Source organism: Bacillus thermotolerans, assembly GCF_000812025.2.
Classification (GTDB): domain Bacteria; phylum Bacillota; class Bacilli; order Bacillales; family Domibacillaceae; genus Quasibacillus; species Quasibacillus thermotolerans.
In genome coordinates this window covers 1-49,405 of record NZ_JWJE02000029.1, presented here as the reverse complement: position 1 = coordinate 49,405, position 49,405 = coordinate 1, and the positions used below count along the sequence as shown (strand labels likewise).

Below are 49,405 nucleotides of genomic sequence, written 5' to 3'. Positions count from 1 at the left end.
AATTAAGCTTTGCACACAGTAAAGAACTCCACGGTCTGCGCTATGCACGTTACCGTGGAGTTCAAAAAGTGAAAACGCAAGTTTTGATGACCGGCATCATACAAAACTTGAAAAAGTGGGCCAAACTCCGCTCTTTACAGAAAATCGGTCTCCACCTCACTTCTCATATTATAGAAGGTTCCGTTTAACAATTCAAAAAAAGTGAAAACCCCGGTGAGAATTCACCAGGGTTTTCTTGACTAAGTTGTTTTTCAACAACGTGAAAACGGCTCTGCCACTTTTGATGGCAGAGCCGTTTTCTTATTCTAAATGATGCTTCTCCTTCAATGAATCCGGTGCCATCTTAACAATCTGCTGTAGAATGAAGGCAAATATCGCTACATCATCGACTAAACCAATAATCGCTAACACATCAGGGATCAAATCCAAAGGCAGCCAGAAATAACCGACAACCAGCCCGATGCTTAGTAATTTATGAAAGAAGGCTACTTCCTTGCTCAAAAAGAAATCTTTTAAGAAAGGAATAGACTTTCTGAATCGAAATAGAAACTTTATTCGTTTCCATATCCTGTACACATGTTTCCTCTCCTTCATTAACGGATACATGTGTATACGAATAAAGGAACCGTTGGTTTCATTTTTGTCGAAAAAAAGATGTATGACAACGTATACAAGAGGAATAAAGGATTTTAAAACCTTGCTCTTTTCTATATAATAGGATGTAACTTTTAGGCAGTATGAATCTGAAGTACATATTATAAAGGAGCTATTATGAAAGAATCTAAAAAAATCCGGCTGTCAAAGCTGTCATCCTTTCAGCTCATCGTGCTTCTTTACCTGGTAGGTGCATTGTTTTCCACCGTCCTGCTTATGCTCCCGATCGCACATAAGCCAGGTGTAGACATTTCTTTTATTGACACGATGTTTGTGGCAGTCAGCGCACTTAGTGTAACAGGCTTAACACCGGTATCTATTGTAAACACGTTCAGCACAACAGGATATGTATTTATCTTATTTATTCTGCAGGTTGGCGGTGTCGGTGTCATGACGTTCAGCTCCGTTGTCTGGATTATTTTCGGTAAGAAGATCGGTATTCGCGAAAGACAGCTAATCATGGCGGACCAAAACCGGACAGATCTAGCCGGGCTCGTGAAGCTGATGAAGGAGATTTTTCTCTTGATCCTTGCGATCGAGGCCGTGGGAGCCATTATATTAGGTGTTTATTTTCTTCCCTATTACCCTTCAGCTTCTGAAGCTTTTTTACATGGCCTATTCGGTTCCATCAGTGCGACAACAAATGGCGGATTCGATATTACGGGCCAATCACTCGTAATTTTCGCTGACGATTATTTTGTGCAGTTTATCAACATGATCCTGATCATTCTAGGAGCCATCGGCTTTCCTGTATTAGTAGAAGTAAAGAACTACTTAACGTACAGAGGCCCGATTAAATTCCATTTCTCCTTATTTACGAAGCTGACAACGATCGTTTATGCGATTTTAGCTGTGTTTGGTGCTATCTCTATTTATTTACTAGAGAGATCTCACTTTTTTGCTGATAAATCCTGGCATGAATCCTTTTTTTATTCCACTTTTCAATCCGTCGCTGCCCGCAGCGGCGGATTAACGACACTGGATTTAAATGAGTTTTCAACAGCAACGCTCCTCCTGCTTGCTATTCTTATGTTTATCGGAGCATCACCAAGCAGTATGGGGGGAGGCCTGCGGACGACCACCTTTGCGATCGCTATTCTAGGAGTGTACTTCTACGCTCGCGGCAAAGATACGATTAAGCTTTTTCACCGGGAAGTACACCCAATTGATTTGCGCAGAGCTTCTGTCGTTATGACTACCGGCTTTGTGATCTGGTTCATTTCAATTATTTTACTGGCCTTTTTTGAACCGGATTTACCGATTCTAAAGATTGTTTTTGAAATTTCATCCGCCTTTGGAACAACGGGTTTCTCACTGGGCATTACGGATGACCTGAGCACACCATCGAAGCTACTTATTATGACTCTTATGTTCATCGGAAGAATCGGCCTATTCTCGCTCTTGTTCATCATTCGAGGAAAGACAATCAAGGATACGTATCACTTCCCGCGGGAACGAATTTTTATCGGCTGACCCTATGTGCCGCCAAACAAAAAACGCCTGGAGTTCCAGGCGTTTTTTGTTTGCTTTTATGTCCTATCTTTTTTTGGTTAAAATACCAAAGTTAAGCCAGTAAGAGCGCTAACATGGTAACCGTGACCTTCTCTGCCCGCTCTTCCATTACCACGTATTCTATTGGATGAGCGGAAAAAGCCAAGGAAGTATAATAGAGACGAGGATAGCCGCCGCTCCCATAGCTGCTCCTGATACTGCTCCTTGCATTTCCCCCTCCACGACCATTTGACTTGTACCGACCCCATGAGCGGTAGTTCCAATAGACAACCCGCGTGCGAATGGATCGGTAATCCTTAAGGCTGTTAACACCCAAGGGCCTGCAACCGCTCCGAACACACCTGATATAATCACAAAAACAGCGGCCAGAACTGGATCTCCTCCAATAACATTCGCCACATCAAAAGCGACTGGCGATGTGACAGATTTAACAGCAATCGCTCCAGTCATTTCTTCCGAGAAATGAAACAGTTTAGCTAGCACTACTCCAGAAACAATGGTGGCGGCTGTGCCTGCTACGAGCCCTAACAAAGAGGGCCAAGCTTTCTTTAACAATATGTTTAAGTTATGGTAAAGCGGAACAGCCAGTGCAACGGTTGCCGGTCCAAGAAGATATGTCATGATGTCCTTGGCCGGCGTATACTCCTCATAAGTAATGCCGCTCCATAATAAGATAAATACAATCACGACTGTGCTGGAAAACACAGGTGTTAATAACGGTGATGGAAAGCGGATAGCGAGACGGCGGGATACCCAGTAAACAGCCACCGTCAATAAGATACTAAACAGAGTGACGCTGCTCATGCGCAGACTCCCCTTTCTTTCCTTCAGCCGTTCTCTTTGAAAGGATCTGAACAGTTCCGCCAGTTACTGCCATACCGATAATAGAGCTTCCAAACAAAATGACGGCAAGAGTAATCCCGCTCTCCTTTAATAAATCCAAATAGACCATTAATCCAACAGAAATTGGAATAAAGAAGAAAGCGAGGTGCTTATTTAAAAAGGCAGCTCCTTTTTCTATCCAATCTAACCTTATCACTTTAGCTGTCAGCAGTAAGAATAATATAATCATTCCGAGTACACTTCCTGGCACAGGCAGATGCAGAAAACTGGAAATCAGCACACCCGCTTGATAAATCAGCCACAACAGCGCAATTTGCGCAAGAAAAATGCCTCCTTGTTTTACCATATTCATGTCCCCCTTGCATTCGTCCTTTCGTTACACTTTAAAAGAAATTATTCAAGACCCTTTCTTTCTACTTCTCTATCATACCACTACTAAAAATAAGCGCTCAATGGAATCTCATGTTTCTTCCCATACGCAGAACTCCGAAGGTATTCGTTTGAACTGATAGATAATTTACGGTATACTCTTTTTAGTTTTTAAGAGAAATCATTTTATTGCAGAAGGTGTATTTTATGGGAGGAAACATGCTTTGAAAAAATCATCCTTGTTATTATTTTCTTTATTCGGTTCTCTTTTACTGCTCTCTGGATGCCAGGCAGCGCAGGAAGAGGGGCACTTTTTTCATGACTACCTCGTCAATCCGTTTGTAGAGCTCATTCATACGCTGGGTGAAGCATTCAACAGCTACGGCTTAGCAATCATTGCTATTACGTTAGCTGTTCGGCTCATCCTAATGCCGCTTATGCTGAATACGATGAAAAAGCAGCAAGCCATGCGTGAAAAGATGGAAATCGTTAAGCCCGAAATGGAAAAGATTCAAAAGAAATTAAAAGAAGCCAAAACACAGGAAGAGCAGAGAAAAATCCAGCAGGAAATGATGATGCTTTATCAGCAGCATAATATCAATCCATTCGCGATGGGATGCTTGCCAATCTTCCTTCAAATTCCGATCTGGATGGGCTTATTTTATGCCATTTCTATCTCAGAGGATATCCAGCATGCTGAGTTTCTCTGGTTCCAGCTTGGACAGCCTGATATAGCGATGGCTTTGATTGCCGGTCTTATGTACTACGTTCAATTCAAAGTCTCCATGATTGACATGCCTGAACAGCAAAGGCAGCAGATGAAAATCATTGGCCTGCTTTCTCCGGTCATGATCTTAATTTTCTCTTTCACAACACCAGCCGCCTTACCGCTGTACTGGGCAGTGAGTGGACTGTTCCTAATCGGCCAGACTTGGTTGAGCAAGAAAATCTACCCTGCGAAAAAGCCGGCAAAGGATAAAGAGTAACGCCTAACTAACACGAATGACTCACACATTCCAAAAGGAGCAGCTTTGAGCTGCTCCTTTTACTTATATATGCTCCTTTCTCTTCTCATTTCCTATTTATTTCGCTGTTAAGGAACGCTAAAATAAGGGAAGAGAAGGAATAAAATTGATGATCCCTTGAAACCTTTTATCAGCTGATTCGTATAGCTTAATGAATGTTATTAATCAACTGGAGTGAGTGCGATGAAAAACCCATTACTTTTTACAACACGTCTAGTGATCGCTGTTCCCTTAGCATCTGCTGCCGGGCTTCTGCTAGCTAATCAGTTCGGGCTCTCTCCTTTGCTGGCGTCTGTCGGAGCTGCCGTGACAGGAGCTGTCCTGTATATAGCTATTGGCAAGTATGCGGATCAGCGGCTATATAAAAAATACGGTCTAACAAGAAAAGAATTTAATTATATCCAGGAGAATTTGAGAGAAGCCAAAAAGAAGCTTAGACGGCTTCAGAATGTATTCATTCGCGTACGCAGCATCAGCTCCCTTAAGCAGATGCTCGAATTAAACCGCCTCGTACGCAGAATCTTTTCTGTCGTCAAGAAAGAACCGAAACGCTTTTACGAAGCGGAAGCTTTCTTCTATTCTCATTTAGACTCTGTTGTTGAGCTGGCAGAGAAATATGCTTTGTTAAATACACAGAAGCTAAAAAATCCAGAAGTGAAGCAGTCACTGCTGGAAACAAAAGAAACCCTCGGAGATTTGAGCAAGACATTAGAAAAGGATTTGCATAAAGTCCTGGCAAAAGATATTGAACATTTAACGTTTGAACTGGATGTAGCCAAGCATTCCTTAAAAGATCGAAAGCTATTGGACCATCCGGATGAAAGGAGAACAAAGTAATTATGGCAGAAGAAAATATGAAACCATCGACTTCACTAAAAACAACTACCTCTGATTTAGATGACCTGCTTTCCTCTCCGTTTGGAGAAAGTCTGCTCGAGCCGAGCATGACAACGGCTCAGCCCATGCAAAACGACCAGCAGCCGAAACGGCTGATCGATGTGCTTCCAGAGGAGCATCGCATTAAAGCCGAAGAGCTGGCTAAACAGATTGACCCAACGAATCATCAGTCAATCATCAGCTACGGCACGACTGCTCAATCGAAGCTTTCGAACTTTTCCCACTCGATGCTCGACCATGTGCAGCAAAAGGATATCGGAACGATTGGAGATATTCTGAATGACTTAATGTCCAAGCTGAAGCAAGTCAACCCAGATGAACTAAAGCCTGAAAAGAAAAACGTATTCAGCCGCTTGTTCAATAAAGTCTCAGGGTCCGTTCAAGAAATCATGTCCAAATACCAAAAAGTTGGCACACAAATTGACCGGATCAGTGTAAAGCTCGGTCATTCAAAGCAAGTATTAATGGAAGATATACAAATGCTTGAGCAGCTGTATGAAAAGAATAAAGAATACTTTCAGGCATTAAATGTCTTTATCGCTGCCGGTGAGCTGAAGCTCGAGGAACTGGAGAAAGAAACCATCCCCGCCCTGCGCCAAAAGGCTGAACAATCGGGTGATCAGATGGCTTATCAGGATGTCAATGACATGATGCAATTCGCTGATCGTCTGGAGAAACGTCTGCACGACTTAAAATTAAGCCGGCAAATCACAATTCAAAGCGCACCGCAAATCCGCATGATTCAAAATATGAATCAGGCGCTCGCTGAGAAGATTCAATCTTCCATCCTTACTGCTATTCCCTTATGGAAGAACCAGGTGGCTATCGCTCTGACCCTTGTTCGCCAGCAGAAAGCGATGCAGTCACAGAAGCAGGTGTCTCAAACGACTAATGACCTGCTGTTAAAGAATTCCGAAATGCTTAAAACCAATACAATTGAGACAGCGAAGGAGAATGAACGCGGACTTGTTGATATTGACACCTTAAAGAAGACACAGTCCAATTTAATTTCCACTTTGGAAGAAACGCTTCGCATTCAGCATGAAGGGCGTACGAAACGAAGACAGGCGGAACAAGAGCTTGCCTCCATGGAAAATGAATTAAAGCAGAAGCTTCTCGATCTTCAGTAAAAGTAAGCCTCTCCATTTTGTCATGCTGCACATCAATTAAAAAAGTACATCACTCATAGTACTAGTGATGTACTTTTTTAATTGACAGCTTTCTTAAACTAGTTATCAGTAACAGAGATAGGATCAATAAAGAGCTTAAAAAGGAAACCTGACAATAGATGCTTTTTCAGTTTTTCCAGCCGCTCATTAAAGCAGAATATTGATGTTTATATGTTCGGTTTATAAAACAAAAACCCTGAAACTAAAGAATCAGGGTTTTATTTTATATCATTCAAAGCTGCAGGCACGTTATATACAATGGCCGCGATTTATAGAAGCACAGGATATTCACTTATGCATCAAGCTTTTTCCTTTACTGCATTGCATAAAGCCTCTTAGCCGCCACAGTAAATTCCTGCAGCTCATCAGACCGAAGACTATAAGAAGCCACTTTCCCCTTATGCCGCTTGACTACATCGATATGGTCATCGTAACTGTAAACAAAGATCGTTACATCTTTATTGTTTTTCTTTGCATGAATGACAAAAGGAACCACATCTGTCTCTGGATGCAAAAATAAGTCTTCATTGCCAGGGAATATTTCATATTCTTTTAGAAATCTGGCTTCATTAAAGTAATTAATAAAGCGGACCTTTTCATCCTCTTCTAAAGGCTCTCCGCTAAAGATGACCGTTACCTCTTTTGCATTAAAGTTTGGATGGATGGCAAATTTGCTTAACACCCATTTCACAAGTGCACTTGGGGGAGTCATTATAAATTTAACAATGATTCCAACCACTATCAACATAACAACAGTCCATGACATCATATATCAACCCCTTAAGTTATATATCTAACTACCGATTCATCTGTGGATACTCGCTTAAAGCAGTAAGGTGTACATTAACATTATCACAAACCATATTTTATTTACTATGTACAAAATAAGAACTTTCTTCGACTACGTACAGCCACGCTGTTTACTTTGGCTTCTCTTCTCACCTCATGCTCGTTATATTTAAATCCTGTTTAACTAATAAATGTTTAAAAAAGCATATGATCGCTGTAAGTGAGTTCTATGCAATATAAAAAAGATAGATAAAGCAATTATTATTGCTTTACCTATCCTCTGCTTTTTATCCTTAACATGTAACGAGGAAGCGCGTTTTTAATAAACGGATGTTCTTCTTGTTAATAGACTTACAATGTATCCGCCTATTCCTCCCGCCACTGCCGGCAGCACCCAGCCAAGGCCAGATGAGAAGAATGGCACCCAGGAGATAGCTTGATGGAGCCATGTGTCCGGCCAGCCGATCGCAGCCAGCCCGTCGTTCAGGCTGAAAAGCGCGGTCATCAAGATGGCACCTATATGAATCGCTCGAGAGCTCAGCTGCACAAACGGATGTAAAAAAGCGAGTAACACGAGAATGATCGCAAATGGATAAATCACTGTAAGAATCGGCACCGAAATAGCAATGATCTGTGTCAGCCCCATATTAGCAATAAGAAAGCTGATAATTGTTAAGATAGCGACGAACCCTTTATAGGAAACAGCCGGCCACTTTTCAGCAAAAAATTGAGCAGTGGCCGATGTTAGACCAATGCAAGTCGTTAGACAAGCGAGACCAATAATGATGCCGAGAAGTGCTCGGCCTCCTTCTCCGAATAAGGCTTCGGAGACAGCTGTTAGCAGCTCTCCCCCATTGGTGAACTGTTCTGTCAATTCCATCTTCGCGCCAATCCACGCAATTGATATATAAACAACTGATAAACCTACTCCCGCAATAAGCCCGGCGGCGATTGTAAACTTCACTTTAGAAGCTTGATCGCGCACGCCGCGGCTAGCGAATGTATTCATGACAACGATTCCGAATGCTAAGGCCGCAATCGTATCCATGGTTAGATACCCTTCAATGAATCCCGTTACAAACGGGGCTTCAGCATACTTTTCAGTAGGGGCAGATAGCGGAGCATTGAATGCCGCTAAGGCCACAATACACAATACCGCTACAGCTAGCAGCAGGATTGGTGTTAGCCATTGACCAATCCGGTCAACGAGCTTAGATGGGTTGAGACTTAGTATATACACGACTATGAAGAACACAGCCATGAAAATAAAAAGAGTTCCTTTATTTGAGCTATCTGCCAAGAACGGAGCGGCCCCCATTTCAAAAGCTACGCTTGCCCCGCGCGGAATGCCGAAAAAAGGACCAATCGCTAAATAGGCGACGATTGCAAAAATAAGGCCGAAGACAGGATGTACCCTGCTGCCGATCGACAGTATACCGTTTTTCGATAGAGACACGGCAATAACGGCAAGTACAGGTAGGCTGACCCCTGTTATAACAAATCCAATAATAGCCGGCCAGAAGGACGTGCCGGCCTCCATTCCTAAAAAGGGCGGAAAAATCAGATTTCCCGCTCCGAAAAACAGGGCAAATAACATGAGTCCGGTTAATAATATATCTTTCTTACCCAATGGAGAACTCCTCTCTCGAAAAAATGCATATATAGTATGGTTTCTTCACAGAAAAAAGCCGGTCGAAAGACACGACTTTTTCTTTTGTTTTTTTCGGCAACGCCTTCTATTCTACTTTTTTCGACAGAGAGTGTCAATTAGATAAATTAGAAAAGATATGTGAATTCTTACTATTATAAACTCAATTATTTTATTGAATGCTTTTATATAGCAGTTTTCTCAGCAGCGGAAAAAGCACCTGGGGCAGTTCCTCGAGATCGGTCAAGAACAAGCTGTACTTGTCTCCATATATATTTTGTACTGTTGCTCTTTCTGCTTCTGTAATCTCGTCATTCGCTAAAAATATATTCATCACTTCAATCCCCAGCCTGCGGGCTTCAAGCACTGCCTCGTGTGTATCGATAATGCCATTTTGATCATAGCTGTAAGCCGCCGGCTCTCCATCTGAGAAAATGAATAGGAACTTCTGCTTTTCCTGCCGCTTTCTGATTCTTTCTGTTAGGACACGTATAGCAAACCCGTCCCGGTTATCCTCTTCCGCTTCTAACTGCATTACTTCCGGCCCGCTGGAAGCTTTTAGAGAGGTATCGTAAGTAATCACCTCATAAAAATAATTGGGCTGCTTTGTTTCTGTCGCTTCCCCTGTATCCTCCCAAAAGCCGATAATTTCATGCGGAACGTTCACTGATTTCAGCGCTTCGTGGAAAAGTACAATACCGAGCTTTGTTTGCTCCATCTTATCTTCCATCGAAGCTGAACAGTCGACCAGCAGGGTAAAAGAAGCATCAATATCCGCGGAGAGCTCCTGCTTTTTATAGAACAGCCGCGGCTGATCCTCTAGGAAAAAACGAAGAAGCTTTTTATTTAAACGGCCAGCATGCAGATCACTGCGTGGAGCTGTTCGTTTATGCTCCAGCATCTTTTCCATCATATGTTTCAGCTTTTTTTGCAGGGTAACGATACGGGCCTGCTGCTTCTTATATCTCTCTGCCTCTTCGGGTTTAGGAGGTGCTGCCTTTTTAAAGATAGGGATAGCAAAGCGGTTTTCTTTTCCATACGCCGCTTCTCCACCGCCTGTTACTTCTTTTTTCATCTGTTCAGCCGGCAAATGAGAGAAATCCTTTCGGCTCGTTTCTTGAGCAGAGCCCTGTACCATTGCCAGCGCCTGATCTCCTGCCTCTCCCTCCCTTATTCCTTCTCCCATCAGATCTGTTTGCGTGCCCTGGTCCAAATCGAATTGAAGAAAGCTTTCACCTAAGTCACTCGTTTCCCGATGCCAAGTTCGAAATTCCTCTTCTTCTATTTCCTCTTCACCGGTTTTCTCTTTCTCCAAACGATCGTCATTGGCGAGCGGATCCTTCCTTTTTAAATCATCAAAGCGTTCTCCCTCATCTTCATTTAAAGAAAGCTCGGGCAGGTGAAAATACTGGTTTAAGGCATCCTTTTCAAGTATTTCTTCCAGTACCTCTGTTATATCCTCCGTCAGCCGAATGACCTCTCTTGTAGAACGCACCTCAAACATGCTCATTATGGATCTCTGAAGAAAAGGCATTGCTCCTTCTATCTCCTTATTGATCAATGGCGGGTCAAAAGGAGCATTGGCATGCAGCATTAAGAATAGTGCATTCAATAATGAGTCAGCTGGCAAGCTCTTCACTAAATTGGTATTCAGCTGAGCCGTGAAATACTGCCGGTACATTCTCCTCCGAGCAGCAAAAGCAGGCTTCGTTCCCGGCCTTTCTTTTTTGCATATCTCCTCCAGCCGAATATCTTCTGACATTACTGCCAGCTGCTTGGCTGTAGAAGCGACTGGAGAAGCCTGTATACGATGCAGGAACCTTTCGATCTCCTCTTCATCTGTATGAAACCAGCTGCCAGCAGCTCGCAAGTATACATCTGACGCAAAGCCAAGCCACGTGTCTTCAGCCGGTCGATGGCTCCAAAAGTGGCTCACATACAGCTTGTTCACTGCTTTATGAATATAGGCATGGGGGCGGTATTCCACTTCAAGACTCGGGTTTCTCGTCAGCGTCTTGGATAAATCTGACAACTGCATAAATAAAAAAGAGTCAATGATTTCATCATTAAACTGGATGAAGCGTTTCATATTCTCACCTCACTCAAAAAGAGTCGCTGCGATGTTCCGCACGGCCGCTTTCTCCCGCTCATCCTCAAGCTTGTCGATAATTCCCCGCTGGATGGCACGCAGCGGCGGCAAATATAAGGCCAAATCGCACGTATCGATCAGTGCCCGAATAGAAGCCGCCTCCTCTGCGATTTGACCGTTTCTTACCTGCGTAATCAAATCTCTAGACAGCATGGCGAATCGTTCAAGGAGCTTTTCATCCTCTAGCTGACTCTCCGCTCTAAGCACCCTTAGTAATGTCTCTCCGCTGATGTAAGAAACATCAATAACGACAAAGCGGTTTTTTAACGCTTCATTTAGTGGTACAGTGCCCACATACCCTTCGTTAATGGCAGCAATCACACCAAAGGAAGAAGCCGCTTTGATCACCTCACCAGTGAAGGGATTCGTAATCGTCCGGCGGTAATCAAGTACACCGTTCAGAAGCGGCAGTGTCTCCGGCTTGGCCATATTGATCTCATCTATATAAAGCAAATGCCCATCCTTCATTGCCTTTACAACAGGACCTGGTACAAATTCAATGACACTTTTCCCATCCTTCTCAGCAATGGTCTTATAACCAACCATGGCTTCGGCATCCAGATCGACTGAACAGTTAATGCTGTGCATCGGCTGTGAAAAAATGGAGGAGAGCGTTTCTGCCAGCTTTGTCTTGCCTGAGCCCGTCGGACCTTTCAACAAGACGTTCTTCCCTAATGTTAGAGCAAAAACCGCATCCATCAACACCGCTTCATCCTCGGGGACATATCCTCCCTGACCGATGAGTCCCTCTTTATTCCCGTTTGAAAATAATCGTTGTCGCTCTTCTATTTTATCAGCCACCGCAGGCGGCCATACATTCATCCTCACATTAATCTTCCTTTCAAGCTTAAAGTCATTATCCTGTTCTATCATACAGTTTTGCAAAAGGCTCGTAAAATAATTAAGCTGATAACAAAAGACTGATGGCAAAGTGCCATCAGTCTTCATACTCGTATATGTATAATCCTCTGCCAAGTTTACGAACGTGATGGTTTTCACGCTCAAGCGCAACCATGAAGGTTGTCATGTTGGCAATTTTTTTTCCTGTTTCTTCTTCAATCTGCCGTTGCAGTTCTACTCCGCGAATAGGCGTATTTTGTTCTTTTAATATAGATACAGCCGTGCTTCGGAGCTCTTCAAGACTTTTGCTGTACCGCCCTCTTTTTCTCTTTTGCTGCGGCAGTTCACCAATCCTTGTTAATGAAACAATTTCTTTTGCATTTTCTGGCTCGTTCTCTTCTGATTCATCTAATTCTTTGAGCCTTTGAAAAATCGCTTCTCTCTCTTTTTGAAATTCCTTCATTAGTTTCAACTCAGAGTCAGCTAGCTGTTCGAGCCTGACCTTTAAAGCTACTCGTTCATTAAACACCTGTACTCCCCCTATAACAGCGCAAGGTCTGTTACTTCTAACTAATATGCATAAGTGGTCATTGTCTATTGTTCATATATGCAACGCACTCGTTCATGATGTAGCTTCTTTAAAATAATCCTTATAGAAACCAGATATTTTTCCCTTATCGTCTACGACAAAGTAGAATTCCTCTGTTTCATTTTTCACATCATATACTTTTTCAGGCGTCAGCCGGTTTTCTACCATATATTTTTTGGCGTTTGTATGAAGGCACACCACTTGTTTAACTGGTTCTTTGTCTTTCCATTGAAGATGGTTCATGAGAATCTCCTTTCTTTTTTATTCCTTTATAAAATTGCTATCAATTTTTATCATAGCATATTTAATTTTAAGGTGAAATGCTGTTCCTATCATTATCTGGGTATTTTTTCTCTTTATGCGTACTAGGAATATAATAATCATTTTTTCCACATAGTGGAGAGGCAAGCTAGCTGGGCTAAAGCACTGCTTTCACATCTTTTGCGACCGACTTTCGAAGGATATTTCAAAATATAGTTTGAAAAATTCTTATAATTATGTATAATGACACCAAACAAAGATAAATATTGTTTTCTAGTCTGTAAGCCGCGGGCATCAATGAATGACCTATTACAAGGAGGTAGTTTTCCATGAAAATCATGAGTAACGAAATGCTTGTTGCAGCCTATCGAGATGCCAAGAGTAAAGGTCAAGACGCAGATTGGATTCGCATGCTTCAATCCGAGGTGCAAAAACGTGGCTTAAACCTTCCAAAGGGGTAACTTTTATACTTAACTTTATGTAATTGAAAGGCGTACCAATATGGTATGCCTTTTTTGTTAACCTTAATATATACACAAAAACCAACCTGTACAGGTTGGTTTTTGTGTTGAAGCAAATTAACCCTCAAGTAAAAGGTCTTCTGGATTTTCAATAAGCTCTTTTACTGTTTTTAAGAAGCCAACCGCTTCCTTTCCATCAATGACTCTGTGGTCATAAGAAAGAGCCACATACATCATTGGACGGTTTTCAATACGCTCATTATCGATCGCTACTGGGCGAGTTTGGATGGTATGCATACCAAGAATACCTACTTGTGTGCCATTAAGGATTGGAGTAGAAAGCAATGAACCGAATACTCCACCGTTTGTGATAGTGAACGTTCCACCTTGCAGGTCGCTGATTGCTAGTTTGTTATCACGCGCTTTTAACGCAAGACCTAGAATGTCTTTTTCAATTTCAGCAAAGTTTTTGCGGTCGCAATCGCGTACAACTGGTACAACAAGACCTTCGTCAGTAGATACTGCTACACCGATGTCATAGTATTTCTTCAGTACAAGCTCGTTTCCGTCTAGCTCTGAGTTAACAGCTGGATATTTCTTCAATGCAGCAACAACTGCTTTTGTGAAGAAAGACATAAATCCAAGACGTACATCGTGATCGTCGAAGAATTTATCTTTTTTGCGCTTACGAAGTTCCATAACCGCAGACATATCAATTTCATTGAATGTTGTCAGCATAGCTGTAGATTGTGTAACTTCTAACAGGCGGTTAGCAATTGTTTGGCGACGGCGGCTTAGTTTTTCACGAACAACCGGCTTGCCATCATCTTGCTTAGGCGCTGCAGCTTGAGAAGGTTTTGATGCCTGTTGCGCTGGCGCTGCTGGCTTTTGGTTTGGATTATAAGACTCTACGTCTTGCTTGCGTACACGGCCCATAGGGTCTACTGTAGGTACTTGGCTTAAATCAATACCTTTTTCACGTGCCAGCTTACGAGCTGCTGGAGAAGCAATCGGGCGCTGTCCGGATTCCTCAGCCGCAGGCGCTTCTTTTACTTCTGGTTGTTTTGGCTCTTCTTGGGAAGCAGTTTCTTTCGGTGCTTCTTGAGCTGCTGGAGCTTCCTGAGCTGGAGCTGCTGCTGCGCCGTCACCGGCTGCCACAATCGCAATAACTTGCCCTACTTCAACTGTGTCTCCTTCTGCTGCTTTCAGCTCTTGAATCACACCAGCTTCGTCTGAAACGACTTCTACATTTACTTTGTCCGTTTCAAGCTCAACGATATATTCACCTTTTTCTACTGCGTCTCCCGGCTGTTTCAGCCATTGCGCAATGGTACCTTCCGTAATTGATTCTGCCAACTCTGGCACTTTAATTTCAGCCACTTTTGCGTCCTCCTCTAATGTACATTCATCTCATCGTATAGTGGATGATCTTTTGGAAAAATTTATTTGAAAGCCGAGCAGGCCCTATAAGCCTGCTGGCTTTTCAACTGAATTAATCTTCGTCTCTTGTAAGAGCCGCTTTCAAGATACGTGCTTGTTCTTTTTTATGAACAATCGCATCTCCTTCAGACGGGCTTGAACGGCGGCGGCGGCCGATGTAACGTACACTCGCTCCCTCAGGCGCTACATCGCGAAGACGAGCGTCGACATACGTCCAAGCACCAAAGTTTTGCGGTTCTTCCTGCAGCCAAACAACTTCTTTGACATTTGGATAACGAGATAAGAAGGCATTGATTTCTTCTTTCGGGAATGGATAAAGCTCTTCCACTCTTAATACATGCAGCCAGTCTAAGCCTTCTGTTTTGTCAATTTGCTCAGCCAGATCAATGGATACTTTACCTGTGCAAAGAACGATTCTTTCTACTTTCTCTGGGTTATGGCCTAGTCTTGGTTCTTCTACTACCGGCTTGAATGTGCCATGAATGAACTCAGAAGCTTTAGAAGCAGCGAGCGGATGGCGCAGCAAGCTCTTCGGTGTCATAATTACAAGCGGACGAACCTCTTCCTTCTTCAAGATAGACGCTTGACGGCGCAGAATATGGAAGTATTGAGCCGTTGAAGACAGGTTAGCCACTGTCCAGTTGTTTTCTGCCGCATTTTGAAGGAAGCGTTCTAAGCGCCCACTGGAGTGCTCCGGTCCTTGACCTTCATATCCGTGTGGAAGCAGCATAACTAGTCCAGATTTCTGGCCCCACTTAGCTCGGCCGGAAGAAATGAATTGGTCAAACATAACTTGAGCCATATTAGCAAAGTCGCCAAACTGTGCTTCCCAAAGAACAAGTGTTTCTGGAGAGAATACGTTATATCCATATTCATAGCCGACAACAGCAGCTTCTGTTAACGGGCTGTTAATAACCACGAACGAAGCATTTGCATCTTCTAGGTGGTCAAGCGGCACGTATTCTTCGCCTGTATTTTCATCATGAAGCACTAAGTTGCGGTGTGCGAACGTTCCACGCTGTGCATCTTGGCCAGTTAAACGGATTGGTGTTCCTTCTTTTAGAATAGAAGCAAATGCAAGTGTTTCTGCATGTCCCCAATCGATTTGACCATCTTCTTCAAAGACATTTTCCCGGCGTTTTAAAATACGTTCCAGCTTTTTAAAGACATTGAAATCTTTCGGCCAGTTTAACAGCTCACGGTTCATGCGCTGCAAAGCTTCTGCTTCTACGCCTGTTTCATGGGCAGGAAGCTCTTTTTCCACGAATTTCGGCGGATTCATAATGATATCCGGATTTTCGTCTTTCTTCGGTACTTTTTCATAAAGCTCTTTCAATTTCTTCTCGTTGTCTTCGTATAGCTTGTCAGCTTCTTCTTTCGTAAGAACCCCACGGCTTACAAGCTTATCAGCATAAATTTCACGGGCAGTTGGATGCTTGCGAACCAGCTGATACATTCCTGGATTTGTCGTCATCGGCTCATCCATCTCATTATGGCCAAGACGGCGGTAACCAATCAGGTCAATAACGAAGTCCTTTCCGAACTTATTGCGGTAGTCAACTGCCATAAGAGCAGCCGCCACACAAGCTTCCGGATCGTCTGCATTTACATGGACGATTGGCACTTCAAATCCTTTCGCTAAGTCCGAAGCGTAGCGAGTTGAACGTGAGTCATACGTTTCAGTTGTGAAGCCGATATTGTTGTTGGCAATAACATGGATAGAGCCGCCTGTGTGATAACCGCGGATTTGGCTCATGTTAAATGTTTCGCTGACGATACCTTGGCCTGGGAATGCCGCATCACCATGAATCAAAATAGCTAGAGCCGCATCTGTATTCTGCTCAGGTATTCCCGGCTTTTCACGGTTTTCTTGAGCTGCTCTTGTGTAACCAGCTACAACAGGGCTTACAACCTCCAGGTGACTCGGGTTGTTAGCAAGCGTTACGCGTGTAACATCCGCGTCATCTTTATAGTTGTGGTCTGCTCCTAGGTGGTACTTAACATCACCTGTCCAGCCATATGTAGTCATTTTCATAGAGCCCTCTGGAAGCAGATTCTTGCTTGGCGCATGCTGGAACTCTGCGAAGATCATCTCATATGGCTTACCTAGAATGTGAGCAAGCACATTTAAACGGCCACGGTGCGCCATACCGATATTTACAGTTTTTGCACCTAATTCAGCTGAGTGCTTAACCAGGATGTCGAGCAAAGGCACCATCGCGTCTAAACCTTCGATAGAAAAGCGTTTTTGGCCGACGAAAGTTTTGTGGATGAATCTTTCAAATCCTTCTACTTGTGTCAGGCGTTTTAACAACTCTACCTTCTGCTCAGTAGAGAATGTCGGATAATAGTTTGTGGATTCGATTTGCTGTCTGAACCACTTTCTCTCTTCTAGATCATGAACTTGGGCTAATTCAAAAGCCACTTTATCTGTATAGACTTTTTTCAAGTGTTGGATTGCCTCAAACCCGTCCCTTACATGTGCTGGCGCATCCGGGCACAGATATTGAACAGGAACTTTTCTTAACTCTTCTTCTGTTAAGTTAAAAGTGCTAAGTTCGATACGACGCGTATCTTTGTGCTCATCAGTCAACGGGTTAATATCTGCTGCCAGATGGCCATACGTACGGATACTATCAGCAAGTTTCACTGCATTAAACAGAACATTCAAGTCAGTGCTTGATGCAGGCACAGCTGCTGCCGCACCCTCTCCTTGAGGTGCGGATACGACAGGCGCTCCCCATTCTTCAAACAACTGCTTCATTTCCGGATCAACTGATTCAGGATCCTCTAAATAGCGTTCGTACAACTCTGTTACATATCCAAGGTTCGGGCCAGAGAACTGAGTCCACGGATTTCCTTGGGCTGTCTGCATTTTCATTCTGAAAAACCTCCAACTATTTCGCCCATATTAATATTTGTTAAAGATATTTTAATGAGGGTGGATTGTTGTGCATAAATCACTCTATTCACAACTTTGCACCCACACTGAAAATTTATACCGCCTATAAGGCTATCTTATCATTCTGCAGAGGGAAGGGGAAACATTAAGCTTGCCGAAAACAACCCTTCAGCTGACTTTGTGCCCAGCTGTCCTCTCCGTCTATTATAACAAATAAATTGTTATATTTTCGGCCTTGTTGTACATTCCATGCCTACATATGCAGCACGTTTTCCATGTACAATCTTACTACTCTTCTCGAGAAAATCCAACATTTTTCTCTAAAAAATTCACATTACTCACACACCATTTTTCGGCCGTCTTTTTTCTGTTCCACGACCTAAAAATGCTGCTTAAAGACTAAATAGTCTGTTTATTCCTAGCACCCTCCTCTAATTTGCTGCCATACGGGCTAAAAAGCTTGTTTGGTCTGAATGGAAAAAGTGTATATAAAAAGAAAAACGGAGGATGCAATATGTTTTCTTCTTTTTCTAAGCAATTTGAAGAACCAGCAGGGTTGCCCGGGAAAATAGCGGGAAAAATCATGTCCATCGAAAACCGGTCAATTAATAAATGGACGCTTGACCTCCTGACCCTCCAGGATCAGGAGTGCCTTCTCGAAGTCGGGTATGGTCCCGGATTTTCCATCGAATCCGCTTTTGCTCAATTCCCTTCCCTGCAGCTTGACGGAGTAGATCTTTCTGAGACAATGAAGCAAGCTGCAGAGAGGCGTAATAAAGAGCTTATAGAAGACAAAAAAGTGCGCTTGTTCGTTGGTGACATTGCCAGCTTTCATATAGACAAACAATACGACAAAGTTTTCTCCGTTAATAATTACCCCCTTTGGTCTGACCGAAAAAAAGGCCTCCTTGCGATCCATACATTAATGAAGAAAGACGGAAAAGTCGCGATCACTGTCCAACCGAGAGAAAAAGATGCAGATGAGGGAAAGACGAAGCAGCTCGCACGAACTATTCGCCAAGATTTAGAGGAAGCGGGCTTTTCTGGTGCGGCCATTCATTACAAGGATGCCTTCCCTGTCCTAACAGTCTGTGTAACAGCAGTTAAATAGCTCTCTCTGTTTTTTCCATTCTCCCCTCTCCTCTTCCAGTCCGCTTCTGTGGTACACTAAAGAAAAAGGTGGAGGCGGCTGTTTAATATGAGGGACATAGCGATTAGTTTAAAGAATATTCAATGGGTTCGCGGAGATAAGACGATCTTGCAAGATATCAATTGGACGGTCCAATCAGGTGAACATTGGGCAGTTCTCGGTTTAAACGGCTCAGGAAAAACTTCTCTATTAAACGTAGTAACAGGTTATCAATTCCCGACTAAAGGGACAGTAACTGTGTTAGGGAATGAGTATGGAAAATCGAACCTTCAGTCCGTTCGAAAAAGAATCGGATTCGTGAGCAATTCATTAAACCGGTTTCTTACGACCTTCAACCAAGAAACGGCTTTAGAAATTGTCATGAGCGGCAAGTTCGCTTCCGTCGGCTTATACGAAGAGGTGCAGGAAGAAGAATGGAAAATGGCCTATCAGCTGCTGGAAGCATTTCGCATAGAAGATCAGGCTAACCAGCGTTATGCCACTTTGTCACAGGGGGAGCAGCGGAGAGTGCTTTTAGCCCGGGCGTTTTCGGCCCAGCCAGATATTCTGGTATTAGATGAGCCATGTGCAGGATTGGATATAAGGGCACGCGAAGAACTCCTTCGTTCGCTTTCCGAGCAAACCAATCAGTCTGGCACTTCGTTGATATACGTTACCCATCACATTGAAGAGATCCTTCCCGAGATCACTCATGTACTGCTGCTTGCTGATGGCAACATTGTCGCTTCTGGCCTCAAAGAAGAAGCATTGACAGCTGACAGCTTAAGCAAAGCCTTTAAAATTCCCGTAGAAGTAGAATGGAAACATGGCCGTCCATGGCTGCAGGTAACCGCTGGTATTATTTAATCCGCTCTACATACAAAACAGGCTGCCGTTAATGGCAGCCTGCTTGCATCAATGGGTTCTTGCTTCCCGCTGAGGAATGAGCTCTTTAATTTTTTCCTTTTGTCCTTGATGGAATAAGTCGACAATTTTGCTGCCGACGATGACTCCGTCACAATGCTTTCCAAGTTCAGCAGCCTGTTCTTGAGACGACACCCCGAATCCGGCCAGCACAGGTACCTTACTCTTTTCTTTAATCTGCCCCAAATAAGTGCCTACATCATCCTGATAGCTATTGCGCACACCCGTTGTGCCTTTCACCGTAACAGCGTAAATGAAGCCTTCCGCTCCATCCGTAATCTGGGCGATACGGTCTTCAGGACTAGTCAGTGTTACAAGGCGAATCAATGCCAGCTCTCTCTCTTGCAGCGCTTCTCGTACTTCCTTTTCTTCTTCCAGCGGCATATCCGGGACAATGACTCCTGAGACGCCAGCTTTCTGGCTGTCTTCTGCAAACGCCTCAATTCCATATTGAAACACTGGGTTCAAGTAGGTCATCAGCACAATTGGAATGTGAAAGGAATTCTTGTGCTCCTCTAAAAAGCTGAGCACCCTTTTTAAGGTTACCCCTTCGGCTAATGCACGCTTTCCCGCTTCCTGAATGACAGGTCCGTCCGCGACGGGGTCAGAGAAGGGAATTCCGACTTCTGCTGCTGTCACACCGATCTCCTGCAGGTAAAGCAGCTGATCCTTTAAAGCATTAAGTCCTCCGTCTCCTGCCATGATATATGAAACAAATGCCTTCTCATTCCTTGCTTCTGCTGACTGGAATGCTTTTGCTAACTTTGCTTTACTCATCTGTTTCCCCTCCCAACCTTGCTTGAATCGCTTCAACATCCTTGTCTCCTCTTCCTGATAGACACACAGCAATGCAGTCCTCCTGGCTCATGGTCTTAGCCAGCTTAGCTGCGTAAGCAATGGCGTGAGAGCTTTCAAGGGCAGGAATAATTCCTTCTGTTTGTGTGAGGAGTTTAAATCCTTCTAATGCTTCTTCATCTGTAATAGACGTATATTCTACCCGGCCTATTTCTTTTAGTAAGCTGTGCTCCGGCCCAACACCCGGGTAATCAAGCCCTGCAGAAATCGAGTGCGCCTCTTGAATTTGACCTGCTTCGTCCTGAAGGAGATACATCTTGCTGCCATGCAGCACCCCTACGCTCCCCTTCGTAAGCGAAGCGGCATGCTTGTCTGTGTCCAAACCGCTGCCAGCAGCTTCGACTCCGTACAGCTTAACGCCCTGGTCATTAATAAAGGGATAAAACATCCCCATAGCATTGCTGCCTCCGCCAATACAAGCGACTACCGCTTCCGGCAGCTTTCCTTCTTTAGCCAGCATTTGCTTCTTTGTCTCCGTACCAATGACACTTTGAAAATCGCGTACAATTTGAGGGAACGGATGCGGTCCGAGCACGGAGCCCATAATATAATGAGTATCCTCTACATTTGCCACCCAATAGCGCAGCGCTTCATTTACCGCATCCTTTAACGTACCGCTGCCTTGGCTGACGCCAATGACCTTCGCACCGAGAAGCTCCATCCGAAAGACATTTAGTTTCTGGCGGCGAATGTCTTCCTCCCCCATAAAGATCACACATTCCAGGTTCAAAAGCGCACTCACCGTAGCAGTGGCCACCCCATGCTGGCCTGCTCCAGTTTCCGCTACGACTTTCTTCTTGCCCATTCGTGCAGCCAGAAGGGCCTGGCCGATTGTATTGTTAATCTTATGGGCTCCTGTATGATTAAGGTCTTCTCGTTTTAAATAAATTTTCGCTCCGCCTAGCTTCTTTGTTAAGTTGCGGGCGAAATAAAGCGGGTTTTCCCGTCCAATATAATCCGTTAAATAGTAGTTCAGCTCATCAAGAAATGCAGGGTCATTCGTTGCTTCTTTATATGCCTCTTCCAGCTCTATTATTGCCTGCATCAGTGTTTCGGGTACGTAACGGCCTCCGAAATCGCCGTAATGTCCCCGCTCATCTGGTTGTGTATATGTAGTCATGCTTACCGCTCCCCTTTCGCTGCTTGGATAAACTGTTTCATCTTCTGCCGATCTTTACTTCCATCAGTCTCCACTCCGCTCGATACATCCACAGCGTATGGCTTAATCATTTGAATTGCCTCTTGGACATTACCAGCATGCAGCCCGCCCGCTAAAATGAGGCGGGAACGATCAAATGTCTCCTTTTCAAGAAGGCTCCAGTCAAAGGACGTTCCGTTGCCGCCTCGGTAAGGGCCAATCGGACTATCTAGCAGGATATAATCTGCCGGGTACGACAGCATATCTGAAAGCTGCGCTCCCTTTTGGAAGCTGAACGCTTTGACCACCGGCAAACGAAGCGCTTCTGCCAGCTCAGGAGGTTCATCTCCATGCAATTGGATTATATCTAAAGAAGCCTGCTCCGCTATTCTTTCTATATTTTCTTGTGTCTCGTTCACGAAGACACCTACCTTCAATGGTCCGCCCTTGAGCTCATCCGCTATTTCTGCTGCCTGATCAACCGTCACCTGCCGTTTGCTTTTCGCAAACACAAAGCCGACCGCATCCGTATTTATTTCTTTTGCATAAAGAGCTGTATCTATATCTCGTATGCCGCATATCTTGACCTTCATTTTTCACACCTCATAAGCTGGTTTTCAATTGCTGAAACGTCTCAGCGATATTCGTACTTCTCATAAATGTCTCACCTACTAAGATGCCTTTTGCTCCTGCCTGCTTGACTCGCTCAACATCCTCCGTTGTGCGCATGCCGCTTTCTGAAATAAACACCTTATTAGGTTCATAGTAGGCAGCCAATAGACGTTCCGTTATACCTAAATCTACCGTAAAGGTTTTTAAATTGCGGTTGTTCACGCCAATCACATCCGCATCCACAGCCAGTGCCCTTTCCATTTCCTCTTCATTATGAACTTCAAGCAGAGCATCCAGCTGCTGTTCCTTAGCATATCTATAAAGCGAGCGCAGCTGATCCTGATCAAGCGCTGCTGCAATGAGCAAAATAACATCTGCTCCAGCTGCAGCTGCACGGGTAATCTGGATTTGATCAATAATAAAGTCCTTGCAAAGCACCGGCACATCCACCGCCTGGCGGACAGCCATTAAATCTTCTATCGTTCCTTTAAAAAATGGGGTATCCGTCAAAACAGAGATCGCATCTGCTCCGCTTGCTTCATATTGTATTGCCTGCTTAACTGGATCAACCCCCGCATTGATTTCACCTTTCGAAGGAGAAGCCCGCTTGATCTCTGAAATAACGTTCATTTTGCCCGATCGAGAAAAGCGATCATATAATGATTCTTTGCTCTGTCTCTTCGCTGGCTTCCCCGCTTGGAAACTCTGCTTAAGTTCAGCGACTTCCTTATGTTTTTCAGCTAGGATTTTATCTAATATAGTTGTACTCATACAATCACTCCCACCTTTTGACGTCTCTTGGAATAATCAATTAAATATTGAAGCTTCGAAAGCGCGGCGCCCGAATCGATGCTTTCCTTTGCCATGCGGATACCGTCTTGAATGGTATCTGCTTTTCCTGCGGTAAACAGCCCGATTCCAGCATTCAATAGAACCGTATCACGCTTAGCTCCTTTTTCTCCTTCAAGGATGCTTCGCAAAATCTCAGCATTTTCTTTTGCTTCCCCGCCCCGGATCTCGTCCAGCTTATATTCAGGAAGGCCAACGGATTCAGGTGTCACAATCATCTTTCGTGTTGTCCCATTCTCAAGCAGGATCAAATGGTTTTCCCCAGCTAAGGAAGCTTCATCCATATAGCCGGCACCATTTAATACGACCGCCCGTTTTCTGCCGAGACGATTCAGCACATCTGCCATCATCTCAAGCATGTCACGGCGGTAAATGCCCAGCAGCTGCGTGTCGAGATCAATCGGATTCGTCAGAGGGCCGATCAAATTGAAAATGGTCGGGATTTTCAAATCTCGCCGCACTTTCATGATTCGTTTCATTTTTGGATGAACGCTAGGTGCAAACAAGAAGGCAATGTTGTTCTCCTCAAGCAGCTGTTCTGTTTCCCCCTCTAAATAATCAAGAGAGATGCCTAAGTGCTCCAATACGTCCGCACTTCCTGTTTTGCTGGAAACGCTGCGGTTCCCATGCTTAGCGATTTTCACTCCCGCGCCCGCAAGCACAAAGGCAGATGTTGTACTAATATTAAAGCTTTGAGAGCCGTCACCGCCCGTGCCGCAGTTATCCATTACTCCATGGATACGATTCCCGGTGCCGAGGGCATTTTGACGCAGTACATTCACAAGGGCCGCTACCTCGTCAACTGTCTCTCCCTTTGCTTTCAATGCAATGAGAAAAGCAGCAATCTCACTTTCTGTAGCATCTTCCTGAAGGATTTCTTCAATCGCTTCTTCCATTTCCTTTTGCTCTAATGTCTGCTGATCGGACAGCTTCATTAAGTATTGCTTCATGTTTTTCTCCTTTCTGTACTGGCGGAAAAATTGCTGAACAATATCTGTTCCGGCTTTTGTGCCAATGGACTCAGGGTGAAACTGGATGCCGTATACAGGATACTCGCGGTGACGAAGGGCCATAATTTCTTCATCGTCCGCCGAATGAGCAAGTACTTCGAGCTTTGAAGGCAATGTATCCTCATCCACTGCTAGCGAGTGGTATCTCATCACAGAAACAGGTCCGCTCAGCGCTTGGAACACGCCTTTTCCTTCGTGGCGAATAAGCGAGATTTTGCCGTGCTTAATCGTTTTGGCTGGCCGAATGTCCGCTCCGAAAGCGGCCGCAATCGCTTGATGACCGAGGCAAATGCCGAGGATCGGTACACGGTGGAAAAAGCTGCGAACAACATCTATACAAATTCCCGCTTCTTCCGGTGTTCCAGGACCGGGTGATAATACAATCGCTTCCGGTTCAAGCGCTTCGATCTCTTCCAGGGTAATTTGGTCATTGCGAACCACCCGTACGTTCTTCCCTAGAGAACCAATTTGCTGATATAAGTTATAAGTGAAAGAATCATAGTTATCGATAAGTAGAATCATTATTTAACCTCCAGTAGCGCTTTTGCTTTATGCATCGTTTCTTCATATTCTTTTACAGGGACCGAGTCGTACACAATGCCAGCTCCTGCTTGCACATAAGCTTTTTCGTCTTTAATGATCATCGTGCGGATTGCCAAGGCAAAATCTAAATCGCCATTGGATGAAATGTAGCCGGCAGCTCCTGAATATACGCCCCGCTTCTTCGTCTCCAAATCATTAATAATTTGCATGGCACGGATTTTAGGGGCTCCTGACACCGTGCCGGCAGGAAGGCATGCTAGCAATGCATCGATTGGATGAATATCCTTCTTCAGCGTTCCGCTCACTTCGGAAACAATATGCATAACATGTTTATATTTTTCAATCTTCTGATACTTTGTTAAATGTACAGAACCAATTTCACATACACGCCCAAGATCATTTCGGCTTAAATCCACCAGCATCCGGTGTTCCGCAATTTCTTTTTCATCATTCAGAAGCTCCTGCTGAAGAATCGCATCTTCACTATCGTTCTTCCCGCGCGGCCGCGTGCCGGCAATCGGATTCGTCACAACCTTCTTCTCTCTTACGCTAATCAAGCTTTCCGGCGAAGCTCCTAACACCGTATATTCATCAAAATCTATGTAGAACATATACGGGGACGGGTTTGAAGTCCTCAGCCGGCGATACAGAGAAAATGGATTTCCTTTGAAGTCAGCCTTCAGACGCTGGGAAAGCACTACCTGGAAAATGTCCCCTCGTACAATATGTTCTTTCGCCTTTTCAACCATCTGGCCAAACTGCCCTTGATCGACATCGCTCGTAAACAGCAGTGTTTCAAGTGAATCAGAAGACTGAGTTTGCTGGGAGCGGTAAATGCTTTCTTCGAGTTCTTGAATCGCTTGGTCCATTTCCTGTTCCGTACGGCCGCCGAATAAGTCAACAGCGGCAAGTGTTACCTTCTGCAGCAAATGATCGTATACAATGAACGTATCGTAGAACATAAAATGAATATCCGGCATATTTAAATCATCTTCTAATGCTTCTCCAATGAACTCCTCCAGAAAGATAACATCATAGCCTATATAGCCAACACCGCCTCCGAAAAACGGAAAAGGTGTTTCCTCCTGCATGCTGTTCTTCAGTATGTTCTTCAATTGATGAACACCGTGTCCGCTCAATTGTTCTCTCTTTCCCGTACAGTGGTTCACCCGCTCAGCGCTCGCGCCAGTCGCCCTATATTCTTCTACCGGGTTCGCCCCCAGGAAGGAATAACGACCGCTTTGTTCATGCTTATAGGAGCTCTCAAACAAGAACTTCTTTTTGCCCTCCAGCTGGTGGTAAAGAACAATCGGGGTCAGCATATCTCCTTCGATTTCTTTTAATTTATACGTCAACGTTTCTTTTGTTTTCATTATTTTCACCTCATTATGAAATAAAATAAAAAACCTCCGCAGAAAATAACCCCTGGGTTATTTTCTGCGGAGGACGGTTGAACCGCGGTGCCACCTCACGTTGAAGCTGTATAAGCTTCCTCTTTCTCCAAAACGGCCTTTTCAGCCCTTTTGGTATCTGATAACGGCAGAGGCCGGGCAGCCATTTCCTGCTGCCACTCGTGAGTCCATTCAGCTCGCTGTGCAGCACCGGTTCTCACCCATCCGGCTCTCTGTAGCGCATCATACGAGCTTACTCTTCTCAGTCAATGATTTATACATATAAATTTTTAGGAACACAAAAAGCTCCCCTGACACAAAGGACGGGGAGCCGCGGTACCACCTTTATTGATTGCGCCATGGCACAATCCACTCAAAAAGCATCAAAGCCATTCGCTTAAATGCCTGTCTTTTGTAACGATAAGACATTCGCCGCAGCCTACTGCCCAACCAGGGTTCGGTGCGGAAGCTCGGAAGGCCATTCACTAAAACGGCTGTGCTGATTCTCACCTGCCATCAGCTCTCTGAAACAGCTCATTAAAGCTACTCTTCTTCGTCAACGCTTATATATACATCGTTCGTATTTGTTGTCATTATCATAATTCAAGTGCTGCTTATGAGTCAACCTTTTATTTGAAATTTTCTATTTTTTATTCGTTTTTGTCCATAAGTGCTTATTAAAAAACGAGCTTAGCTGCAGCTAAGCTCGTTCCAACGAAGAACGGCTCGTTGCAAGAGTTACCGCAACGAACATGAAGAAAGAAATAATAATCGGAAGCACGACTGTGTGAAGCCCAAAAGGCGTCGGATAAAACGAATGAAACAAGATGTAAGACACCATGCCTGCTACCATAGAAGCGACCGCTCCCCGCCCATTCGCGCGTCTCCAATACAATCCAAATACGATTGGCCAAATAAAGACGGCTTCGAGTCCGCCGAACGAGAATAAATTCAGCCAAATGATCAAGTTAGGGGGCTGCAGGGCCACAATGAATACAACCACCCCGATCACCGCTGTTACGGCTAGAGACATCTTCTTTAACCGCTCTTCTTTGGCTGGTTTCTTAGAGAAATGCAAATATAAGTCTTTTATAATAGCACTCGATACAATCAGCAAAAGTGAATCAACCGTCGACATAATAGCTGCCATTGGAGCCGCTAATACAATACCTGCCAGCCAGTCCGGCATGACCGTCATGGCCAATTCAGGCATGACCTTGTCTCCCACCGTAATCCCCGGCACGATCGCCCTGGCCATCACACCAATTAAGTGCATGCCAAGCATAATCACACCAACTACAATCGTGCCAATCACCAGGGCCCGGTGCATGGCCTTTGCATTTTTATAGCTCATAGCTCTAATAGCCACTTGAGGCAAGCCGATTACTCCGATACCGACTAAAATCCAAAAGGATGAGACGTACACGGAGGTTAAGCTAAGGTCACTTCCGTATGGACTTAGCAAGTTAGGGTTCTCATCATACAACGTTGTCATAATGCTTTCCATGCCGCCGCCAGCCTTCAGAGCCGCTAAAAATAAAATCACCGTACCGCCTACCATAATAAGGCCCTGTACCATATCGGTAATCGCCACAGCCCGGAATCCGCCAATAACCACATATACTAATACAGACACAGCAAAAATAATAAGGGCTAATGTATAAGATAATCCCGTAATAGACTCAATTAACCGAGCTCCGCCAATCCACTGTGCCGTCATAGAGGCAAACAAGAAAATCACGATGCTGATAGCCGCCAATACAACAACTGTCTGGCTCTTGTAACGGGCGAATAAAAAGTCCACAAGCGTTACAGCCTTGTACTCTCTAGCCATAATGGCGAACTTCTTGCCGAGGATCATAAGAACGAAATACCCTGTGGCTACCTGGCTCATCGAAAGCAGCACCCATGCCAGGCCGTAGTTATAAGCGGCTCCCGGTCCGCTTAAGAAGCTGGAAGCACTGCCATACGTAGCCGCCATTGTCATTGCCAGCAGAAATCCGCCCAGCTCCCGGCTTCCTAAAAAGTATTCCTGAACGAAAGAAGGAGCCCGCTGTACATGGCGGGAAGCATATATACCGATAAAGAAAATGAGTGCCAGAAATATAAGAAGAGGCCAAATAACTGTCCAGTTCATGACCGGTCACCTTCCTCTTCAAATGGTACTTCTTTGAAAAAAAACTTTACGGTGATATACACAAGTACAACCATGACAATGAGGCCTACCACACAGCTGTAAAAAAACCAGGCAGGAAGTCCAAATATAAAGTTGTACTCCTCCACCGGTCCGTCGCCGAGCCCGTATGCAAAGCCGTACCACCAGATAAAGTTAAACAGCACTAACACTACGCCGATCCAGGCTTCTCTTTTCGCTACTCGAAAGCGCGGATCTTCTACGCTTTTCTTCTTCATTTTTCTTTTTCCTTTCCTTGTATATCACGATAGTCCCATACTATCTTACCTTACGATAGGAGGAAACGAGATGCAATGGTTTGATGAGGAAATACTAGACTAAAAATAAAAAAGAAAAGCTGAGTGCATCAGCTTTTCTCTTTTATTCTAAATATATTGGATTGTACCGCTGTGAATGTGAAGCTGCTTAACATCGCAGTCAGAGAAGCGATCCGTGAATAAAGAAGCGATCTCCTTGCCTTTTCCGATTGGTGCAAATGTTAAAATAGTTGGCCCTGCTCCACTGATGACTGTAGCATACGCTCCTGCTTCCTTCGCAAGCTTTCTAGCTTCCGGCAGTTCCTTGATCAGCTCAAGGCGATAGGGCTCATGAAACCCATCCTTCTCCATCATCTGCCCAGCGAGCTCGTAGTTGCGTGCAAACAAGGCCGAAAGCAGCACATTCGCCACGGCACTGCCCTGCACAGCTTGAGCTCTCGTAAACTGCTCCGGAAGAACCCTGCGAGCATCGTCAGTCTTCACCTCATACGGAGGAATAATAGCGATCAGATCAACTTCAGGAGATGGAAGCTGAACTATTTCAGCGGACTCGCCGAATGACACGCCGACTACCATGCCGCCAAATAACGACGCACCTATATTATCCGGATGGCCTTCAAATTGATTGCCGATAGTCAGCTTTTGATCATCCGACAGATTCAAGTCCGCAAAGCGATCCGCTATTTCAATACCGGCTGCAATAGCAGCTGCACTGCTGCCAAGACCGCGGGCAAGCGGGATTTCACTGTCCATCACAATATGCAGAGGAGGCAGCTCTCCTCCATACGTATCAGCCGTCTTCTTCGCTACCTGATAAACAAGGTGGGTTTCATCATCTGGCAAACCAGCCAGCATAGGTGAGCGATGTTCAAACTTCCACTCGGAAGCTGGTGTGATCTCCAGCGTTAAGTAGAGGCTGAAAGCAAGGCCGAGGGAATCAAACCCCGGCCCTAAGTTGGCCGTACTGGCCGGTACTTTCATTGTTACTGCAGCATTCATGCTTTTACGACTCCCTCGATGAAATCAAATACTGCCTTTTCTTCGTTCGGAAGCAATACTGGCTTCTTCTGTACACGTTCAATTGCTGTTTGCGGGTCTTTTAATCCGTTTCCTGTAAGTACAGCCGCTACGGTAGCTCCTGCAGGAATCTCACCGGATTTACGCTGTTTAATAATGCCGGCAATAGATGCACAAGAGGCAGGTTCTGCGAAGACACCTTCTTCTTTAGTAATCAGTTCAAATGCCTCTAGAATCTCTTCATCTGTTACCAGGTCAATCTTGCCGCCTGATTCGTCCCTTGCAGCTACTGCTTTCTCCCAGCTCGCCGGGTTGCCAATGCGGATTGCTGTCGCTACAGTTTCCGGCTGCTCAATGACCATGTTCTTTACAATCGCAGCAGCTCCTTCTGCTTCAAAGCCGTGCATCTTTGGAAGACCTGTGCCGTATTTCTCGTTATACTCCTTGAATCCCTTCCAATAAGCCGTAATATTACCGGCATTTCCAACTGGAATAGCTAATACATCCGGTGCTTTGCCAAGCTGGTCGCAAATTTCAAATGCCGCTGTTTTTTGTCCCTCAATGCGGTATGGATTCACAGAGTTCACTAATGTGACCGGTGAGTGCTGGCTAATGCTGCGGACCATTTTCAGCGCATCATCAAAGTTTCCTTCGATGGCTACGATTTCTGCACCGTACATCATAGCCTGAGCTAATTTGCCCATCGCAATTTTCCCATCAGGAATAACGATGATCGCACGCATGCCTGCACGTGATGCGTAGGCCGCGGCTGCAGCTGAAGTATTTCCTGTGGAAGCACAAATAACCGTGTTGCTTCCTTCTTCCTTTGCTTTCGCTACAGCCATAACCATGCCGCGATCCTTAAAGGAACCAGTCGGGTTTGTTCCTTCCGTTTTTACGTGAAGGTCGATGTCCAGTTTTTTAGATAAATTATGGAGCGGAATCAGCGGTGTGTTTCCTTCCATCAGTGTTAGTTCTGGAGTGTCTTTCGTTACCGGTAAAAATTCCTTATATTGTTTGATTAAGCCTTCCCACTTCATTTTGTTCCCTCTCCTTCAACCCGGTAGAAGCTTCTTACCGCTCTTACTACATCTAGGTCGTTAATTTCGCTTAATACGCTTTGATAATTATCCATGGATGCCTTATGTGTCACAATAACAATTTCAGCCAAGCCTTCTTCTTCCAACGGAAGCTGAAGAATCTTCTCGAAACTGATCGAATAGTTAGAGAATAGTTTCGTTAGTTCAGCGAAAGCACCGATTTCATCACGAACATGCAGACGGATGAAGTATTTCGCAAAGCGCTCGTTCGGCCCCTTGAGCTGCCGGTTATACTGAGGCGCCAGCACGTTGCGGCCATTGACGCCGAGGCGCATATTCTTTACTACTGCGAGCACATCACTTACAATTGATGTGGCTGTCGGCAAGCTGCCGGCTCCTGGTCCATAGAACATTGTTTCTCCTACTGCTTCTCCGTATACATACACAGCATTGTACTCATCATTAACAGAGGAGAGCGGATGGCTGCTTTCTAAGAATGTCGGCTGCACGCTTACTTCCGCACGGTTATTTTCCTGTTCAGCATAGCCGATCAGCTTCATCGTGTAACCAAGCGTCGCTCCGTACTTTAAATCCTCCTGTGTTACACTGGAAATTCCGCTCACCGCTACATCATCCAGCTCAATATCCATAGAGAAAGCGAGACGAGCCAGAATAGCCATTTTGCGAGCTGCATCCAAGCCCTCCACATCTGACGTCGGATCTGCTTCAGCGAATCCTAGTTCCTGAGCTTCTTTTAATACATCATCGTAGGCAAGACCTTCTTTAGACATTTTCGTTAAAATGTAGTTTGTCGTACCGTTCACAATACCCATCATTTTTTGAATTTTGTCCGATGCAAGACCTTCTGTTAGCCCACGAATAATCGGTACACCGCCAGCTACGCTTGCTTCATAAAATAAGTCACATCCGTTTTCAACCGCAATTTTTTGCAGCTCTGAACCGTGAAGTGCAATTAAGTCCTTATTTGCTGTGACGACTTGCTTTTTCGCATTTAGTGCATCAATTATGTATTGACGGGTTTCATTAATACCGCCCATTACCTCAACAATCACATCAATATCCGGATCATTGATTACGTCATATGGATCAGTAGTGAGGAGATGACTGTCAAGTTCGACATCACGGCCTTTATCCGGGTTCTTTACTAATACTTTCTTAATAGATACCGGACACCCTACTTGATGGACAAGTTGTTCTTGATGCTGCTGAATCATCTTCACAACTCCAGTACCGACCGTGCCTAATCCCAATAAACCTACCTTCACGTTGTCTTTCACTTTTCCTCACCTCAATGTATTTTTCTAATGTACATTTGTATGTGCATAGTAGACATTATATAACCTTCCTCCTTATTTTACAACCTATTATGCTAGTAAAATAAAATGTTTTCTGCTTTTTTAAATTTTACAAAACATTTCTACAGTGATCAATTATATTTTTGTTATATTTACCGTTTATTAACCGCTGAATAAAGCATTCGCAGCAAAAAACACGCCAAAGCCTTTTTCGCTTCCGACGTGTTTCTTATTTATTCTTCATTCTTCCCCCTATACATGTGAAGATACATACTTCTATTATTTCCCTCTTACTGTCCCGCAAAGTTAAGCTTGTGAGTGATAAACGACCTTCATTCATCCTCTTTCTTCATTAAAGAAACTAGTGCAATTCTTTAACAGCTCGAACAATATAAAAACCCGCACGTCGACTGAGCCTACATGCGGGTTGAAATATAGATGACTATGATTTTATGGTCGTGGCTTCCTTTGCAAATCCTAGAGACTCAGCCATCGCTTTGTACGCCTGGCACGCTTTCCCGTAGGCATCTTCCGCCTGCTTCACATCAACATCTGCCTCGAAATTCGTCCGTATTTCTGTAAAGATACTGCTAAAGGTATCCAATGTCTCCTGAAAAGTCTGGACTTCTGCTAATTGCCCAACCGCAGCATCCATATACGTATATACCTCGAACGAATGCTCGTTTGCACAGAACCGTTCATACAGGCCAGAGCGTTCTTTGCCTTTCTTCTTGATCATGCGCCTTAAATCCCTCATGCTCTCCAATACGTTCTGTCCTTGTTGTACAAGTAACTCTGCAGGTTTGCTTGTTGCATCCATCTGTATAACGACCTTTCCAAATTTGATACTGTAGTCATCTATTAGTATAGCATACAAAAGAGAAGTCAATGGTGTATGGAATTCCGGAGTTTTATATTCCCCATAAATTAGTATGAACACCGAGCCCAAGATGCTGATATAAGCATCGCCAGTTCCTCATATCTTCCCTCTGACCTTTTAGAGCCTGTATAATAGAAAATTAGAAGACAGCTAATTCGTTATAAAAAAAGGGAGTGAGACCGATCAAGGAAACCTTTTATCTCAAGCTAAATATTTACTTATTGCTCGCCATTATACCGTTATTGGTTCTTGGATATTATTTTGCCGTCTATAGGGAGTCGCTGTTCTTCTTATATGAAGGATTGCTCGCAGCTCTTATCATCTTCTCAGTCATCCTTGCCATTAGAAATATAGCTGCAATCCAGAGCGAGCTAAAGTGGACGGCTATTTCTATATTAGCGTTCTTTGCTCAATTTTCGGTGCTTGCCCTGTTTTTAGGACCGCTCACCCACTACCCGATGATCTATCTTTATTACACGGCAGCCGTCCTCTCGTTCATTGTATTTGTCACAGCTATACGAAAAAACACTGCGTTTCGACTGCTCCCTGTATTATTCATCGTATTAACCAGCTGCTTCACACTATATATACTGTTGTTACACTCTTTGTGGGGAAATCAGTTAAATTGATCCAGTGAGCACCTAAAAGGATAGACAAAACGACTGTAGTCGGCTTTGTCTATCCTTTCTTTTCATCTAACCAAGGCAGCATAAGGAATAATCATTCCTGCATCACCGAAGGATAAATAGAAGAAACAACATAGAGATAAGGGTCGTTCATAGATAGGGAGCTCGCGCCTTCTTTTCAAATAATTTATTATTCTAGGGTTCTTACTTTCCTAGTATGTGAATTGCATGTAAAATAATACATTGGCGGCTGTTTAAAATGGCTTGTCCTGTAGCCGCTCACCTACATAGCTACACAAGATCATTTTATGAAGGAGTTTATTCAGTATGGAATGGAAAAACTTATACCGCGGCTTTGCAATGGGGGTTAGCGATTTAATCCCCGGTGTCAGCGGAGGAACCATCGCGTTCATTCTCGGTATCTACGACCGCCTGCTAGAGGCAATCAGCAGCTTTTTCAGCAGAGAATGGAAAAAGCAGCTTTCCTTCTTAATCCCTTTAGGGATCGGAATGATTTCTGCCATTCTCTTACTCAGCCGAGGGATTGAATATTTATTAGAAAAGCACTACGAACCGACGCAGTTCTTCTTCCTTGGATTAATTATTGGGGTCATTCCTTTCTTAATTCAGCAATCTGAAGCGAGACAGACGTTTAAAGCGATTCACATACTCATCATGGCGGCAGGAATTGTATTGCTAGGTATACTCGCTTTGTTGGAAAGCATTCAGCCGATGCAAATCGGTGAGTCTCTGCAAGTAAATGAAGTGCTGATTCTATTTGGCTCTGGCTGGCTTGCTAGTATGGCTATGCTCCTGCCAGGAATTAGCGGTTCCTTTATTTTGCTTCTTATCGGTGTGTATCCGGTTGTTATTGAAGCCTTGTCCAGCCTTGATATAGTGATTATCGCTATTGTAGGAGCCGGCGTCGTCCTCGGCTTTATCATCAGCAGCAAGCTCATCCGCCAGGCGCTTGATCACTTTCCGTATATTACATATGCGGCGATTATCGGCTTAATCGTCGGCTCCGTATTCGTTGTGTTCCCAGGCATGCCAATGGCTGTAAATGAATGGCTTGTTTGTGCGCTAACCTTTCTGATCGGCTTTAGTTCTGCCTTTCTTTCAGGAAAATACGCGGCTTAAAAATAAAAAAATCATAAATAAACCCTCTGTCATCTGGCAGAGGGTTTATTTATGATTGCTTTTCTTACATCCGAACATACTCTTACCAGCTTCGTTTGATGGATAGCCAAAAAGATGTACCATTACTACCTTCTGTCCCCTTGCTTCTAAACAAATAACTTACAGCTCTCCATCACCTGAACTCACTTTTATTCCTTTTAAGAATATAGTAAAGAAAAGGACAATTATAGTTAGGAGAGATGGCAGCTATGTTTCAACGGCCCGTCATCGTGCACACACGTTCATATACAGATACCGACAGAAATATTTTCGTTTATTACCCTATCGTCACTGGTCTTAATAACGCAACGCTTCAAGAATCCCTCAACCGGACTGTCATCCTGCAGCTGAATAATTTACTAAGAGAGCGGGACGCTTTTGACCCGTCGCTTGTCGAACTTCAAGGCTGGTTTGAAGTAAAAACGAACCAGAGAGGCATTTTAAGCATTGCATTGTATGCGTATTCCTACACCGGCGGGGCTCACGGTTTGACGACCATTAAAACACTGACCTTTGATTTAACATCCGGTAAACTTTACACATTAAGCGAACTCTTTAAAGAAGGCGCTGATTACGAAAATGTGCTGCTAGGCTTAATCAAAGACCAAGTAAAAGCAAGAGATATTCCTGTGATTACCGGCGAAGTCACCCCACCCGAAAATGATCATTTCTATGTAGCGGATAAGAGTCTAGTTCTGTACTATCAGCTGTATGATTTAGCTCCTTACGTATACGGCATCACTTATTTCCCTATTAGTATCTATGACCTCCAGGACATCATCGATGAAAATGGCCCGCTTGGAGAAATGCTGGGTTCAGTCTAATCATAAGCTCTGCTATTCTAAAAAGAGGATCCAAAGCATGAGCTTTGATCCTCTCTTTTATTTCCTCTTAACATCTTAAGGCTCATTACTAGAGGGTCCGCAAGCATTGTTTGGCGGCGGTGGTTCAGGGGGCGGCGGAGGCTCGGCGGGTGGTTCTTTGCAGTTCTCACAACAGCAGCACTGACAAGGGGGCGGAGGCTCGCTGTTTTTGCGCTGACGCTCTCTAATGTATGCAAGCCCCGCGATTCCTGCAAGCAGCGCTGCACTTACCTCTGCGTAAATGCTCTCAATATCGGTTACCTGCAGAGCGGTTTTTGACAAGATGCCTGCCCCTACTCCGATAAGTACGTCTCCTAAAAACCCTAGCTCAAAATAGATTCTCCTCTTCGCCTGCTCCTCATCCCACCTCATGCCTACTATAAAGAGTAGAAAATCAACAATCGTAAATATAAAAGACAAAGGGCGGTACCATACTCTTCTTACATTGAGGCTAACTGCTTTCTTCGTCCACTTCCCCTTTCGGTACGGAATCACAAGGAACGGCACCTGCACCGTTCCTTTCCTTACGTAATGAGCAATCAGTGCACCTAACAAACTCATAAAAATCGAAACCTTATACAGGCTCCAAAACTCCGCTAAGGAAATCGAATAAAATTGTTGTATGTTCTCCAAGCGGCACTCTCCTTTGCCAAGCATTTATTTGAGCCGGCGACTCAGAAAGACGGAAAAATTCTCCTTTTAGAATTGTAGTGTTCTTTCTAGAGAATTAGTACGAAATACATAAAGGATTTTAAAAAGGACAGATTGCACCAAACGGCACTTTAATAAAAAAGACACTCGTTAAGAACGAATGTCTAAAAGCAGGGCTTAGCTTCTAAAACAACCTAAAGAAGAGACAACCGTTTCTCTTTCCAGGATTTTCTAGAAATCAGGTGATAGATTATAGATACTGATCAAAAAAGCTCATTCCTTTTTTATTGAACGACTCGTTTGGCGCCCATATACTTCGTCTTCCAATACGTGTCGCTCATTTTAACCGATTTAACACCTTTTGTCGTGACCCCAATGAAGGTACCATTTCCGCTGTAAATGCCCACAAAAGAAACAACGCCTTTTTTACCTGTCGCATAGAAGACCAAATCTCCCTGTTTCAATTGGCTTTGTGGCACGGATTTGCCTATTTTGTATTGAGCCGCACTCGTGCGCGGAATCGCTTTCTTCGTTGCCGCATGTTTATACACATATTGAGTAAAACCGCTTGCATCGAAACCTTTCGGTGTGGTTCCTCCCCACTTATAAGGGCTCCCTACATACCTTTTTGCTACAGACGCTACTTCCTCCCCATAATTAATCGTTGCCGATGCCTTCGGCGCCGTTCCGAAAACAAAGGCAGCCACTAAAGCAAGAATCACAAACACGGTTGTTACCCATTTGACATGCGGTGAACTTAGACTCATTCTTTGCTCCTCCTCAACGGAAAATTGACCTACGATTTCTACTATATGGCAATTTTTCCCATTGATTCCTGCCACGCAATCGTTTTTTTGCCGACGAAAATAGACAAGAAACTGCGCCTTTGCACACCCTCTTGCTCTTCTACATTCGCCTGGTTGTTTGTGATTTTTATATCCCCTGCTTAAGAAGTACTAAAAGCCGTGCAGCCTTAATATAACTAACAGGGAAAATAATAGACAGTCTAGTAAGCACCTTATAACTCTAACTCTTTTTGTTTGGAGTGATGAAAAATGCTTACCTCTATATTAATCACCCATACACTTGCTGGAACCGTTTGCTTAATCAGCGGATTGCTTGCTATGTCTTCTAGAAAAAGAAAGGGGCGGCATACCTATGCCGGAGAGCTCTATCACGGTGCTTATGTCACCGTCTTTATTACAGCCTTGATTATGTCCATTTGGCATTGGGAAGAAAGTCAATATCTCTTCTATATTGCTCTGTTTTCCTACGGGCTGTCCTTAAGCGGCTATTTAGCTGTTAAAAGGAAATGGAAAGGCTGGATCAACTTTCACATTGGCGGCATGTTAGGCTCCTACATCGGCATCGTAACAGCCGTTGTAGTAGTAAATGTGCCTAGGATTCCTTTATTAAATGAATGGCCTACCTTACTCTTCTGGTTTTTGCCCACAATTATTGGGATGCCCCTTATATTTCTTGTTCAGTGGAAATATAAACCTGGAAAGTAACATTTCCGCCTAACCTTTCTCTAAAATTTTCTTCCCTAAAAATAGCCCTTCTCAAGCTAAATGCTAGCTTAAGGGGGCTATTTCTGTTGGAAATGTACCTACAAGCAACTGCTCTCTCTTTTATCATAGAAATCATTATATACTAGTTATGGAGGTGCTTATTATGATGATGAAGCAGAGGAATGGAACAGCAGTATACTGGGCAGTGCTGATATATAAAGAATGGAGGATGCACGTGGCAGCCACAGCGCGAGGACTTGCCTTCGTTGGCTCTCTTCATCAGCCGTTTGACGAATTAGCTGCCTGGGCAAAAAAGCGATTTCCGGACAGCCCGCTTATTGAAGATGAAAAGAAGCTGCATCCTTACTTAGCTGAATTGATTGAATTTCTTCAAGGTACAAGACAGCAATTCTCCCTTTCAGTTGATTATAGAGGAACCCCTTTTCAACTCGATGTATGGAATGCGCTAAGAGAAATCCCTTATGGACAGACATGGACCTATTCAGATATCGCTGACCGAATCAATAGACCTTCAGCCGTCCGGGCTGTTGGCACAGCCATTGGTGCCAACCCCCTCTTAATCACAGTGCCCTGTCACCGGGTAATAGGGAAAAACGGTTCGCTGACGGGTTACCGTGGAGGCTTAGAAATGAAGACAAAACTGCTGGAGCTTGAACAAGAAAACCTGAAAGACTAACGGTTCCAGATAACGAGACTTCAAGCCCCCTGCTTGAAGTCCTTTCTTTGTCTCAAGAATGACTACCAAATTTTTCTTTTCATCACTGGTTTCTCCATTTGGCCTTGTACAAAAAGGAAGCTGCCTTGGCCGTCCTGTCCTTTCTATCTGCCTGCTTTTCGAGCTTTTTTAATAGTTACTTCGAATACGATGGTATCTCCAGCAAATACCGGCCTGAGAAACTCAAAGTTCATCGTACGAGCAAGGACATCCTACTTTGGTCGGCAAGGTAGCTGTCAGCAGTCCTTGTATAACAGGTCTTCCTTGCTCTTTTCGCTTATTCCATGCAGAAAGGCACCCTCACCAGAAGCTTCTAAAGGGTGCCCGCATGTCAGGAAGTAAAACCTATTTATACCTGTTTATTAAGATCCTTCGCTAATTCAAAAAAGAAATCTAAAGAATCCGGATTCGCCACAGAGCCCCGGTTAACAACCTTCTCTGCCGGCATGCCAAGGAGAATTTTTCGAACCGGTACTTCAAGCTTTTTGCCGCTGATGGTTTTGGGAATATGTGACACTTCATAAATCTCACTTGGAATAAAACGCGGGGAAACCGTTTGTTTGATTGCAGCTCTAATTTGCTGCTTCCGCTCATCAGTAAGTGACATCCCTTCCTTCAGAACCACAAACAGAGGCATAAATGAGTCTCTGCCCAGTGACTCTAAATCTACTACCAGGCTGTCTACTACTCCATCCACCGCTTCTACTGCTCGGTAAATCTCGCTTGTGCCGAGCCTTACGCCTCCTTTATTAATGGTTGAGTCAGACCGTCCATAAATCACGCAGCTCCCCTTCTCGTCAATCCTAATCCAGTCTCCGTGCCGCCATATTCCCGGATATACATCAAAGTAGCTGTCATGATACCTTTTGTTTTTTTCATCGTTCCAAAAATAAACCGGCATCGAAGGCATTGGTTCCGTAATGACCAATTCACCGACTTCGTTCGTTAATGCCTTTCCGTTCTCATCGAAGGATTGTATGCTGGCTCCAAGGGCCCTCGTTTGAATTTCCCCGGCATAGACCGGCAATACCGGCGAACCGCTGACAAAGGCCGTGCATACATCAGTTCCTCCACTGATCGATGCAAGCCATACATCTTTCTTCACGCTCTCGTATATCCATGCAAATCCTTCATTCGACAGAGGCGAACCTGTCGAAGCAACAGCTCTTAAGTGGGACAGATTTCGGGTTTCCCCCGGTTTTACTTCAGACTTCATACATGAATGGATGAATCCTGCACTCGTGCCAAAGTACGTGATCTTTATTTCCTCAGCCAGTTCCCACAGCACCTCCAGGCTAGGATAAGAAGGGCTCCCGTCGTAAAGTACAATCGTTGCCCCAACCATTAAATTACCTACTAAAAAGTTCCACATCATCCAGCCAGTTGTTGTATACCAGAAGAAAACATCGTCTTTTCCAATATTCTGCTCAATCTGCAAGGTTTTCAAGTGCTCCAGCAAAATGCCCCCATGCCCCTGTACAATCGCTTTGGGCAGGCCTGTGGTACCCGATGAGTAGAGTATCCATAGCGGATGGTCGAATGGCACCTGTTCAAACGATAATTCACCTGCCGGCTTCACCGCTTCCTTCCACGAAATACACTGATCAGATATACGTGCCGGCTGGCTGCTTATATAGGGAACCAGGATTGTACGCCGGACGGAGGGAATGGCCTGCTCGAGCTGGGCAACATGAGGCAGACGGTCAAATGTTTTGCCGTTATACTGATAACCGTCTACAGCGAATAGCACTACCGGTTCAATTTGCTTAAAACGGTCAATCACACTTTCAATGCCGAAATCCGGGGAGCAGCTCGACCAAACGGCTCCGATGCTTGCACATGCCAGGAAAGCGATCACCGCCTCAGGAATATTTGGCATATAAGCAGCCACCCGATCTCCCGGTTTGACTCCTAATGCCTTTAGAGAAGAAGCAACCGCTGCTGTTTTCTCCTGCAGCTCTTCCCAGGAAACCTCTTGTCTCTTTTTGTGCTCAGCTTGAAAAATTAGAGCCGGCTTCTTCCCTTGAGTATTCCGAAACACATGCTCCGCATAATTTAATCGCGAGCCCGCAAACCACTTTGCTCCTGGCATTTGCCTTTTATCGAGCACACGTTCATAAGGCTGAGAGGACTGTACTTTGCAATATTCCCAGACAGATGCCCAAAAGCCTTCTATATCGGTTACAGACCACTCCCACAAGGACTGAAGAGAGAAAAATGACTTGCCTTTTTCCTCCTTGAGCCAGTTCATATAATCAGACACACTTGCCTTTTCAATTTGCTCTGGTGTCGGTTCCCACAGCTTTAATCCACTCGTAACCGTCTTCATATTTTCTCCTCCCCAGGCATATAGTCATTATTTATATTTAGATGAGAAAGGCACTGCGTTCGTTATTCTGAAAATAATAGTTTAAGTAAAATTATAAATATTCAGTCTTTTGGTGTCAAATCTCTGTCTATCATCCACATGGAAAAAGAGATACCATTCATGCCGGCATCTCTTCTCTATCTACCTTTATTGCAAGGCTGGCTTCGGAGTGACTCTTTCAAGAAAACGTTCCAGCCGGTTGCACCCTTCCTCCAGCTTTTCCATCGAGCAGGCGTAGGAAAGGCGGATATACCCTTCTCCAAATTCAGAAAAGGCCGTTCCTGGCACAACAGCAACCTTCTCTTCTTCAATAAGCCGAAGAGCAAAGTCCAGAGAAGCCAGCCTAGTATGTTTAATTGACGGAAATAAATAGAAAGCACCGTCCGGCTTTATCACCTCAAGTCCCATCGCTATAGCCCGCTCGTACACGTAATCTCTTCTTTTCTTATACGCTGCCTTCATCATAGCCACTTCCCCGATCTCTTCTGTTAAAGCAGCAAGGGCTGCATACTGGCTGATCGTACCGGCGCAGACTGTGTTAAAAATATGAACCTTCAAGATTTCAGCTGCAATTGGAGCAGGTGCCATTGCAAAGCCGATCCGCCACCCTGTCATAGAGTGTGATTTAGATACACCATTAATAACGATCGTCTTCTCTCTTAACTCTGGAGCATTGGCGATAGAATAATGCTCCCTGTCATAAACAAGTCCACTGTAAATCTCATCAGATAAAATAAAAATATCTCTATTCACCAAAAGCTCAGCTATCTTCAGAATTTCCTCTTTATCTAATGTATAGCCAGTCGGATTAGACGGGGAACAAAGAACAATACAGCGGGTATGGTCAGTTAAATGCTTCTCAATCATCGCCGCTGTTATCTTAAAATTAGTTTCTCTCGTATCGGCATATACAGGAACGCCTCCGCTCAGCTTAACAGTCGATTCATACCCTGGATAGATAGGTCCAGAAATAATGACCTCACTGCCTTCTTCTAAAATCGCCCGGAACGTCATATCGATGGCTTCACTTGCCCCTGTCGTAACAATCACTTCATCCTCGGCACGATATGACAGTCCGTATTGACGGTTCATGTATTCACTTACTGCCTGTCTTAATTCTATGAGTCCGCATTGTGAGTGTAAGCTGTCTGGTTATCGTCGATCGCTGCTTTAGCGGCATCCTTTATCTTTTAAAGTCCGGCTGCCCTAGAGTCATGTTAATGATCTCTGGATCGGCAGCTGCTTTGTTGGCAATGACACGAATACCTGATACCTCAATAGCTTTTAAACGTGAATTCATTAAACCTTTCATTTTATTTCATCCTTTTACTTAAATTTTGTCTACTCTCTTCATACATTGCCCTGTTCGTTACACTGCAGTACATGTATATATCTCCTACCCTGGTTAAAATGAAGCTCGTTTATATAAATGCAATTCACGTGCCAGTGAAAAACCACTTTTTTCACAATAAAGCATGAGTGATAAGGGTTTATGAGGTGAAACGAGGCTTTCAACTGTGCTGTCTTAGAAGTTTGATCCACTTACGGTTCAAACATTCATAAATGGATCATTTGAATCGAAAGGATTTTCCACTATGATCTAAATATGGTTCAAAAAGAAAAGGGAAAGTCATAGTGGTGATAAACAGTGAAGATCTTCCTGATGATTTAGACACTTTGAACGATGGGCTTTATATTACAGATGCCAGGGAGCAACAGTCTGAGTAAATAACAAAATGGACCTACAGCCCGCAAACCGGCAGCTGTAGGTCCATTTTTTATACATCCTGAATTTTTCCACCAATCACTGTCATTTCTACTTTCGTATCTAACAGCTCGTCGGCATCCTCTGCTGTAAGAAAATCTTTCGAGTAAACCGTCATGTCCGCAAGCTTCCCAGGAGTGATTGTTCCTTTTTTATGCTCCTCATTCGTGGCATACGCCCCGCCAATTGTAAAGGTTTTTAGTGCTTCCAGCATCGAGAGCTTTTCTCTCTCATTCCAGCCATTATGTGTTTGCAAAGGCGCTCGTCGTGTAACCGCCGCGTGAATGCCTAATAGTGGATTAACCGGCTCTACCGGAGCATCTGACCCGCCGGCGCACAGCACACCTTCATCTAACAGAGACTTCCATGCATACAAGTACTCAATACGCTTCTCTCCCAGTCTGTCCTGGACCCACGGAAAATCCCCAACGATAAACCGCGGCTGAATGTCGGCTACAATGCTTGGATCAGCCAGCCGCTTCACTAAATCCTCTCTTAGAAGGGAAACGTGAATAATGCGATCACGATATTTGACCTTTGGAAATTGCTCGAGCACATTCAGCACATTCTCCACCGCTTGGTCGCCAATCGTATGAACAGCCACTGGCATGGAGTGATCCCTTGCCGCCTTAATGATTTCATACAGTTTGTTTAAGTCCTGCTGCTCTTCCCCGTATTGATCCGGCGCATCATGATACGGCTCCGAGAGGAGGGCTGTTCTCCGCCCAAGTGCCCCGTCCTCAAAGATTTTGATTGCCCCGATTTGCAATTTGTCATTTCCGTAGCCGGCATACATGCCCCTTTCTTTCAAACGATCAAGGAAAGGATAATCAATCAGCAAGTTACAGCGCAGTCCCTTTTGCTCCTGGTTAATCAGCTCATCATACATTTTGTATGTACGATCCAAGCCGCCTAAGAAGAGTGGATCATTCGAGTGAGCACTCGTCATTCCGTTCTTCACCGCATAATCCATCGCTTGTCCTAATGCCCTCTTTAATTCCTCGTAGGTTTTTTCCGGTATATAGCTTGTAATCAGCTTTGATGCCGATTCAAGCAATAATCCAGTAGGCTTTTTGCTGTCTGGGTCAAGAATAACTTCTCCTCCTACCGGTACGGGAGCCGTCGGGTCGTAATTACTTATTTCCAACGCTTTGCTGTTTACAAGAAAGGCATGGTGACATACTCTTTTGAGAAACACCGGGCAATGCGGCGCCACGTGGTCTAATTCCTGTATCGTCGGAATACCTCCGTCCTCAAAGAGATTCTCGTCCCAGCCTAGTCCAAGAAGCCATTTGCCTGGAGGCAGTGCATCGGCTCTTTCTTTAATGCGTTTGAGCATTTCCTGCTTGGATGTAACGCCAATTAAGTTTAAATCTAAATATTGAAAAGCCACTCCTGAAAGATGGAGATGGCTGTCGATTAAACCTGGAGTAACCATTTTTCCTTGCAAATCTACCACTGTTGCTCCGTCTCTCCCCCATTGCAGAGACATGTCCGCATGAGAACCCATATCTACAATATTCCCATACTCGACAACGACAGATTCAACGACCGGCTGATTTGCATCAAGCGTATAAATCGTTCCGTTTGTATATATAATGCGTGACATACTGGCTCCCCCAAACATGAAATAAATAACAAAAAGTGAAGGGCTTATACTGTTTTTCTTTTTTATGGCCTTGTGGGACTATCAGTATAAGCGTAAATATTATTTTATCAAAAAACAGCCTATTTGATAGCGGAATTTTCAAAAATTACGAGTTTTTTTCTTGTAATTTTTGTTAGCTCGCAGGGATGATACACTCCAACAGAATGAACAAGCTATCGCTCTGCGAACATTCCATTTCTTTCAGAAAAGAAGGCAAATTTGACTTGTCCTGAAGCCATAACCGCTTGTTTCATTAGGAGTGCTGATTTGATTAGGGGTGCCTTGATTAATGAACTGTGCTGCTGCAAAGGCGGTACAAGCAAGGGGGACGGAGGCCGAACACGCAAATTTGAATAAAGGTACACGAAGCAGCATTATTCTAAATCCTTCACGGAATGTCTCTGCCAGCTCACTCAGTGTCAATCTACTATAGTAAAGAAGAAAGCGGAGAAAGCTTCTCCACCCCTTCATATATATTTCTTCTACTAGCTTAGTGAATATTTCTTTTCGTACACTAGCTCGCCGCCCATATACGTTTTCTCCACCTGAACTTTATCAATCTTCTCCGGATCAATCTCTAAAATATCCTGATCTAACACAATGAAGTCTGCATGGTGTCCAGCCTTCAGCTGCCCGATATCTGGAATCCTTGTCAGCTGCTGAGCCGCTCGTGTATAAAGCTCCACAGCCGTTGCTGCATCTACCCGCTGGCTTTGACCGGTATCCGTTCCGTCATACGCTGTACGAGTAACTGCTGCTTTTATACCAATAAATGGGTTAACAGGATCCGCCCAAGCCGTTCCCGGGGCATCAGAGGAAAAAGCGACTTCTATACCAGCCTCCAGCATATCCTTCACCGGGTATGTGCTTTGCGTACGCTCAGCACCGAGATTCTTTAAATAGCTCTCAATTTCCGCGTATAGGAAGACAGGCTGTGTCACAATACCAATTTTTGCTTTTGCTGCCCATTTCAGCGTTTCTTCTGTCATGAGTGCTACATGCTCAATTCTGACAGAAGGTGCATCTTCCAGCCATCCTTCCTGGTCATAGAACGTTTCTACAATTAAATCAACCGCCTGCTCCCCCATGGCATGGATTACCAGCTGAACATTGTTTTGCCTTGCCGCTTCTCCTGCAGCCAGCAATTCTTCCTTAGAAGTCATTGGAATACCGAAATTGTTTTTCTCCCCTGAGAATGGAGGGTTAACCCAAGCTGTCTGACCAGAAATACTTCCATCCGAAAATAGCTTAACGCCGCCTACATGAATAGGATTCTCCCTGTTTAATTTCTCCTGATCAATAACAGGCTGGTCCTTTAAATCTCCCCATACATAATAAAGAATCGTTCTTTGCTGAAGTCCTTTTTCACGAGTCAGGTTGTACATATTCATGTAGTCCACTGGATGAGCTCTTGACAAAAGGTCAGTAATCGCCGTAATGCCTTTAGCAAACAGCTGTGAACTTAATTCAGCAAGTGCCGTTGCGTTTTCTTCTATTGTATGCTCAGGCATCAGCTTAAACACAAGCTCTCTAGCATTCTCACGCAGAACCCCTGTTGGCTCTCCATTCTCGTCCTTATCGATTTGGCCTCCTGGAGGGTTTGGTGTATCCTTCGTAACACCTGCCATCTCCAATACTTTGCTGTTTACTGTAGCAATGTGCACACAAGAACGACTAGCGATAACAGGCACGTCTGGAGCCGCCTCATCCAAATCCCAGCGTGTCGGCATGCGTCCTTCTTCAGCTTGCCTTCAGCATATCCCCAGCATTCAATCCAGCGGCCTGGCTCTAAGGTTTCACGCACGGCACGAATTTCTTTCTGTAAGTCGACAATCGAATATACATTGGGAGGAAGGGCAGCGATTTGCTTGGAATACATAGCTAGGTGCCATGGATGAAGGTGAGCATCGACTAGACCTGGGATCACGCGACAGCCTTGAAGATCAATAATCTGGCTCCCTGCTTCTGTCACTTCTTCTTGTTTCCCAATCCAAGCAATACGACCATTATTCACCTTCATGGCACTAGCGTAAGGTTGATCTGGATTAGAAGTGAAAATTTTTCCATTCACAAAAATAAGCTCTTGCTGTTTGTTCATCTCTGCTCTTTCCTTTCTAACACAAATACTTCAATAGGCTGATGTTCACACCTTTTAACAGTATAGTGTTCGTTTTCAGAACGCTCATATCTACACCTAATAAATTAAAGCAAGTTTTATGCCAAGTTTATTGTTTTTTCACTTTTCATTTTTTAATAATAAAGAACAAAGCAGTAAAAACATAGCTTTTCTAGCATTCTCATGATTAAAATTAATGTTTACCTATAAGCTTTCTAACCGGGAAAGCTTATCCATAGAAAAAGAGAGGGGAAATTTATCTCCTCTCCGTAAAAAAAACTTAACGCAGGCCATATTTATCCATTTTGTATTTCAACGACTGCTTGGAAATACCTAGCTGTCTGGCCGCCGCCGCAATAATACCACCGGACTCCTCTAGCGCCTGAACAATAATTCCCTTTTCAAACTCATCCACCGTCTCTTTCAAGGAATGGACAGCCTGTGCCTTTTGGCCGGCAGGCAATTTCTTCTTCGTCCGTGTAATTCTAGCAGGAATATCTTCCATCGTAATTTCATGAGAATTTGCATTGTTAAAAGCTGTTTCTATAGCATTTTTTAGTTCCCTTACGTTTCCCGGCCAATCATAGGACTTGAACTTCTCCATTACTTCCGGCTGCACGCGATCAATGAAAATATTCATATGATTATTATAAAAATTAACATAATGAGTCACTAATGCTTCGATGTCTGCTTGTCTCTCACTTAAGGTAGGGAGATTTATTTGAACGACACCAAGACGGTAATATAAATCCTCTCTCATTCTTTTTTCTTCTAATAATACTTCCGGGTCCTCATTCGTTGCAGAAATTACCCTAATGTCCAGTTCAATATCCTCTTTACCGCCTATTCGCCTGATCCTTTTTTCTTCCACCGCTTTTAACAGTTTCACTTGGAGGTAAATATCTAATGAATTGATCTCATCGAGAAACAAAGTTCCCCCGTTCGCCTGTTCGAAGAGACCAGGCATACTCTCAGCTCCTGTAAAGCTTCCTTTTACCGTACCGAATAGCGTGCTTTCAAGCAAGTTAGGAGGTACCGCTCCACAGTTCAAGGAAACAAACGGCTTCTCATATCGGTCGCTTAAATTATGTATAGCTTGAGAAGCCACCTCTTTCCCTGTTCCTGTTTTCCCGAAGATCAAGACAGTTGAATCCGTTTGCGCAACTTTTCGGATTTGTTGCTTAATGACCTCCATATTCGGATCAGTTGTGATAATGTCATCAATAGTATAGACTGTGTTATTTTTCCTGTAAATTTTATGGCCCGCATACTTATCCAAATGACGAATGCTGTCCTTCTCGAAAAAGTGCTTAGAAAATTCAACAGCCCCGACAATTTTATTATTCTCTTTAATTGGGTAGGTAGAGTTTACCGATATGATGAGATTGCCTCTCTTCGTATAAATCTCCTGCTTGATTCCACATAAAGGCTCACCGCTGCGCAACACACTCATGATTGTGCTAGTCTCATTTGTTAAATCCTTATAAGAGGTAGTCACATGTTGTCCCAAGAAGTTTTCTGGTCTCTTGTCCAGTTCTTTCAAAATATTTAAATCGGCGATATCATAAAAGATGAGATTGCCTCGTTCATCGGTTACTAATACGTTATCGAATTCAGCTAGTTCCTTATACTTCTCTGCATCAATATTCATTTATCTCCCTCCATCCCCTATAGTAGCAAAAACCAAGCGGCATTGTAATCCAGCTAGTCATATCTTTAGCTGTATCGACCAGCTTAAACCTTTTGAGGCCTGTTTAACCACAACAAAAAAAGCACAGAAAAATTTCTCCGTGCTTTTCATAAAGAACCTTTAGAAAATCAAACCAAACGAATCACTGTTACCTTTATAATTCTATTTCATCTCCGTAGCCTAACACAGCTACTTTCGTTTTCTCATAACCGCTGAGCTCTTGTTCAAGCTCTTTATCTCTTCCCGCCATGGCTCCAATTACCGGAAATGCCTCAAGAAGGGCATCAAACACCTCTCCATTTACAGCCTTTTCTTTGATCGGGAACGTATGACTTGGAATCACATAATCTACATCTAATAAATTCCTCACTGCATAAGCAGCTTCCTTAGGTCCCATAGTGAATTGCCCTGAAGAGGACAAAATAGCTACATCTGGCTGATACAGCTCCTGATATAACTTCATATCCATCATAATATTTGTGTCTCCGGAGTGATAGACGGTCCGATCTTCATGAAAATCAAAAATATAACCAGCTGCTTCCCCTGCATACAGCGGTGTCCCTTCTGTCTCTCCATAGCTTGACGTATGACGAGCTTGTACCATAGTGGCTGTCATATCCTCAAAGGAATAAGATCCCCCAAGGTTAAGCGGATATACTTGATCAAACCCTTTTTGCATTAGAATCATAGCCAGCTCGTATTGGGCGATCACTAAGCAATTAGGATTAGCTTCCCGAAGTTTAGCTAAACCACTTGTATGGTCAAAATGTCCATGAGTCAATAGTACTGCATCGATTGTACGCAAATACTCCTTCGTTTGATAATCAGCCGGACATCCCGGGTTCATATCAAAAAAAGGATCTACTAAATACCTTTTTCCTTGTTTACTTGTTAATACATACATCGCATGGCCTAAACGTAAAATTTTCATACTTTCTCCTCTTTCTTCTTTTATGTAGTTATAAATTCATAAAATGAAGAACCGATATCTTCTCTTTTCTTCTATTTGTCGACTAATCTGTTTAACTATTTAAATAGCTCAAGAGAAAGTAAAAGGTTCTTACCTTCCTGCAGACTTAGAGTATATTATTTCATTGTATAAATGATTCACCTTAATTTTAACTTTCTGTAAATTGATTACACACATAAATAATAAAATATCTTTATCCAGCAGGCCTACAAGAAAAGAACAGCTATGATTGTAGCTGTTCTTTTCTCAGGTGCCTGGCAGCGTCCTACTCTCACAGGGGGAAGCCCCCAACTACCATCGGCGCTGAAGAGCTTAACTTCCGTGTTCGGGATGGGAACGGGTGTGGCCTCTTCGCTATAGCCGCCAGACTGTATAAGGTTGAAAGAACGTTGTTCTTTCAAAACTGGATAATATGCTTGGGAAGTAACCGGCAATACCTTGCCATTTTGTTGTTTGTTGTCCAGCTCCGGCTCCTAGATAGTCGCCTTTGCTTTTCGTTTTTTAGGATAAGTCCTCGATCGATTAGTATTCGTCAGCTCCACGTGTCACCACGCTTCCACCTCGAACCTATCTACCTGA

General features: G+C 44.0%; 42 protein-coding genes, 1 rRNA gene, 3 pseudogenes and 2 other annotated features. Of the genes and pseudogenes, 13 read left to right on the top strand and 33 right to left on the bottom strand.

The genetic code is table 11. From position 1 onward, the window contains the following. Window positions 1-188, top strand: a 188-nt coding sequence (locus tag QY97_RS19975) for a transposase (protein ID WP_039231265.1), incomplete at its 5' end; no start/stop codon positions are given. 112 nt (window positions 189-300) lie between these two features. Here QY97_RS19975 and QY97_RS12010 read toward each other — a convergent pair. Further along, window positions 301-576 (bottom strand): YkvA family protein, encoded by a 276-nt coding sequence (locus tag QY97_RS12010; RefSeq protein ID WP_039238340.1) that lies wholly within the window; start codon window positions 574-576, stop codon window positions 301-303. A 195-nt stretch (window positions 577-771) separates the two neighbouring features. On the opposite strand from QY97_RS12010, the gene QY97_RS12005 reads away from it, so the two are divergent. Continuing rightward, on the top strand, window positions 772-2,127 hold the full coding sequence (locus QY97_RS12005) for a TrkH family potassium uptake protein (RefSeq protein ID WP_039238342.1): 1,356 nt from the start codon (window positions 772-774) through the stop codon (window positions 2,125-2,127). Window positions 2,128-2,286: 159 nt separating this feature from the next. Here the strand turns inward: QY97_RS12005 and QY97_RS12000 are convergent, their stop codons facing one another. Together QY97_RS12000 and QY97_RS11995 are read right to left on the bottom strand one after the other, a co-directional pair. Then, window positions 2,287-2,970 (bottom strand): LrgB family protein, encoded by a 684-nt coding sequence (locus QY97_RS12000; RefSeq protein ID WP_039238344.1) that lies wholly within the window; start codon window positions 2,968-2,970, stop codon window positions 2,287-2,289. Beyond that, window positions 2,948-3,355: a CidA/LrgA family protein gene (locus QY97_RS11995; protein WP_039238346.1), complete on the bottom strand. Its 408-nt coding sequence runs from the start codon at window positions 3,353-3,355 to the stop codon at window positions 2,948-2,950. The genes QY97_RS12000 and QY97_RS11995 overlap by 23 nt, the downstream gene beginning before the upstream one ends. A gap of 247 nt (window positions 3,356-3,602) precedes the next feature. Here QY97_RS11995 and yidC point away from each other — a divergent pair, with 247 nt between their 5' ends. From yidC to QY97_RS11980, 3 genes are all read left to right on the top strand, one after another. Continuing rightward, a complete protein-coding gene (gene yidC, locus QY97_RS11990; protein WP_039238348.1) occupies window positions 3,603-4,364 on the top strand; it encodes a membrane protein insertase YidC in 762 nt (253 codons plus the stop codon). Window positions 4,365-4,586: 222 nt separating this feature from the next. Next, the gene (locus tag QY97_RS11985; RefSeq protein WP_039238349.1) at window positions 4,587-5,240 is read left to right on the top strand and encodes a 5-bromo-4-chloroindolyl phosphate hydrolysis family protein; all 654 of its coding nucleotides are present in this window, start codon (window positions 4,587-4,589) and stop codon (window positions 5,238-5,240) included. A 2-nt stretch (window positions 5,241-5,242) separates the two neighbouring features. Continuing rightward, window positions 5,243-6,430 carry a toxic anion resistance protein gene (locus QY97_RS11980; protein WP_039238350.1) on the top strand — a complete coding sequence of 396 codons (1,188 nt, stop codon included), beginning with the start codon at window positions 5,243-5,245 and terminating at the stop codon, window positions 6,428-6,430. A gap of 352 nt (window positions 6,431-6,782) precedes the next feature. On the opposite strand, the gene QY97_RS11975 is transcribed toward QY97_RS11980, so the two are convergent. The 6 genes from QY97_RS11975 to QY97_RS11950 form a co-directional block, all read right to left on the bottom strand. Beyond that, the gene (locus QY97_RS11975; protein ID WP_232506283.1) at window positions 6,783-7,238 is read right to left on the bottom strand and encodes a YfmQ family protein; all 456 of its coding nucleotides are present in this window, start codon (window positions 7,236-7,238) and stop codon (window positions 6,783-6,785) included. A gap of 339 nt (window positions 7,239-7,577) precedes the next feature. Continuing rightward, on the bottom strand, window positions 7,578-8,888 hold the full coding sequence (gene brnQ / locus QY97_RS11970; protein WP_039238351.1) for a branched-chain amino acid transport system II carrier protein: 1,311 nt from the start codon (window positions 8,886-8,888) through the stop codon (window positions 7,578-7,580). A 190-nt stretch (window positions 8,889-9,078) separates the two neighbouring features. Continuing rightward, window positions 9,079-10,995 carry a vWA domain-containing protein gene (locus tag QY97_RS11965; RefSeq protein WP_039238352.1) on the bottom strand — a complete coding sequence of 639 codons (1,917 nt, stop codon included), beginning with the start codon at window positions 10,993-10,995 and terminating at the stop codon, window positions 9,079-9,081. 9 nt (window positions 10,996-11,004) lie between these two features. Then, window positions 11,005-11,877: an ATP-binding protein gene (locus tag QY97_RS11960; RefSeq protein WP_039238395.1), complete on the bottom strand. Its 873-nt coding sequence runs from the start codon at window positions 11,875-11,877 to the stop codon at window positions 11,005-11,007. Window positions 11,878-11,992: 115 nt separating this feature from the next. Continuing rightward, window positions 11,993-12,424, bottom strand: coding sequence for a Rok-like winged helix domain-containing protein (locus QY97_RS11955; protein WP_052717181.1), 432 nt, complete (start codon window positions 12,422-12,424; stop codon window positions 11,993-11,995). Between the two features lie 93 nt (window positions 12,425-12,517). Then, window positions 12,518-12,727 (bottom strand): DUF6501 family protein, encoded by a 210-nt coding sequence (locus QY97_RS11950; RefSeq protein WP_039238354.1) that lies wholly within the window; start codon window positions 12,725-12,727, stop codon window positions 12,518-12,520. Between the two features lie 347 nt (window positions 12,728-13,074). On the opposite strand from QY97_RS11950, the gene sda reads away from it, so the two are divergent. Next, on the top strand, window positions 13,075-13,206 hold the full coding sequence (gene sda, locus QY97_RS11945; RefSeq protein ID WP_039238355.1) for a sporulation histidine kinase inhibitor Sda: 132 nt from the start codon (window positions 13,075-13,077) through the stop codon (window positions 13,204-13,206). Between the two features lie 117 nt (window positions 13,207-13,323). On the opposite strand, the gene odhB is transcribed toward sda, so the two are convergent. Beyond that, window positions 13,324-14,586 carry a 2-oxoglutarate dehydrogenase complex dihydrolipoyllysine-residue succinyltransferase gene (gene odhB / locus QY97_RS11940; protein ID WP_039238357.1) on the bottom strand — a complete coding sequence of 421 codons (1,263 nt, stop codon included), beginning with the start codon at window positions 14,584-14,586 and terminating at the stop codon, window positions 13,324-13,326. A gap of 112 nt (window positions 14,587-14,698) precedes the next feature. Continuing rightward, window positions 14,699-17,527 carry a 2-oxoglutarate dehydrogenase E1 component gene (locus QY97_RS11935; protein WP_039238359.1) on the bottom strand — a complete coding sequence of 943 codons (2,829 nt, stop codon included), beginning with the start codon at window positions 17,525-17,527 and terminating at the stop codon, window positions 14,699-14,701. A 535-nt stretch (window positions 17,528-18,062) separates the two neighbouring features. On the opposite strand from QY97_RS11935, the gene QY97_RS11930 reads away from it, so the two are divergent. Continuing rightward, complete coding sequence (locus QY97_RS11930; protein ID WP_039238361.1) at window positions 18,063-18,659, top strand: SAM-dependent methyltransferase; 597 nt, start codon at window positions 18,063-18,065, stop codon at window positions 18,657-18,659. Between the two features lie 87 nt (window positions 18,660-18,746). Next, on the top strand, window positions 18,747-19,544 hold the full coding sequence (locus QY97_RS11925) for an ABC transporter ATP-binding protein (RefSeq protein ID WP_039238364.1): 798 nt from the start codon (window positions 18,747-18,749) through the stop codon (window positions 19,542-19,544). 48 nt (window positions 19,545-19,592) lie between these two features. Here QY97_RS11925 and trpA read toward each other — a convergent pair whose 3' ends face one another. From trpA to QY97_RS11865, 12 genes are all read right to left on the bottom strand, one after another. Continuing rightward, window positions 19,593-20,378, bottom strand: coding sequence for a tryptophan synthase subunit alpha (gene trpA, locus QY97_RS11920; RefSeq protein ID WP_039238366.1), 786 nt, complete (start codon window positions 20,376-20,378; stop codon window positions 19,593-19,595). Then, complete coding sequence (gene trpB / locus QY97_RS11915; RefSeq protein WP_039238367.1) at window positions 20,371-21,576, bottom strand: tryptophan synthase subunit beta; 1,206 nt, start codon at window positions 21,574-21,576, stop codon at window positions 20,371-20,373. The genes trpA and trpB overlap by 8 nt, the downstream gene beginning before the upstream one ends. Window positions 21,577-21,578: 2 nt before the next feature. Further along, complete coding sequence (locus tag QY97_RS11910; RefSeq protein WP_039238368.1) at window positions 21,579-22,187, bottom strand: phosphoribosylanthranilate isomerase; 609 nt, start codon at window positions 22,185-22,187, stop codon at window positions 21,579-21,581. Window positions 22,188-22,197: 10 nt separating this feature from the next. Next, on the bottom strand, window positions 22,198-22,977 hold the full coding sequence (gene trpC / locus QY97_RS11905; protein ID WP_039238369.1) for an indole-3-glycerol phosphate synthase TrpC: 780 nt from the start codon (window positions 22,975-22,977) through the stop codon (window positions 22,198-22,200). Further along, entirely contained in the window at window positions 22,974-24,587 is a 1,614-nt protein-coding gene (locus QY97_RS19970; protein ID WP_083965863.1) for a bifunctional anthranilate synthase component II/anthranilate phosphoribosyltransferase, read from the bottom strand. The genes trpC and QY97_RS19970 overlap by 4 nt, the downstream gene beginning before the upstream one ends. Further along, window positions 24,587-25,981, bottom strand: coding sequence for an anthranilate synthase component I (trpE, locus tag QY97_RS11895; protein WP_039238371.1), 1,395 nt, complete (start codon window positions 25,979-25,981; stop codon window positions 24,587-24,589). Before trpE ends, QY97_RS19970 begins: the two co-directional genes overlap by 1 nt. A gap of 66 nt (window positions 25,982-26,047) precedes the next feature. Next, window positions 26,048-26,278 (bottom strand) — a binding site (T-box leader). A 37-nt stretch (window positions 26,279-26,315) separates the two neighbouring features. Beyond that, window positions 26,316-26,568: a binding site (T-box leader), on the bottom strand. A gap of 131 nt (window positions 26,569-26,699) precedes the next feature. Then, the gene (panF, locus tag QY97_RS11890) at window positions 26,700-28,136 is read right to left on the bottom strand and encodes a sodium/pantothenate symporter (RefSeq protein WP_039238373.1); all 1,437 of its coding nucleotides are present in this window, start codon (window positions 28,134-28,136) and stop codon (window positions 26,700-26,702) included. Beyond that, complete coding sequence (locus QY97_RS11885; protein ID WP_039238375.1) at window positions 28,133-28,411, bottom strand: YhdT family protein; 279 nt, start codon at window positions 28,409-28,411, stop codon at window positions 28,133-28,135. The genes panF and QY97_RS11885 overlap by 4 nt, the downstream gene beginning before the upstream one ends. 147 nt (window positions 28,412-28,558) lie before the next feature. After that, window positions 28,559-29,449 carry a homoserine kinase gene (gene thrB / locus QY97_RS11880; RefSeq protein WP_039238377.1) on the bottom strand — a complete coding sequence of 297 codons (891 nt, stop codon included), beginning with the start codon at window positions 29,447-29,449 and terminating at the stop codon, window positions 28,559-28,561. Continuing rightward, window positions 29,446-30,507 (bottom strand): threonine synthase, encoded by a 1,062-nt coding sequence (gene thrC, locus QY97_RS11875; protein ID WP_039238379.1) that lies wholly within the window; start codon window positions 30,505-30,507, stop codon window positions 29,446-29,448. Before thrC ends, thrB begins: the two co-directional genes overlap by 4 nt. After that, window positions 30,504-31,805 carry a homoserine dehydrogenase gene (locus QY97_RS11870; protein WP_039238382.1) on the bottom strand — a complete coding sequence of 434 codons (1,302 nt, stop codon included), beginning with the start codon at window positions 31,803-31,805 and terminating at the stop codon, window positions 30,504-30,506. Before QY97_RS11870 ends, thrC begins: the two co-directional genes overlap by 4 nt. Before the next feature lie 460 nt (window positions 31,806-32,265). Beyond that, window positions 32,266-32,643, bottom strand: coding sequence for a hypothetical protein (locus QY97_RS11865; protein WP_040037341.1), 378 nt, complete (start codon window positions 32,641-32,643; stop codon window positions 32,266-32,268). A gap of 233 nt (window positions 32,644-32,876) precedes the next feature. Here QY97_RS11865 and QY97_RS11860 point away from each other — a divergent pair, with 233 nt between their 5' ends. From QY97_RS11860 to QY97_RS11850, 3 genes are all read left to right on the top strand, one after another. Next, window positions 32,877-33,332 (top strand): hypothetical protein, encoded by a 456-nt coding sequence (locus tag QY97_RS11860; RefSeq protein WP_232506280.1) that lies wholly within the window; start codon window positions 32,877-32,879, stop codon window positions 33,330-33,332. Between the two features lie 324 nt (window positions 33,333-33,656). Then, a complete protein-coding gene (locus QY97_RS11855) occupies window positions 33,657-34,469 on the top strand; it encodes a DUF368 domain-containing protein (RefSeq protein WP_039238385.1) in 813 nt (270 codons plus the stop codon). A gap of 239 nt (window positions 34,470-34,708) precedes the next feature. Further along, window positions 34,709-35,332: a DUF3298 and DUF4163 domain-containing protein gene (locus tag QY97_RS11850; RefSeq protein WP_082090185.1), complete on the top strand. Its 624-nt coding sequence runs from the start codon at window positions 34,709-34,711 to the stop codon at window positions 35,330-35,332. A 75-nt stretch (window positions 35,333-35,407) separates the two neighbouring features. Here the strand turns inward: QY97_RS11850 and QY97_RS11845 are convergent, their stop codons facing one another. Together QY97_RS11845 and QY97_RS11840 are read right to left on the bottom strand one after the other, a co-directional pair. After that, on the bottom strand, window positions 35,408-36,004 hold the full coding sequence (locus QY97_RS11845) for a hypothetical protein (RefSeq protein ID WP_039238387.1): 597 nt from the start codon (window positions 36,002-36,004) through the stop codon (window positions 35,408-35,410). 302 nt (window positions 36,005-36,306) lie between these two features. Continuing rightward, the gene (locus tag QY97_RS11840) at window positions 36,307-36,789 is read right to left on the bottom strand and encodes a C40 family peptidase (protein ID WP_039238388.1); all 483 of its coding nucleotides are present in this window, start codon (window positions 36,787-36,789) and stop codon (window positions 36,307-36,309) included. Window positions 36,790-37,077: 288 nt separating this feature from the next. Between QY97_RS11840 and QY97_RS11835 the strand changes: the two genes are divergently transcribed. Both QY97_RS11835 and QY97_RS11830 read left to right on the top strand, forming a co-directional pair. Beyond that, window positions 37,078-37,533, top strand: a complete 456-nt coding sequence (locus tag QY97_RS11835) for a DUF2306 domain-containing protein (RefSeq protein ID WP_039238389.1) — start codon at window positions 37,078-37,080, stop codon at window positions 37,531-37,533. Window positions 37,534-37,702: 169 nt separating this feature from the next. After that, a complete protein-coding gene (locus tag QY97_RS11830) occupies window positions 37,703-38,230 on the top strand; it encodes a methylated-DNA--[protein]-cysteine S-methyltransferase (protein ID WP_039238399.1) in 528 nt (175 codons plus the stop codon). A 62-nt stretch (window positions 38,231-38,292) separates the two neighbouring features. Here QY97_RS11830 and QY97_RS21150 read toward each other — a convergent pair. The 8 genes and pseudogenes from QY97_RS21150 to rrf all read right to left on the bottom strand — a co-directional run. Next, window positions 38,293-38,539: pseudogene (locus QY97_RS21150) on the bottom strand (hotdog domain-containing protein); the annotation flags it as partial. Between the two features lie 79 nt (window positions 38,540-38,618). Beyond that, entirely contained in the window at window positions 38,619-40,598 is a 1,980-nt protein-coding gene (locus QY97_RS11825) for an acetoacetate--CoA ligase (RefSeq protein ID WP_039238390.1), read from the bottom strand. A 186-nt stretch (window positions 40,599-40,784) separates the two neighbouring features. Beyond that, window positions 40,785-41,949: pseudogene (locus QY97_RS11820) on the bottom strand (aminotransferase A). A gap of 466 nt (window positions 41,950-42,415) precedes the next feature. Then, window positions 42,416-44,011, bottom strand: a complete 1,596-nt coding sequence (locus QY97_RS11815) for an amidohydrolase (RefSeq protein ID WP_039238391.1) — start codon at window positions 44,009-44,011, stop codon at window positions 42,416-42,418. Window positions 44,012-44,535: 524 nt separating this feature from the next. Continuing rightward, a pseudogene (locus tag QY97_RS11805) lies at window positions 44,536-46,070 on the bottom strand (amidohydrolase). 376 nt (window positions 46,071-46,446) lie between these two features. Beyond that, complete coding sequence (locus tag QY97_RS11800; protein WP_052725899.1) at window positions 46,447-47,817, bottom strand: sigma-54 interaction domain-containing protein; 1,371 nt, start codon at window positions 47,815-47,817, stop codon at window positions 46,447-46,449. 193 nt (window positions 47,818-48,010) lie between these two features. Next, a complete protein-coding gene (locus QY97_RS11795; protein WP_052725900.1) occupies window positions 48,011-48,787 on the bottom strand; it encodes a metal-dependent hydrolase in 777 nt (258 codons plus the stop codon). A 291-nt stretch (window positions 48,788-49,078) separates the two neighbouring features. Then, window positions 49,079-49,194 (bottom strand): 5S ribosomal RNA (gene rrf, locus QY97_RS11790). Between the last annotated feature and the right edge of the window lie 211 nt (window positions 49,195-49,405).

Coding starts and splice junctions, on each gene's coding strand:
- QY97_RS12005 (WP_039238342.1), top strand. CDS start 772: ATGAAAGAATCTAAAAAAATCCGGCTGTCAAAGCTGTCATCCTTTCAG.
- QY97_RS12000 (WP_039238344.1), bottom strand. CDS start 2,970: ATGAGCAGCGTCACTCTGTTTAGTATCTTATTGACGGTGGCTGTTTAC.
- QY97_RS11995 (WP_039238346.1), bottom strand. CDS start 3,355: ATGGTAAAACAAGGAGGCATTTTTCTTGCGCAAATTGCGCTGTTGTGG.
- QY97_RS11985 (WP_039238349.1), top strand. CDS start 4,587: ATGAAAAACCCATTACTTTTTACAACACGTCTAGTGATCGCTGTTCCC.
- QY97_RS11980 (WP_039238350.1), top strand. CDS start 5,243: ATGGCAGAAGAAAATATGAAACCATCGACTTCACTAAAAACAACTACC.
- QY97_RS11975 (WP_232506283.1), bottom strand. CDS start 7,238: ATGATGTCATGGACTGTTGTTATGTTGATAGTGGTTGGAATCATTGTT.
- QY97_RS11965 (WP_039238352.1), bottom strand. CDS start 10,995: ATGAAACGCTTCATCCAGTTTAATGATGAAATCATTGACTCTTTTTTA.
- QY97_RS11960 (WP_039238395.1), bottom strand. CDS start 11,877: ATGAATGTATGGCCGCCTGCGGTGGCTGATAAAATAGAAGAGCGACAA.
- QY97_RS11950 (WP_039238354.1), bottom strand. CDS start 12,727: ATGAACCATCTTCAATGGAAAGACAAAGAACCAGTTAAACAAGTGGTG.
- sda (WP_039238355.1), top strand. CDS start 13,075: ATGAAAATCATGAGTAACGAAATGCTTGTTGCAGCCTATCGAGATGCC.
- QY97_RS11935 (WP_039238359.1), bottom strand. CDS start 17,527: ATGAAAATGCAGACAGCCCAAGGAAATCCGTGGACTCAGTTCTCTGGC.
- QY97_RS11930 (WP_039238361.1), top strand. CDS start 18,063: ATGTTTTCTTCTTTTTCTAAGCAATTTGAAGAACCAGCAGGGTTGCCC.
- QY97_RS11925 (WP_039238364.1), top strand. CDS start 18,747: ATGAGGGACATAGCGATTAGTTTAAAGAATATTCAATGGGTTCGCGGA.
- trpA (WP_039238366.1), bottom strand. CDS start 20,378: ATGAGTAAAGCAAAGTTAGCAAAAGCATTCCAGTCAGCAGAAGCAAGG.
- trpB (WP_039238367.1), bottom strand. CDS start 21,576: ATGACTACATATACACAACCAGATGAGCGGGGACATTACGGCGATTTC.
- QY97_RS11910 (WP_039238368.1), bottom strand. CDS start 22,187: ATGAAGGTCAAGATATGCGGCATACGAGATATAGATACAGCTCTTTAT.
- trpC (WP_039238369.1), bottom strand. CDS start 22,977: ATGAGTACAACTATATTAGATAAAATCCTAGCTGAAAAACATAAGGAA.
- QY97_RS19970 (WP_083965863.1), bottom strand. CDS start 24,587: ATGATTCTACTTATCGATAACTATGATTCTTTCACTTATAACTTATAT.
- trpE (WP_039238371.1), bottom strand. CDS start 25,981: ATGAAAACAAAAGAAACGTTGACGTATAAATTAAAAGAAATCGAAGGA.
- panF (WP_039238373.1), bottom strand. CDS start 28,136: ATGAACTGGACAGTTATTTGGCCTCTTCTTATATTTCTGGCACTCATT.
- QY97_RS11885 (WP_039238375.1), bottom strand. CDS start 28,411: ATGAAGAAGAAAAGCGTAGAAGATCCGCGCTTTCGAGTAGCGAAAAGA.
- thrB (WP_039238377.1), bottom strand. CDS start 29,449: ATGAATGCTGCAGTAACAATGAAAGTACCGGCCAGTACGGCCAACTTA.
- thrC (WP_039238379.1), bottom strand. CDS start 30,507: ATGAAGTGGGAAGGCTTAATCAAACAATATAAGGAATTTTTACCGGTA.
- QY97_RS11865 (WP_040037341.1), bottom strand. CDS start 32,643: ATGGATGCAACAAGCAAACCTGCAGAGTTACTTGTACAACAAGGACAG.
- QY97_RS11855 (WP_039238385.1), top strand. CDS start 33,657: ATGGAATGGAAAAACTTATACCGCGGCTTTGCAATGGGGGTTAGCGAT.
- QY97_RS11850 (WP_082090185.1), top strand. CDS start 34,709: ATGGCAGCTATGTTTCAACGGCCCGTCATCGTGCACACACGTTCATAT.
- QY97_RS11840 (WP_039238388.1), bottom strand. CDS start 36,789: ATGAGTCTAAGTTCACCGCATGTCAAATGGGTAACAACCGTGTTTGTG.
- QY97_RS11835 (WP_039238389.1), top strand. CDS start 37,078: ATGCTTACCTCTATATTAATCACCCATACACTTGCTGGAACCGTTTGC.
- QY97_RS11830 (WP_039238399.1), top strand. CDS start 37,703: ATGAAGCAGAGGAATGGAACAGCAGTATACTGGGCAGTGCTGATATAT.
- QY97_RS11825 (WP_039238390.1), bottom strand. CDS start 40,598: ATGAAGACGGTTACGAGTGGATTAAAGCTGTGGGAACCGACACCAGAG.
- QY97_RS11815 (WP_039238391.1), bottom strand. CDS start 44,011: ATGTCACGCATTATATATACAAACGGAACGATTTATACGCTTGATGCA.
- QY97_RS11800 (WP_052725899.1), bottom strand. CDS start 47,817: ATGAATATTGATGCAGAGAAGTATAAGGAACTAGCTGAATTCGATAAC.
- QY97_RS11795 (WP_052725900.1), bottom strand. CDS start 48,787: ATGAAAATTTTACGTTTAGGCCATGCGATGTATGTATTAACAAGTAAA.